This is a genomic window from Aliiroseovarius sp. CAU 1755, assembly GCF_054482655.1.
The window spans coordinates 54,118-109,388 of the sequence record NZ_JBTLRH010000001.1; the positions used below are offsets into that span (position 1 = coordinate 54,118).

Consider the following 55,271-nt stretch of genomic DNA (forward strand, 5'->3'; position numbering starts at 1 on the left):
CCAGCCTGCGGATGATGTCGTCTGACCGCGCACGTTCGCCAAAGCGCGCGATGCCGTCATTGAAAATCTCAACCATCAAAGGTGAAATTTCGAGCGGCACGCCTGCCCGATCAGCAATCGCCTGAAACAAGCCGATATCCTTCTTCACCAGGTCCATGGTGAAGGATATGTCGCGCGAGCCGTTCAGGATCATCTGGCTTTCGGTTTCATGCACAAAAGACGTGCCGGACGAGATCTTGATCGCCTCATAGGTCGTCGCAAGATCAAGCCCGGCGGCTTTCATCGTCACCATTGCCTCGCAGCAGGTCAGCAGGTTGGCGGTCGCCAGATAGTTGGTCATCACCTTCAGGACCGACGCCGAACCCAGTTCGCCCGTGTGCAGAACACGCCGCCCCATCGTGGTCAAAAGCGGCAGCACCCGCTCAAACGTCGCGCGCTCACAGCCCGCGAAGATCGAGATGTTGCCGGTGTCTGCCCGATGGCAACCACCTGACACCGGACAATCGACCGCATCGCCACCGCGCGCGATCACCTCGGCGCCCAAGCGTTTGACCTCGGCCTCGTCAGTGGTGGACATTTCCAGCCAGATTTTGCCGGGTCGCACGTGATCCAGCATTTGGCTGACCACGGCATTCGACGCAGCGGGCGTTGGAAGGCAGGTAATGACGACGTCGCAGTCGCGCATCAGGGCCGCGGGGTTATCCGCTGCATTTGCCCCGCGCGCGGCGAAACCTGCGACAAGGTCCGGATCAAGATCAAGCACGGTCAAATCTTTGCCATTGCGCAGCAAACTGCCCGCCAGCTTGCCCCCCACATTTCCCAAACCAACGAAACCAATTCTCACAGCCATCCCTCCGCTACGACCATATGTACCTGATCAAGACCAGCTCTTGCCCCCTATGCGAGATAGATATCCATCTCGCGTTCCTCGCGTGACGCCCTTGCGCGCTTGTGCCAAAAAGGGTTCAGTGAAGTGTAGATCGTTGTGAGGCCAGATGGCGAAGAAAAAGCAGACAAAGCAGACAACCCGTTCCAACCCGCCCCGCGCGCATACTGCCAGATGCAGCGAGGATGGGCCTGTTGTCGTCAAAGACCATCCCTTGCCCAAGAAGGTTGCCCAGAAGCCTCTGGAAGACAAAAGCCCCGCCGAATGGGCGTATGAGCGTCTGATCCTCTATATCAAGAACTTCGAGGAACAGTTGGACAATGAACACGAGGTCGCAATGGGCTTCACTGGCGGTGATGCCGGTATCTTACGGATCGAGGGCATCGGCTTTTTCGATCCTGATGTGCTGACCTTCTATGGGGCAGATGTCGAAGGGATCAAAACCCAGTTGATCCAGCATGTCAGCCAACTGTCGGTGATGCTGCGCGCACTGCCCAAGCAAGTTGAAAGCGAAGCGCCCAACCGGATCGGTTTTCGACTGGCCGCCGAATTCGAGGATGATTGAATCCAATCGCGGCGCTCTGACAATCCGGGTCGTGACAGCGCTGTTCAAATCCGCTATTCGATGATCAACACAGTTCTTTAACACGGGAAGCAAGACATGGCAGACAAGGATCACGTCGTTGGCACGATGGACACCAGCGAGCAGGAAAAGACCTTTGAAGGGTTCGTGAAATTCTCTGGTCGTTCGGTTGCGTTCTTTCTTTTCATTCTGGTTTTGCTGGCGCTGTTCAACGCCTGAAGCATTTCCCCTTCGGTGTGAGTAGGATCTGCCTATGCTGCGATTGATCTTCGCCTTGACGCTTGTTCTGGGTCTGACGGCTTGCGGTGGCGCAGACAGTATCTGGGCCAGTGACGAAGCCGTATCGCGCGCCGCCTATCGTCACCCCGGACCGCCCACCATTACCCTTTTGACAGTCGTCTCCAACAAAACTGGTGGCGGGGCACACTCAGCGCTGCTGATCAATGCCTCTCAGCGCGCGATTTTTGATCCGGCCGGGACATGGCATCACCCGAACCTGCCTGAGCGCCATGATGTGCACTATGGAATGACCGACAAAGCGGTCGATTTCTACATCGACTATCACGCGCGCATCACCTACCACGTCGTGCGTCAGGATATTGTTGTCTCGCCACAAGTGGCCGAACAGGCTTTGCGCACGGTGCAGCAATATGGGGCAGTCCCAAAGGCGAATTGCGGATCTGCCGTTGGTGCGATCCTGCGCACCCTTCCGGGCTTTCAATCCATCCCAGGTTCGTTCTTTCCGAAATCTGTGATGAAGGCGTTTGGTGAACTGCCGGGCGTCACTGAACGCAAGTTCTATGACAATGACCCAGAAGAAAACGGAGAGATCCTGACCCGCGGGATCTGATCTGAAGGGTTAGCCAAGCAAGAACAGTAACGCATAAAGCGTCGCTGCGCCCGACAGGATTGCGGCAAGAACGTTGCGGCTGAAATACCCAACCGACAGTGTAACCAATGCTGCGGCAAGCCGCGCAGGGTCAGGCATACCCGCTGTCGCGGCCGGCCAAAGCACCAAAGGTGCGACCAAACCAGGGAGCACGGCCACCGGCGTATAACGAAGGTGGCGCAACACCCATTCCGGCATCGGACGGTCTCCGATGAAGCCCAAGAAGCTGAACCGGATCAGGAAGCTACCCACGGCCAGCGAAACAATGACAATCCAGACGACGCTGTGGTCCATGCTCATGTGCGTGCCCTTCGTGCCATGACACCTTCAATCTGCGCCCCAACGATCATCGCCCCGATGGCAGCCACCAGAAGTCCCGAGCCATAAGGCATCCATGTCAGAAGCAACGCCAACACAACCGACGTCGCCGCCGCCGCCACATGCGCGATCGTCCGCAGCGCAGGCGCGACCATTGCCAGAAAGGTGATCGGCAGCGCGAAATCCAAGGCAAAGCTTGCGGGGATCTGCGTGCCCGCCACCGCGCCGATATAGCTGGCGGCATACCAAAGCGGCGCAAGCGGCACGACCGTGCCGATATAGTAGGCAAAGCGTTCGGGCACTGACAGCTCCGGCTCCAGCTCGTATTTAATCTGCGACAACGCGTAGGCCTGATCCACCATGAGGTAAGCAACAAGCGCCCGCTTCCAGACCGGGGCCTTTCCCAGAAAAGGTGTCAGCGACGCGCTATACATTGCCATGCGCAGGTTCACCGCAAGAGCGGTCAGGATCACGATGATCGTCGGCGCATTTTCTGTCATCAACTGCACAGCGGTAAACTGCGCCGCACCGGCGATCACCAGAACTGAAAAGCCCATGACCTCGGCCACGTTCAAGCCGGCTTCCGTGGCGACGACGCCGAACAGCAGGGCGAAGGGCACGATCACCAGAACAAATGGCAATGCATCCTGAGCGCCGCGCAGAAAGTATCTTTTGGGGTTGGACGAAGTCATAATCGGGTCCTAAGTTGCCCCTCACGCTTATGGTGAAGCGGCAGGAGATTCAATTGGCCACTGAGAAGAATATCCACGACTACGTGATTGCGCCTGATCCCACTGCCGCTCGTTTGACCCGTGCGGTGTCTGGCCATGATGAACATGGCGATGGTGTCACCGTATCGGTTGTCGAAGAACGTCCGCTTACCATTTTCTTGAATTCGCGCGAGATCGTCACCGCAATGACCATCGGGGACTATCCCGACTACCTTGCGCTCGGATTTCTGCGCAATCAGGGGATGCTGACCACTGCCGACAAAATCACCGGGGTCGACTATGACGAAGACATCGAAACGATCGTTGTCCGCACCGCGCGCGAAACTGACTACGAAGACAAGTTGAGCCGCAAAACGCGCACCTCAGGCTGTGCCGTCGGCACCGTTTTTGGCGATATGATGGAGGGGATCGAGGGTCTTACCCTTCCACCCGCATCGGTCCGAACCTCGTCGCTCTATGCCCTGTCGCAAAAGATCAACCGCACCCCGTCGCTCTACCTTGAGGCCGGTGCCATCCACGGCACCGTTCTGTGTCAGGGGGACCGCCCGCTGGTCTACATGGAGGATGTCGGGCGCCACAACGCCGTGGACAAGGTGGCCGGCTGGATGCTTGCCGAAGGTGTTGAGGGCGCAGACAAGATCTTATACACGACCGGACGGCTGACTTCGGAGATGGTGATAAAGACCGCGCATATGGGTATTCCCGTGCTCGTCTCTCGGTCCGGTTTCACCGCTTGGGGGGTCGAGATTGCGCGCGATGTTGGCTTGACCCTGATCGGTCGCATGCGCGGGCAGCGGTTCACCTGCCTGTCTGGCGAAGACCGCCTGATCCGTGATACCGACCCGAAGCATGCGCCACGCGAGGACAGCAAGCACCACCGCAAGGGAGCAGCGAAATGACCGCACCCTTCGGGATCATCCTTGCAGGAGGTCAAGCCACGCGAATGGGCGGCGGTGACAAAGGACTTTTGCCGCTTGGCGATGGCACGCTTCTGTCACAGGTCATCGACCGCCTGTCACCGCAAGTTGACCAAATGGCGCTGAACGCCAATGGCGACGCCGCTCGGTTCGCCACGTTCGGCATGCCCGTTTTGCCAGACAGCATCGAAGGTTTCGCGGGACCGCTGGCCGGTGTTCTGGCAGGTCTGGACTGGGCTGCGGACCACGGCGCGACGCATGTGGTGTCTGCCGCTGCCGACACACCATTCTTTCCGCACGATCTGGTTGCACGCCTGCAAAGCGCGGCGCACGAGGCTGATACTCAGATTGCACTGGCCGCCACGATGGACGTGGATCGCGGCCCAATGCGTCAGCCGACTTTTGGGCTTTGGCCCGTTGCCTTGCGCGATGACCTGCGGGCCGCGTTGCATGATGGCCTGCGCAAAGTGGTTCAATGGACCGACAGGCATGGCGCAGCGCTGGCTGTGTTCGACCCCGATCCAATCGACCCGTTCTTCAACGTCAACACGCCTGACGACCTGACCCTTGCACAGCAGCTGGTGGGAGACCTCACATGAAGATCTTTGGTGTCACGGGGTGGAAAAACTCTGGAAAGACCGGGTTGATGGAACGGCTGGTCGCTCATTTCGCTGCCCAAGGTCTGCGCGTTTCCACCCTGAAACACACGCACCATGGCGTCGATTTGGAACGGCCGGGAACCGACACGCATCGCCACCGACAAGCCGGTGCACAAGAGGTCGTTCTGGCCTCAAGCGCGCGGGTGTCGATCCTGCACGAACTGCGCGATGACCCCAAGCCGCGCCTGGCAGACTTGATTGCGCGGCTTGCCCCTTGCGACCTTGTGCTGGTCGAAGGCTTCAAAGGCGCATCGCACCCCAAGATCGAAGCACACCGCGCCGCCACGGGCGAGGCGCTTCTTGCCCCCGACCATGACACCATCTGCGCTGTGGCAAGCGATACGCCCCTGCCTGATCTTGACCTGCCAGTCTTTGACCTTGATGACACAAGCGCCATCGCCAGCTTCATCGCAGAGGCAACCGGTCTTGCACCACGTCCGCGCATCGGTTTGAAAAATGACTGTTTCGCGCTTCCTCCGGGGGTCAATTGGACACCCGTTGACCAAGCTCTCGCCACGCTGAAAGAGCGCATCGCGCCGGTGGTCGGGGTCGAAACCATCCCGGTTGCCGAGGCACGTGGACGGATCCTTGCAACGGATCACGTGGCCGCCCGGTCAAACCCGCCGGGGGCAAACTCAGCGGTTGATGGCTACGGCTTCGCCTTTGCGGGACTTCCCGACAGTGACCCAGTGCAGCTTCCACTTGTTGACGGCCGCGCGGCGGCAGGCGCCCCATACAAAGGTAACGTTCCTATGGGGCACGCCATTCGCATCTTGACGGGTGCGTTGCTCCCCGATGGAGTGGACACCGTGGTTATGCAGGAAGATGTGCAACGCGAAGGCGCGACGCTTGCTTTTTCAGCGGGCGTGAAACCCGGCGCGAATGCCCGTGCCGCAGGCGAAGATGTGAAGGCCGGCACGACCGCATTGAAGGCTGGTCACACGATGCGCCCTCCAGATATCGCCCTGCTAAGCGCCTTGGGGGTCGGCATTGCAAAGGTCCACGCGCGCCTGCGCGTCGGCGTTCTGTCCACGGGTGACGAACTGGCCGAACCGGGCAGCACCCTTGACGTTGCCCGCACCTTTGACGCCAATCGCCCCATGCTTTTGTCACTGGCCGAGGGGTGGGGCTACAAACCCGTCGATCTTGGCCATGTTGCAGATGATCGCAGTGCGCTTCGGGCTGCCCTTGATGACGCGGCGGACAGGGCGGATGTCATCGTGACCTCGGGCGGTGCGTCGGCGGGCGATGAAGACCATGTTTCTGCGCTGCTCGGGGAAACCGGGTCGCTTCACCACTGGCGCGTCGCGATCAAACCCGGCAGACCGCTGGCGTTGGCACAATGGAGCGGCGTGCCAGTCTTTGGCCTTCCCGGCAACCCGGTCGCCGCCCTTGTCACGGCCCTGATCTTCGCACGACCCGCTTTTTCGCAACTGGCTGGCGGCGCGTGGCTAGATGCGCCCTCAATCTTACGGCCTGCCGCGTTTGCGAAACGAAAAAAGGCTGGGCGGCGTGAATACCTTCGCGCCCGTATCACCAAAGATGGAGAGGTCGAGGCCTTTCGGTCGGAAGGGTCCGGTCTTGTCTCGGGTCTCAGTTGGGCAACGGGGTTGGTCGAGCTTGGCGATGAAGCGTGCGACGTAGCCCCCGGCGATCTTGTGCGCTTCCTGCCCTATGACGCACTGGGTGTGCGGTAAGGAAAAAGGCTAGTCGCCATGCCGCAACAGGCGTTGCTTCTGGCGGCCCCAATCGCGCTTGGCTTCGGTCGCCCGCTTGTCATGGGCCTTCTTACCCTTGGCGATCCCGATCTTGATCTTCACCAAGCCTTTATGGTTGAAATACATGACCAGCGGCACAAGGGTCATCCCCTTGCGCTGGGTGGCATTCCACATCCTTGAAATCTCGCGACGGGACGCCAGCAACTTGCGTTTGCGACGTTCCTGATGGCCCCAGGTTATGGCCTGTTTATAGGGCGCAATATAGGCGTTGGTCAGAAACAGCTCACCATCTTCGACGGCGGCATAGCTTTCGGCGATATTGGCACTGCCTTCGCGTAGGGATTTGACCTCGGACCCCATCAGCGCAATGCCACATTCAATATCTTCATCGATCGCGTAATCATACCGCGCCCGCCGATTTTCGGCGATCACCTTGTAGTTCGGATCGTCTTTCGTCTTGGCCATGTGGCGGATGTAGGCGTTCGGCCCGGCGCTGTCCAGCCCGGCAATCGACACAGTGGTCAGATTGTCGGCCGGCAATGCTTAGGTCAAAAGACCGGCAAAACGCATGGCAGCGTCTATCGCGTCTTTTGTGTCGTCCAGAAGTGGCGTCAACGGGCTGCGCACCTCGGTCGAGCAAAGCCCCAGCTTGGACAAGGCATATTTCGCCCCGCACACTCCGGGTTCTGCAAAAATCGCCTTGTGCAAGGGCATCAGCCTATCCGCGATTGTCAGCGCCGCACCAAAGTCACCCGACAGGGTCGCCGCTTGAAGGTCCGCGCACAGGCGTGGTGCCACGTTCGCCGTGACAGAGATACAGCCCACACCGCCTTGTGCGTTGAACCCATGTGCGGTGGCGTCTTCACCAGACAGCTGAACGAAATCCGTGCCACAGGTCATGCGTTGAAAGCTGACCCGCGCCAGATCGCCGGTCGCGTCTTTCACGCCGACGATATTTTTGTGCTTTGCCAACTGCCCCATCGTGTCAGGTGTCATATCGACAACAGACCGACCGGGGATGTTGTAGATGATGATCGGCAGGTCGACCGCGTCGGCCAATGTCGTGAAATGCGCAATCAAACCGCGCTGCGTTGGCTTGTTGTAATAGGGCGTGACCACCAATCCGGCAGCGGCTCCGACACGTTTGGCATGCTCTAAGAAACGAAGCGATTCGGAGGTATTGTTAGACCCTGCGCCCGCAATAACTGGCACGCGGCCTGCGGCTGCATCGACGACGGCTTCAATGACAGCCTCGTGTTCCTTGTGCGACAGCGTCGGGCTTTCACCCGTCGTCCCAACCGGCACAAGCCCGTTCGACCCTTGGTCAATCTGCCAGTTAACCAGTTGTTTGAGCGCGTCGAAATCCACGGCGCCGTCCTTGAACGGCGTGACCAGGGCAGGAAGAGATCCTTTGAACATGACACGCTCCAATTTTGTGTTTCCATATTACTGCGGGCCTGTGCTGAATCGCACCCGCAAACGCGGCGGAAACTAGCCGGGTTCGCTGCAAATGCCAAGTTTGTGTGTTGCGTATCCTGCCTGCTTAACTAGTTTTTTCCAATGATCTGGATTCTGAAACCCTCACTTATAGCCGCATCACTGGCTTTTTCGTTGTCGATGACACCTTTTTCAGGCGCATTGGCGCAGGACGCGGTGGCGGTCGCCGAGCTACAAAAGGCCTTGAAATCAGCGCGTTCCGGTGACTGGCCGGGTGCAGAAGCGTCTGCAACCGCGCCTTTGGTACGCGATGTTCTGGAATGGCACCAGTTGCGCAAGGCAGAGGGAAGCTTTGAAGACGCCCGTGCCTTTTTGGCCCGTCACCCCGACTGGCCGGGGCTTGCTTACCTGCGCAAACAGACCGAACAGTCCATTCCGCATCGCTATGACCCTCAGAAGGTGCTTGAGTTCTTCGCGACCGTCGCCCCTCAAACCGGTCGTGGCGCGCTGCGCCTGATCGAAGCGCTGGAGGCGACAGGTGCGGCCGAGGAAGCCCAGAAACAGGCCATTCTGGCATGGACGACACTGTCATTGGATGATGAAGAGCACGAGGTGTTGCTGGCTCGCCATGGCGACACTCTGAAACCCCATCACTGGGCGCGCACCGACAAGCTTTTGTGGCAGGGTGATGTGCGCGAAGCGACGGCCATGCTGGACCTGATCGACGCCGGTCAGAAAGCCTTGGCGAAAGCTCGAATGGCGCTGCGCAAGCACAAAAGTGGCGTTGACGATCTGATCAACGCCGTCCCGGCCGCCTTGGCGGATGATCCGGGGCTGGCCTATGAGCGTTTCCTTTGGCGGGCCGCAAAGGGACGGAACCAGGACGCGGTTGACTTGATTTTGGAGCGGTCTGAAAGTGCCGCCAAGTTGGGACAACCCGAACGCTGGGCCAGTTGGCGCCGTGTATTGGCGCGGTGGTCGATGCGCGAAGGGCTGGCGCAGCAAGCCTATCAGCTGGCAAGTTTTCACCGCCTAACGGGGGGCGCAAACCAGAACGACCTTGAATGGATCGCTGGCTACGTGGCCCTACGCAAACTGAACGACCCGATCACCGCGCTAGAGCATTTTCAGAATTTCAGCGCCGCCGTGGACACGCCGATCAGCCTTGGACGCGCCGGGTATTGGCTGGGGCGCGCGCATGAAGCCGCCGGCGACAGCGAGATGGCGCAAGCGTCCTATGAATTCGGCGCGGAATTTCAAACCAGCTTTTATGGCTTACTTGCCGCAGAGAAAGCCAATGTTGCCATGGCTCCAACCCTGACCGGAAACGAGCCATTCCCATCCCCCGAACAAGCCTCCTTTTGGGGGGGATCCGTGATGGAAGCGGCCCGTCTTCTACAAGCCGCTGGCGAGCTCTATTGGACGGAACGGTTTGCGGTCCACCTGGCGGAAAGCCTGTCGCGCGAACAGATCGGTCAGTTGGCGCTATGGGCCGAAAGCGTGAACGAGCCACATCTACAGGTGATGATCGCCAAACAGGCGGCGCGCACGGGGATGGTTTTAGAACGTCCCTATTTCCCCACACCCGATATAGGGCGTGGCAACAGAACCGTTCCGCGCGCACTGGAACTGGCAATCGCGCGGCGCGAAAGCGAATTTGACCCCAGCGTGATGTCAGGCGTCGGCGCGCGTGGATTGATGCAGCTTATGCCCGGCACGGCCTCGGACATGGCGGATCGGCTGGACCTGCCCTATTCCAAGGTGCGGTTGACCACTGATCCGGCGTATAACACCCGGCTTGGGTCAGAATACCTTGCTAAGCTGATCGAGGATTTTGGCACGAATCCGGTGCTTATTGCCGTCGGCTATAACGCCGGACCAAGCCGAGCGACCGCGTGGTCAGAGCGGTTCGGGGATGTGCGCGCAGCCTCAACCGATATCGTCGATTGGATCGAACACATCCCGTTTCGTGAAACACGAAACTACGTGATGCGGGTGGCAGAAAGCTTGCCAGTCTATCGGGCGCGACTGACTGGCAAGACAGAGCCGATCACCTTGTCAAAAGAACTAAAGCAATAAGCTGGGTGCCATCAGGCGACCCGTCGACTGTGCAACAATGTAAAGATGCCAGCAGCGACCACGATAGCCGCGCCAAGGACCACATTGGCGCGGATCGCTTCTCCGAACAGCGTGACGCCAACGATTGATACGAAGACCAGCTGAAGATAGGCAAAGGGCTGCACGATACTTGCTTCGGCGAACTCGTAGCATTTGATCAACAGCCAATGGCCCAGAACGCCCGTCACACACAAAAGCGCCATCCACGCCCAGTCCGGGCGGCTCATGGGCTCCCAGAACCAAGCACCAATCAGTGTCATCACGATCGCGCCGATGATCCCGGTCCAGAAAAAGCTGGTTTGCGTGCTGTCAGTCTTTGCCGCCAACCGGGTCAAAAGCCCGTAGAGCGCAAACATCAACGCCCCGACCAAGGGCACGATCGCTTCGGGTGCAAACACCCCAAAGCCCGGCTTCAGGATGACAAGAATGCCGAAAAATCCCACCCCGATCGCCGCCCAGCTCCGCCACCCGACAGCTTCGCCCAAAACTGGCCCCGAAAACGCGGCCACCAGCAGCGGATAGCACGCAAACACGGCATGGCTTTCCACCAGCCCCAGCAATGTAAAGGACAGCACCGTCACGCAGATCTCTAACGCCAGCAAAGCGCCGCGAAACATCTGCAAGTAAGGTCGCGCTGGTCGCAACGCTTTTTGCAGCCCGCCATTGCGGCGCGTGATCCAGAGCACGAAGGCCGCAAAGAACCAATAGCGGATCATCACAACCATCCAGACGTTATAGACGCCGCCCAGATGGCGCGATATTCCATCCTGCATCGCAAAGACAAACGTCGCACCGATCATGAGCCAGATGCCCGCGCGGTTGTTTTCCTTCATTTGCAACCTCCTCAGGAACGCAAGGTGCCACGGCTCATGTGCCGTTTGCGACCGTATCCCGGCACGCGCTCCACCTCAAAGCCAGCCGCATCAAGCGCCCGGCGAACGAACCCCGCGGCAGTGTAAGTCGCAAACGAGCCACTGGGGGCGGTATGCGCCCCAACCTGCGCCAAAAGACCTTCGCCCCAAAGTTCGGGGTTCTTCGCGGGCGAAAACCCGTCCAGAAACCATGCATCGGCCCGGCCGGACCACGCCGCTAGCGTGTGGCGGGCGTCGCCTTCGACCACCTCGACTGTGAAGCCGCCAAGGTCGAAGGCGCGCCTGCCTTCCGTCCATGCTTGCAATAGGGGCTCGGCGGCGCTCTGCAGTTCTGGAAATGACCTTAGCGCCTTGGCGATATCAGCCGGCGACATGGGGAACGCCTCGAACGATGTGAACCGCACGCCCTTAGGAGCCCCCACTTGATGCCACGCCTGCCACGTGGCCAGCATGTTCAACCCGGTTCCAAATCCAAGCTCTGCAATGTGAAAGCCCGGTGTAAACCTTGCAGGAAGGTCGTTTCCGTCAAGAAACACATGTCGCGTTTCAGCCAGCCCGTCATCAAGCGAGAAATATGGATCGTCAAACTGCGTCGCCACCGGCACGCCGTTATCTTTCCACGCGATCTCTGCGATCTGGTTCTTCGTCATGACATGCCCTAGAACTCGGTTCAACGCGCGCGACCATGAAGAAGGACCAGAGCTTTGGCAATCGTGGATGTGACCGTCTATGGGGCGGGAATATTTGGTCTGTCAGTGGCGTGGAGCTGCTTGCAGCGCGGCGCGAGTGTGCGTGTGATCGACCCGAACGGCGTCGGGGCCGGATCATCAGGTGGACTGGTCGGCGCCTTGGCCCCCCACGTGCCCGAACGCTGGAACGCAAAGAAGGCCTTTCAATTCGACAGCCTGATCATGGCCGAAGCCTATTGGGCCGAGGTCGAGGCCGCGTCTGGCCTGACGGCTGGATATGCGCGCACAGGTCGGTTGCAACCCATTGCTGACGACAGGCTCTTGGATCTGGCCCGCGCACGCAGCACAGAGGCATCAATGCTTTGGCAAAACAAGGCCACTTGGCAAGTGCGCGCGACCCACGACTTTCCCGGTTGGGCACCGGAAAGTGCGACCGGTTATGTAATCTATGACACACTGACAGCCCGCATGAACCCTCGTCTGGCGGGGGCTGCACTTGCCGCAGCCATTTGTGAAAAAGGTGGCGAAGTGGTGACTGACGCCGCCCCAGAAGGGTTGGTTGTCTGGGCGACTGGATGGCAAGGGTTGCTCGCTTTGTCGCAAGAGCTTTCAAAGGCCGTTGGCAATGGAGTCAAAGGGCAAAGTGCGCTTCTTGATTTTGATGCACGGGATTTGCCGCAGCTTTTCACCGACGCGCTGCATATCATTCCGCATGCCAATGGCACTGTGGCAATCGGGTCAACAAGCGAACGGGAATTTGACGACCCAACCACCTGCGACGCGGCGTTGGAGGATGTCATCGCCCAGGTCCGAAACGCCTGTCCAGCCATCGCCAATGCCCCCGTTTTGGAACGCTGGGCCGGCGTTCGACCCCGCGCCAAATCGCGCGCACCGATGCTGGGCGCATACCCGAACCGCCCCGGTCATTTCATCGCCAATGGCGGCTTCAAGATCGGCTTCGGTATGGGCCCAAAAGTCGGAGAGGTCATGGCGGATCTGGTTCTGGACGGCAAAGACACCATCCCAGACGATTTCCGCGTCGAGGCGAGCCTTTAGCGTCACACAGCGCGGCGGTCCACTTGGGCGCGCAGTTTGTCCATCAGCCCCTGTAAGCCGGCTTCATAGCGCGCATTGGTCAGCAGCCCATCGTCATCAAATTCGTTTCTGCTGCCTGCGACGGCAACTTCAGGACCAACTACAAGCCGGGGATGGAAAGGCATCATTGCGGCAACCAGCGAGCTTTGCGCGCCAGACCCACCTGCGCGCCCGGCAGCCGCTGACATCAGGGCCACCGGTTTGTCAGCCCACGGGTTCGGTTTCACCCGACTGACCCAATCAAGGGCGTTCTTCAAAACGCCTGACAACATCTTGTTGTATTCCGGGGTTGATATGATCACCGCATCGGCAAGGGCGATTTGCTCGGCCAGGCGGTTCACGCCTTCCGGCGCGCCAAATTCGGCTTCGTCATCCGCGTTGAACAGCGGTAGATTTAGATCGGCTTCGACAAACGTCGTGGCGCCATACAGGCGTGCTGCATTGCGCAGCAGAAACCTGTTCGTCGCCTCCATGCGAAGCGAGCCGGACAGGCCAAGCAATCTATGGCTGGTCATCTTTCCCTTACCCTCTCACTTCGCCTTGTCCTGCCCGACTTGCCATCAGACGCTTGGCATGTCCATCATCTGGGCCAGGTGCAGCACACCCATCTTGGTAAATGGGCAGTCCAGAGCGATCTTCTTGGCCGCCTCTGCATCGGGTGCTGTAAATACGCAAAATCCCATCGTCGGCGACGCATATCCATCCTGAACGCCGCTTTCATCCACTGTCCATTGCGCCGAGAAAGGGCTTTCGGGAACATCAAAGGCCGCAGCGTGCGCCGACGCCCATGCCTTGTGTTCCGCCTGCATTTCACCCTTCTTGTCGGGCGCGACGTCGCGCGGGTCGTGATAAGCCATATAGAATTTCGGCATGTTCTTCCTCCCTGAAGGCGTCAGAATTCGACACCTATTTGCGCTTTGACCCCAGACCGGAATGGGTGCTTGATCAGCTCCATTTCGGTAACAAGGTCGGCGATTTCGATCAGTTCGTCCTTGGCGTTGCGCCCCGTCAGAACCACATGGGTCATAGGCGGCTTTTCTTCGGTGAGGAATTTGACGACTTCGTTCACATCCACATAATCATAGCGGATGGCGATGTTGATTTCGTCCAGCAAAACCATGGTGTTTGACGGATCACGGATCAGTTCTTTCGACTTCTCCCACGCGGCCTGCGCCATTTCCACGTCGCGAGTGCGGTCCTGTGTTTCCCAGGTAAAGCCCTCGCCCATCGTGTGAAACTCGCAGATGTCAGAGAAGTTCGCATTGATCAGATCACGTTCGCCGCAATCCATTCCGCCCTTGATAAACTGCACAACCGCACTTTTCATCCCATGCGCGATGCAGCGGAAGATCATCCCGAACGCGGCCGAGCTTTTGCCCTTGCCCTTGCCGGTATGGACGATGATCAAGCCCTTTTTGTCGGTCTTGGTCGCCATGATCTTATCGCGGGCGGCTTTCTTCTTGGCCATCTTCGAGGCGTGGCGGTCGGGGTCTACGGTCATGGTATCCTCATGAATTGCTCGCCCGTCACTGTGCGGGTCATGAAGACCAGATGCAAGAGAGGGCGCGCCGTTTCAGGCACGCCCCCAATCATTTCAGCGGAGTTCAGGTCACTCGGCAGGCACAGCCTGTGGTGTCGCGCGCCCGAAATGCTGCTTGTTTAGGCGGAAGACCATGGCAACCATGGCAAACTGGAAGGCAATCGCGATCGCCGTCACAATCCAGTAAACCACCGAGTACTTGTCCACCACGCCAGCTTGCACCAGCCCCGCATTCACGAAGAACTGCGTCAGCACCGACAAGGCTACACCGGGGCAGACCAGCGCATAGGATCCTGGCGAGGTTTCACTGCCAAGAACGTAGCTTTTCCAGTATCCATGGCGGGCCAAGACAACCAGACCCATCAGACCGAACAGCACCTGAATGGTCAGCAACCGGGCCAAGAAGACCATGGTTTCCCCAGCGGTGACATGCGCATCAAAGGTGGCGTGCAGGCCGTGGCTCTGGCGCAAGGCCATGATGCCAAGAACAGTCATCAGCGGGATCACGATCAGAAGCGTCGGCGCGGTTTCTTTCGACGTGCCGTAGTGCAGCATCGAACTGAATGCCGTGAACAAGGCCAGCGCACCATAGATGATTGACGCCATCCCGAAGAATGTGGACCCAACCAGCGAGACACCGACGACGACCGAGTTTGTGCTCATCGCAGCAGGCGCCGAGAAACCGACCGCGATCATCGACAGCGCGAAAGCCGGCAGCATCTGGGCAAAGCTGTTATGTGCGGTGACGTCGAAGACGCCCCCCTTGGTCAACACGCGGCCAAGGAAATCACCGATATAGATCAGCGCCTGAATGCCGATGGCCAGAAACGCCGCCATCGCGAAGGGGAACAGGTATTCAACGATCGACCACAGGCCCGGCACGAACACCAAGCCGACGATGAACAGCGCGTTCACGCTCATCGCTAGCGCCAGTGGCATCGCCAGAAGGGTGGTTTCAGCGTTCGAGTTCTTCAGCGTCTCATAGGCGTCGGTCTTGCGAAATGCCGAGAAGGATTTGAGGTTCCAAACAAGATATTTGATGTTCAGAAACACAAAGGTCGCGATACCGGCCAGCGCAACTGCAATGGCAATCTGCAGACCGATCGAACCGGTTCCAAGGGCGGTAAAGATGTCTTCGAAGACGGGCACCGGGCGGCCTTTGTGCGGCACCCAGAACATCAGATACATGAAAAACGTGACCGTCAGGCCACCGGCGCCGACAGACGCCAGAAAGTAGAGCGGCGAATACTTGTCCGCTGGGCGATTGGCTTGCATTGGATCTCTCCATTCATATTCATATTTATGAATATTTATAGGCTGAGTCCCTTTTGAAAGCAAGTCCGAGTGTGGTCCAAGTTGTCACGCCCTCGGCCCTCGCGGAATTTCACGGTTTGTTAACCAAAACCGCTCACCATCGTGCGAAACCATCGGCGAAAGGGCCATTCAGATGCAAACCACTAGACCGTTGGTCGCGATTTTGAGTCTTGGAGTGTTTCTGGCCGCCTGCGACAGCCCCAGCCCGCAATTCATGTCCGCCGACACCAGCGTGAAGAAAGCAACCGTCGACGGCTCTACCTTTTCGATCCACCGGCGCGAAAACTTCGTCGAAGTCTATCGCACAAGCTTCGAAGCCCTGCCCCGCCTTCCCATCATCCTTACCCGCGCGCAAATCGCGATCGAACAAGCGACGGGATGCCGGGTTGTCAAAGGGTCATTGTCTGGCGATCAAGCCATCCAACGGGCCGAGATTGACTGTAGCTAGCGTTCAGGCAGTGCTTTCTCGAACCGGCATGACGTAGGGCGGTCATATCCGGGATGGGCAGTTTCGGCGGTCTTCACGAACCCAAGTTTCTCAAATATTGCGTGATTTTCGATCAGTTCGACTCGTGTCTGCAAGATAAGCCGTGCACACCCCAACGCACTCGCTCGATTTTCAGCCAGCGCGATAAGGGCTCGCGCCAATCCCTGCCCGCGCACTGATGAATCAACTGCCAACTTGCCAACATAAAGCGCCGGAGGTGTCTCGTCTGGAAGGGGCGTCAGAAACACACAAGCTGCTTCGCCGATGACCCAAACCTCTCCTTCGCGCGCCTGATTTGCGATATCGGCCTTTGTCAAACGGTGCAGCGAGCTGGGTGGATCAATCCGTCCCTCCATATTGGCAAACGCACGATGCAGAAGCGCAAGGATTGGCGCAGCGTCTTCATCAGGGTCAAACCGGCGGGGCTTCATCTGAGCGTGTCCAACCTCGCCCGTGCCGAATTGGAGCGCGGAGACCAAAGGCCCCGCTCGATCGCTTCCGTCAGGCGTTCAGCGATCTCTTTCAGCGCGGGCGCATTGTGTTCGTCGATGAAATCGCGCGTCTCGTCATCGTCGATGAATGCCGAATAGACCAGATCGAAATGATGCCCTTTCACCGCGCCCGTGGTGGCGGCGAAGGCGAACAGGTAATCGACGGTCGCGGCAATCTCGAACGCGCCCTTGTAGCCGTGGCGTTTCACCCCATCGATCCATTTCGGGTTCACGACACGTGACCGCACCACGCGCCCAATCTCGTCATCCAGTGTGCGGATCACCGGGCGTTCGGGCCGGGAATGGTCGTTGTGATAGATCGGCCGGTCGCGGCCTTGCAGTGTCGACACCGCTGCCGCCGCCCCGCCTTCAAACTGGTAGTAGTCATCGCTGTCCAGAATATCGTGTTCGCGGTTGTCTTGGTTCTGCACGATGGCCTCGACCTGACCCAGACGTGCTTCGAACCCTTCGCGGTCGCGCGCGCCTTCGGCTCCTGCGCCATAGGCATAGCCGCCCCATTCCAGATAAGCGTCAGCCAGATCGGCTTTGTTCGCCCAAAGCCGTTCGTCGATCATCGCCTGAAGCCCTGCGCCATACGCGCCGGGTTTCGACCCATAGACCCGATGCGCCGTCTCACCTTCCCGCACACGCGCGGCGGCGGGGTTAACGTCTTCCGGTTCCTCCAGCGCCTGCACGGCGCGTGCGGCACTGTCGACCAGTGATATAAGCTGCGGGAACGCATCGCGGAAGAATCCAGACACGCGCAAGGTGACGTCCACACGCGGACGGCCCAGCGCAGTGGCTGGGATCACCTCGAACCCGGTCACGCGACGGTTGGCGCCGTCCCATTTTGGCTTCACGCCCATCAGCGCCAGTGCTTGTGCGATGTCATCCCCGCCCGTCCGCATATTTGCGGTTCCCCAAGCCGTGACGAGCAAAGCGCGCGGCCAGTCGCCATGGGTTTGCAGGTGTTTCTCGATCAAAAGGTTCGCTGATTTCCAGCCCAGCGCCCATGCGGTCGGGGTTGGCACGGCGCGGCTGTCGACGGAATAGAAGTTGCGGCCAGTCGGCAGCGTGTCCAGCCGCCCACGGGTTGGCGCGCCGGACGGCGCGGGAGCGACGAATTGCCCAGCAAGGGCGGTGAGGAGCCCCGTTTCCTCGCCGGGGCCACAGGCCGCCACATTCGGGCGCACGCGTTCTTTGATCTCATTCAGAACGGCGGTGCTGGCGCTGCCCGGTGCAGGAGTTTCTCCGTCCAGAAGACGGGCGGCCAGTTGCTCCAGCCGCTCAACTGTATCGCCGTTGCTGCGCCAAGCATCATCACCAGATAGGATGTCAGGCCGCGGGCCGCCCCACGGCTCGGCCATATCGCAATCCAGCGGGTCGAACTCCAAACCAAAATCAGACGCCAAGGCCCGGATCAACGACGCGTCCCCACCTTCACCTGTTCCGCGCGGTACCCGCACCAAAGCTTGCACCAAGTCACGCTCCAACCGCCCCTCAGGCGACTGACCAAACACGTGAAGGCCATCACGGATTTGCGCCTCTTTCAATTCGCACAGATAGGCGTCGAGCTTGGCAAGATCCTGATCTTCGTCATCCCCTGCCATACCGACATCGACGTCCAGCCCGGTGGCCGAGGACAGCGTCAGAATCTCGCGGCGCAGATATTCAATCCTGCGCGGGTCAACCCCGGCGGCTTCGTAATACTCGTCCACCAGTGCTTCCAGATCGCGCAGCGGGCCATAGGTCTCGGCGCGTGTAAGCGGCGGAGTCAGGTGGTCGATAATCACCGCTTGCGATCGGCGCTTGGCTTGCGTGCCTTCACCCGGATCGTTGACGATGAACGGATAGACATGCGGTGTCGGGCCAAGCACAGCTTCGGGCCAGCATTCACCAGACAGGGCCACGGATTTCCCCGGCAGCCATTCAAGGTTGCCATGCTTGCCCATATGCACGATCGCATGGGCACCGAACGTGTGGCGCAGCCAGAAGTAAAAAGCGAGGTAGTTGTGCGGCGGCACAAGGTCGGGGCTGTGATAGGTATCCGTCGGATCAATGTTATAACCACGCGCAGGCTGCACCCCGACGACCACATTGCCGTATTCCAGAACCGACAACGCGAACGAACCGCAATCGACATCACCGGGGGTGTAGAACGGATCGGCTTCAGGCTTGCCCCAGCGCGTTTCAATCGCTTCGCGCAGTGCCCATGGCAGTTGGCCATAGCTGATCTGATACTCTGCCATCGACAGGGTTACCCCACCCGAGCGCGCGGCCCGGTCAGTCAGCCAATTGGTCGGCCCCGCCATCACGGCGTGCATCAAGGCATCGCTGTCGGCGGGTGCATCTGTGACGCGATAGCCGTTGGCGTCCATCAGGCCCAGCGCGTGCACGACTGCGGCGGGCGTGTCCAGCCCGACCCCATTGGCGAGACGCCCGTCCTTGTTGGGATAGTTCGCCATAATCAACGCCACGCGACGGTCAGCAGGTTTGGCCCGTCGCAGCTTGGCCCAGCTTGCCGCCAGATCAGCCACGAACTGCACACGGTCGCCCCGTGCGCGATAAGTGGCGATGGGGCATTCGGTGGCGTCGTCAAAGAACGCTTCGCCCTTGAAGCTGATCGCACGGGACAGGATGCGCCCGTCCACTTCGGGCAAGGCCACGTTCATCGCGATGTCGCGGGCAGACAGGCCGGTCAGACCCTCTTCCCACGCGTCTTCGCTCGACCCGGCTAGAACGACCTGAAAGACTGGCGCAGCTTGGCACCAAGGCATCTGGAAAGGGTTCGATACCCCTGACTGATGCTCGCCCTCATGCGGTGATCCGACCGCGAACGAGGTGCAGTTCAGGATCACTGACGGGGCGGCCTCGGTGAACAAATGCTCCATCGTCGCGACCGACACTGGGTCTTTCAGCGACGCGACAAACACGGGCAGAGGGTTCAGACCCTGCCTGAGCAGCGCCTTCACCAATCGGTTGATCGGGTTCAGCCCGGCCCCCTGCACCAGCGCACGGTAGAACACAATCGGCACCACGGAGGCACCATCGGTCCATTCCGCCCGCGCCGCGTCCAGATCGGCGACCCCTGCGCCGGGCCAATAGACGCCAGCACGCAGCAAGGGGCGCGCGGCTTCGGGTTTGTCGCTGCCATCCAGCATAGCGCGGGTGTAGCTCAGGAACCCGACCGCATTTTCCGGCCCGCCCTCGACCAGATAGGCCCAAAGCGCGTCATAATCCTCATCCGAAACCGTAGACAACGCCCGCAATTCCGCATCCGGTTTGTCGTCACCGGGCAACAGCGCGAGCGGGACACCCGCATCGCGCAAATGCGCCGCGTATTGTTCGGCCCCGTATTTCCAATACCCGACACCGCCCAGCACGCGGGCGATCACCAATTTGGATTTGGTCGCGCAATTGTCGATATGCAGATCAACCGACATCGGGTGCGCCAGATGCATCATGTTGGCCAGACGCAATCCGGGTGGATCGGCCATTTCAACGCGCGCCTGCGAAAGACCCGCCAATTCCGTATCTGCGGCCGAGATGAACACCACGTCGGCAGGCGTATGCCCCAGATCAACGGGTTCCTTTCCGTCGTCGATGGAACCGGGTGTGGCGGCCAGAAGATGCATGTCGCGCCCTTTGCGAATTGGTGTTATGTGACCGGGCAATCTCATGCCCAATCAAGGTAGAACGATGGACTATAAAGCAGCCGGCGCGCCCAAGCCCGCCAAAGGCACCCCGCGCCACGCCGAACATAACGCCCGTGGCACCGAGAAGAACCCGCTGAACCGCAAGGACGACAAAGCGGCGCTGTTGGCCCGGATGAAAGCCGCCGCTGAAGCGAAGAAGGGCTGAGCGTTGGTCACAGCGCCTTCTCCAAGAAGATTGAGCTGTTGGCCTCGGGGTAATCCCCAAACGGCCCGCAAATGCTGAACCCGGCGCGCTGGTAAAGCCGGTGCGCGGCATGAAGCACATTGCCAGTTTCCAGCTTCAAGGCGGCCAGACCCTTTTGGCGGGCTGTCTCTTCGATCCGCGCCAGCAGTGCCTCGCCCACGCCTTTGCCGCGCGCCTCGGTCGCGACGAACATCGACTTGACCTCGCCATAACTGCCCTTGTCGGCCAGTGCGCCGGTGCCAAGAACACTGCCCCCGTCGCGCGCCACGAAGAAAGTGATTTCGGGCACGCAGAGGTCGTCGATGTCCAGATAGAAATTATCCTCGGGCGGGAACAGTTCTTCCATCAGCGAATGACTTTGCTGAAGCAGAGCCGTTGCCCCCGGATCGCGGGGATCGCCGGGGGTGACGTCGATGGTCATGCCACCAAGGCCTTTTCAATGGCAACGCGGTCCAGCCCGGACTGGCCGATGACCACCAGACGTGTTTCACGCGGCTGGGCGCCGAAGGGCTGATCGTAATACGTATCGACACGTGGACCAACCGCTTGCAAGGTCAGGCGCATGGGTTTGCCGGTGACAGCGGCGAACCCTTTCAGGCGCAGGATGTTGTGGTCGCGGATCGTTTGGGCAACTTGCTCGGCAAACGCCGCCGGATCAGCGACTTCGGCCCGTGTCACAACAAAGCTTTCAAACGCATCATGGTCGTGGTCATGATGATGGTGGTGGTCATCGTCGTGATGGTCATCATCGTGATCATGGTGATCATCGTGATGCCCTTGCTCGTGTTGTGACAAGCGTGCGTCCATGTCATCTTCGGCACCGACACCCTGACCCAGCAACACCTCGACCGGCAAAACACCCATCGACGTGCGCACGACCTGCACACCCTTTCGCGCATCGCCGGACAGCTTGCCCACCAATGCTTGGGCCTCATCCTCGCCCAGCAGGTCAGACTTGTTCACGACGATCATGTCTGCACAGGCCACCTGATCGGCGAACAGTTCTGACAACGGTGTTTCGTGGTCAAGGTTGTCATCCATCTTGCGCTGTGCTTCGACCGCCGCAAGGTTCGACGCGAACTGACCGTCCGAAACGGCTTTGCCATCCACCACGGTGACGACGCCATCGACGGTCACGCGAGTGGAAATCTCGGGCCACTGAAAAGCGCGCACCAAGGGTTGCGGCAGCGCCAGCCCTGACGTTTCAATCACAATGTGATCGGGCGGCGTATCACGATCCAGCAGCTTTTCCAGCGTCGGGATGAAATCCTCGGCCACGGTGCAGCAAATGCAGCCGTTCGACAGCTCCATGATGTCATCCTCGGAACAGGTTTCGTCCCCGCAGCCTTTCAGGATGTCCCCATCCACGCCCAGATCGCCAAATTCGTTGATGATCAGCGCAATGCGCTTGCCGTTTGCGTTGTCCAGCATGTGACGGATCAGAGTGGTTTTGCCAGCACCAAGAAAGCCAGTGACAACAGTGGCGGGTATTTTGCTTTGCATCTTGTCCTCCAAGCCCCGTCTCCCCGACGGGTGGGTTTCATTGCGCATGGCAGGTCTCCTGGCTTTGCGGGTCAAAGCGTCCGTCCGCCTTCCCGGCCCGTTTGGGCCAGTGGCATCAGGTGGACGCTCACCGCTTACAGTCGCGGGGGCGGCTGCAGCATCGGGCCCCGGATTGGGTCACCCTCACTGCATTCCCTATTCTCCCCTGAACGGGGAACCATGCGGCCCCTGTTTGCCGTGCGAGGCTTGGCAGGGTCAAGCCGGAAACCGACCCGACACCACGCTTTGGCGGCAATGCCCGGCGCGAGGGGCGGTTCAAATGCAATATCTTGTGGATAACCCGCCGAAATCATCCATATGTCGCGGTCAGTCGTTGACTCGCCCACAATCCCCCGAAAAACTCAGTGTCTGAGAAGAATCAAAGATGAGGCAGACCGCTTGCGGTTTTCAAAACTCCGCCTGAATGGCTTCAAAAGCTTCGTGGACCCGACCGATCTGGTGATCGCGGACGGGCTGACAGGCGTGGTCGGGCCAAATGGCTGCGGCAAGTCGAACCTGCTGGAAGCCCTGCGCTGGGTGATGGGCGAAAACCGCCCGACCGCCATGCGCGGCGGCGGAATGGAAGACGTGATTTTTGCAGGTGCCTCGACCCGACCCGCCCGCAACTTTGCCGAGGTGGCGCTTCTGCTGGATAACAGCGAACGGCTGGCCCCGTCCGGTTTCAACGACAACGACAATCTTGAGATTTTGCGCCGGATCACACGCGATGCGGGCTCGGCCTATAAGGTCAACACCAAGGATGTGCGCGCGCGCGACGTGCAGATGCTGTTTGCTGACGCCTCGACCGGGGCGCATTCGCCCGCGCTGGTGCGTCAGGGGCAAATCAGCGAGTTGATCAACGCGAAACCGAAATCCCGTCGGCGCATTCTGGAAGAGGCCGCCGGCATTTCCGGGCTGTATCAACGCCGCCATGAGGCTGAGTTGAAGTTGAAGGGCACCGAGACCAACCTGTCGCGTGTTGACGATGTGATCGAACAATTGGCGTCGCAACTGGGCCAGTTGGCGCGGCAAGCCCGGCAGGCGGCCCGCTATCGCACCATCGGGGATGATCTGCGCCGCGCCGAGGGGCTGTTGCTCTATCGTCGCTGGAAAGAAGCGGACGCCGCCCGCGCCGAGGCGGAAGCCCAACTGACTGAGCGGGTGAAAGCCGCCGCTGCCGCCGAAGGTGCCGCGCGTGCGGCCAGCAAAGCCCGGCAAGAGGCCGAAGACCGCCTGCCACCGCTTCGCGAAGAAGAAGCCGTCGCCGCCGCCATCCTGCAGCGCCTTCAAGTGCAACGCGACCAGCTGTCCGATCAGGAAGCCCAGGTCCGCCAGCGGATTGAAACCCTGACTGCCCGGATCACCCAACTTTCCCGCGACATCGAGCGTGAAAGCGGGTTGAACAAAGACGCTGGCGAAACGATTGAACGGTTGGAGTGGGAACAGGCGCAGCTTGCCAAAGCGTCGGATGGCCATGACGCGGCGCTGGAAGCTGCCCATGCCGATGCGCGCGAAAGTGCGGCGATTTTACAGGAGCGCGAAGGCGATCTGTCCCAACTGACCGAAGACGTCGCGCGCCTGTCCGCGCGCCACCAATCGGCGCACCGCCTGTTGGAAGACAGCCGCAAGACGCTTGAGAAAAGCGAAGGCGAGGCTGAACGTGCCCGCGCCGCAATGGACGACGCCAAAGGGGCATTGGACAAGGCGGGGGCAGATTACGACGCGGCCAAGACCGCTGAAACCACCGCCGCAAAAGCCGCCGAAGCCGCCGAAGCCGCTTTGGTCGCCGCAGACGAGGCGCGCGCTGACGCACAGGCCCGCGAGGCCGACGCCCGCGCTGCCCGGTCCTCGGCCGAAGGTGAGGTGAACGCGTTGCACGCCGAGGTTCAGGCATTGGCGCGGCTGGTCGAACGTGATGCTTCCGAAGGCGGGCAGGTTCTGGACGATCTGCGGGTCAAGCCCGGCTATGAAAAGGCGCTTGGCGCGGCGCTGGCGGATGACCTGCGTGCGCCCGCGATTGATGGGGACGCACCGTCTGGCTGGGCATCGCTACCCGCTTATGCGCAAGCACAGCCCCTGCCCGATGGCGTCAACGCCCTGTCCAATTATGTCACGGTTCCAGAGGTGCTGGCCCGCCGGATGAGCCAGATCGGGCTGGTCAATACAGAAGACGCCACCCGTCTGCAGGCTGACCTGAAACCGGGCCAGCGCCTGGTGTCGACCGAAGGCGACCTGTGGCGTTGGGACGGGTTCCGGGCTGGGGCAGAAGATCAACCCTCGACGGCTGCCCTGCGCCTTGAACAGCTGAACCGCCTGCAAGAACTGAAACAGGATCTTGAGGAAGCCTCGGCCCGTGCGGATGGCGCACGCGCGGCCCATGAAACGCTGAAAACCCGACTGATTGAGACCACCGATGCCGACAAGCGCGCACGCGACGCCCGTCGCGACGCCGACCGCGCGATGGCGGACGCCAACCGCGCCCTGTCCCGTGCCGAAGCGGATCGCAATATCGCTGGTGGCAAGCTGGAAAACCTCGGCATGGCCCTGAAACGCCACGAGGAAGAATCCATGGGGTCGCGGCAGCGGTTGGTGGAAGCCGAACGCGGCGTGGCCGATCTGGGCGATCTGGACGCGGCGCGCGCGCAGGTCGAAGACGTCAAGATGGCCGTGGAAGCCGCGCGGATGACGATGATGGCCAAACGCTCGTCCCACGATGAATTGCGCCGCGAAGGTGAAGCGCGCACCCGCCGCTCGCAGGAAATCATCAAAGAGGTGTCCGGCTGGAAACACCGCCTTGAAACGGCGGGAAAACGGATTGCCGAGCTGGAAGAGCGCAAAACCGAAAGCGAAGCTGAGCTGGCGGAGGCGAGCGCGACCCCGGAAGCATTGGCCGCCAAACGTGACGAACTTGCCGACGCGATCGACGAGGCTGAAACCCGGCGCAAAGGTGCCGCGGACAAGCTGGCCAAGGGCGAAACTGCAGAGCGCGAGGCGACAAATGCCGAACGTGAAGCCGAACGCGCCGCCGGTGAGGCCCGCGAGGCCCGCGCGCGCGCAGAAGCGCGCACCGAGGCCGCCCGCGAAACCGTGACCTATGCCGTTGAACGCATTGCCGAGGACATGGAAACAACGCCCGACGCGCTATTGGAGAGCCTCGACGGCGACCCCGACAAGATGCCGTCAGCCGAGCAAATCGAACACGACGTGAACCGCCTGAAACGCCAGCGCGATGCCTTGGGGGCCGTGAACCTGCGCGCCGAAGAGGACGCGAAAGAGGTTCAGGAAGAACACGATACGCTGCTCAAAGAAAAGACCGATCTGGAAGAGGCGATCAAGAAGCTGCGCAGCGGCATTGCCAGCCTGAACAAGGAAGGGCGCGAACGCCTTTTAACCGCGTTTGAAGAGGTGAACGGCAGCTTTGGCAACCTGTTCAAACACCTGTTTGGCGGTGGCGAAGCGAAGCTGGTTCTGGTCGAAAGCGATGACCCGCTGGAAGCTGGGCTTGAGATCATGTGCCAACCGCCGGGCAAGAAGCTATCGACGCTCAGCTTGCTGTCGGGTGGTGAACAGACACTGACCGCTCTGGCCCTGATCTTCGCCGTTTTCCTTGCCAACCCCGCCCCGATCTGCGTGCTGGACGAAGTCGACGCGCCCTTGGACGACGCCAACGTCACGCGGTTCTGTGACCTGCTGGACGAAATGACGCGTCGCACCGACACAAGGTTCCTGATCATCACCCACCACGCGGTGACCATGGCGCGGATGGACCGCCTGTTTGGCGTCACAATGGCCGAGATGGGCGTCAGCCAACTTGTCAGCGTCGACCTGAAGAACGCCGAGGCTTTGGTCGCCTAAAGCCGGATCGTTGCGCCGGATGTGAAACCCAAATAGGGTGTGCGCAGAGCGATTTCAGGGAGTTGGGATATTGAAACCATTTTTGCTTGCCGCAGCGGCATTTTTTTCCGCAGGCTTTGCCACGGGTGCTTGCGCTGACACGATCAAGGCGTCCGAGCCGCAATCGGTTCTGGACTACTTCACCGCGATCGGAGCGCCAGCGAACCTGACCGAAGACAATGTCGGCGATCCCCTGATCGAAATCCAGTATTATGGCACCAAGTTCGCGGTGTTCTTCTATGGCTGCCGAGAGGCGAAGAATTGCGATTCGCTTCAGATGTTTTCGGGCTATACCGCTGACACCAAGATCACTTTGGAAGCTTTGAACGCCTGGAACGCAGAACAACGCTATGGGCGGGTCTACCAAGCCGAGGACGGGCGCAAGCTGCTGGAATACGACATCTACACCGGGAATGCCGGGGTCAGTTCAGACGATTTCGACGAGATGTTCGACATCTGGACGGAGCTTGTCAAAAGTTTCGAAGACGCGCTGTCCTGAGCCCAAAATCTCCTTTTGGGGCCATTTTTGCCGAGGGTCGCAATGGTGTTCGGGCTGGGACCGATCAAAGCGCCTTTAACAAGCTGGCTGTCGGCCAGGAATCGGCTGGAAGGCCAAGGCGGATCTGCTCTTGCTGAATGGCGACGCGGGTCTTGGCACCAAGGATTCCATCGACCTTTCCGACATCATGCCCACGCGCCTTCAACTTTTTTTGGAGCGATTTCATCTGTTGACCCGAGAAGGCCGGATCCGGTTTGCCCACCGTGTAGACTGGCGCGCCTTCAAGGCGTGTGGCGAAATAGGCCGCTGTCATCACGTAGACGAAGCTTTTGTTCCATTCGAAATAAACCCTGAAGTTCGGGTAGGCGATGAAGGCTGGGCCTTTGCGACCCTGCGGCAGAATGATTGATGCCTCAAGATTTGACGGACCCAAGGCCCCATGGCGCGGCTTGACGCCCAGTTGGGCCCATTGCGCAACGCTCATCTGGTGAGTCAAACCGGTCTTAGACCAGTCTAAGTTCTTTGGCACTGCAACCTCTTGCAGCCAGGGCTCACCCGCCCGCCAGCCCAGTTTGCGCAGCATGTTGGCCCCAGATAGAAGCGCATCGGCAGGGGATGTGCGCAGATCGACACGCCCGTTTCCATCAGCGTCTACACCCGCTTCGATGATATCGCCCGGCAGCATCTGGACCATGCCAATTTCGCCGGCCCATGCGCCCTTTGACGTGGAAGGGTTAAAGCTTCCGTGTTCAAAAAGTTGAAGGGCAGCAAAGACTTGCGGTTGAAACAGCTGTGGCCGTCGGCAGTCATGTGACAAGGTCATCAGAGAGTTCAGAGTGTTGAAATTGCCCTGCACCGCGCCATAGTCGGTCTCAAAAGCCCAGAAGGCAGTTAGAACACCGCGGCTGACTCCATATTTGCTTTCCATCACATTGAAAACACTTGAGTGTTTTTGCAGCATCGACTTGCCACGCGCCAATCGGTCATTGCTGATCAAACGCTGTGAGAAGTCTACAAACGGTCGCTGAAAGATGCCTTGCGCCCGATCCGCCTTCAGGGTGGCAGGATCCTGGCGAACAGAGGCGAAAAACTTGTCGACGCTCGCCTTGGTGTGCCCGCGCGAAACGGCCTCGTCCTTCATCGCCGACGTGAAGCTTTTGAACCCACCACCACACGGCACAAGCGTGCCAGCCTCGGACGGTGCGGCGCCAAGCAAAAGAGCCGCGACAACGCCCGTGAATAGATTTCGCATAGATAATCCCCCAGAACGGTAACCAGAGCACAGGTTACCTGACTGGTGTCACGTGGCAACCGCAAGAAGGATTACAAACCCCAAGAGCAACCACCAGCCGGACCACAGCATATCAACGGATTGGTCGATTTCCTTCGCGCCGATGTCGCGTGCGCCTTTGCCGTTTACCCATGGAAAGTCCTGCAGACGACCCTCATAAGACCGGGGGCCGGACAGTGCGACATCCAGGGTTGCGGCCATCGCGGCCTCGGGCCATCCGGCGTTCGGGGAACGATGCAATGGGGCGTCTCGGCGGATCAAAGGCAAGGCACCCCAACCGCGTTTGCTCGCAATGAAAAGCAAGGCCGTCGCGCGCGCCGGAATCCAGTTCATCGCATCATCAAGACGGGCTGCGAACTTGCCAAACGCCTCGTGGCGTGGCGTTCGATAGCCGATCATGCTGTCAGCGGTGTTCACCAATTTGTAGACGAACAAGCCGGGCAGTCCTGCAACAAGGAACCAGAAAACAGGCGCAACGACCCCGTCTGAAAAATTCTCAGCAGCGCTTTCGATCGCGCTTCGTGAAACTGCTGCGCCGTTCATGTCCGACGTATCCCGCCCCACGATCATGGCGACCGAGGCGCGCCCTGCAGAAACAGAGCCGCGCAGCCCATCGGCAACGGCCTGAACATGGTCCGACAGGGACCGTTGTGCCAGCAGGATGGCTGCGATGAGGATCTCGAATAACCCGCCCATGGGCAGATCAGAAATGACCCAGCCCAGCGCAGCAGCAATGACGCAGAAGGCCAGCACGCCAACCGCACCCTTGGCAAATCGGTTGGCCCCTTCATTGAAGGTCTCGTCCAGCCAGCCAACCGCGCGGCCCATCAGGACAGCAGGATGCGGAACCCGTTTCCAAAGCCAAGCAGGTTCGCCCAAAAGCGCATCAAGGATCATTGCGAGCGCAAGGCTACCGGCCAAGCTCATAGCGCGGCCTCCACCTGATCCCAACGATCAGACGCGGGCAGACCCAGCCGCAACCAGCGATCTGAATACGGGAAGATGCGCGACCAGACCTGACCGCGTGCAAACCGATCCTGCCACGCCACCGCGTCGCCCACGTCATAGAGCCGAAACAAGGTCGTGCCGCCGACCAGCTTGGCGCCTTTAGCGGTGACCAGCGCGTCAAGCCGTGCGGCGTCGCGCCCAAGCCGTTGCCGGGTCGAAGTGGCCCACGATTGATCGGACAGCGCCCGCGCCCCGATTTCCAACGCCGGCCCAGACACCTGCCACGGGCCGATAGCCTCGCGCAGCTTGTCGATCAGAAGCGGGTCACCTACAGCAAAGCCAAGCCGCACCCCTGCAAGCCCCCAGAACTTACCAAAGCTTTTCAGAACGATCACACCGGGCCGCGTCGCTGCGGCGATCAGGCTGGCAGCTGGTTCGACATCACAAAAGCTTTCATCAATCACACTAAGGGCTTGGTCATACGATGGGTCGCGCCAGAAATGCCCATCAGGATTGTTGGGGTGAACGATCACGCGCGCATCACCTACGCCAGCTTCATCGACATGCCACCCCTGCGCACGAAAAGCGGCGGCGTGTTCATTGTAGGTTGGGCCAGAAATCACGACACGCCCCACTGACTGCAACGTCGGCACACGCGCGATCAACGACGAGGCCCCGGGTGCGGCAAGAACAGCCGCGCCTTCAGGCACAGTCCAAAACGCGCGCGCCGCGGCTTCGAGTCGAGAAAACGCTGCTTGGTCCGGCAAGGCCGTCCACGCATTGGGTGAGATGTCACCAATCGGGTAAGCCATAGGGTTGATACCCGTAGACAGGTCAAGCCAACGGTCACGCTGTCCGCCATATGTGGCGATGGCGGCATCCAACCCACCACCATGGTCGCGTATGTGTTGGCGCTGCGTCATTCGTCGTCGGGTAACGGCATGTGGCGGGTTACGAAATGGCCTTTCACCGCCTGCGGCCATTCGCGGTAAGGCACCTGACCTGAGGCACTGTTGGCATGTGCCTTGGCGTAATCCACGACGCCCTGCGCGGCCTCGACCGTTGGGTCGAATTTGCCCAATGTATAGGCCAGTTTGCCTTCAGCCTGAATGGCAACGTTACAGCTGTTGTCACACCCCATCAGGCACGACACGCGCCGTGTCCGGACCTCGGATCCATCGGCGCGGGCCTCGATCAGGGCGGCCAGAACCTCGCCATCAGTCAAAGGGGAGCGGATTGCATCCCAATCTTCGCGTTTACAAGTATCGCAAATCGTAATCCAGGTGGTCATCGCGCGCTCCCTTTTCCTGCTTGGGGTTGAAACGGAAAACCACGAAAAAGACAATGGCATTTGCCGAATCCAAGCCAATTGCGCCACCGACGCCAATTCGATGGATGCACAGACGCCAAGTTTCCCCTTAACCCTAACTGCGCTTACCGATAGGAAATCACATCTGCGCATGTCATCATGCAAGTTGGAGAGCAAAAATGAGGGTTCTGATCGTAGAAGCCAGTCCAGGTTTGGCGCATGTCTGGTCCAGCCACTTGTCACGACAAGGGGCAGTTGTTTCATGTGCTCATTCAGGCGCAGACGCCACAACGACACTGAACGAAAACCACTTTGACGTGGTGGTGATAAATACCGATTTCGAAGACGGAAAAGGTCTGGCGATTGCTGACTTCGTCGCTTTTCGCCTGCCAGATGCGCGGGTCGTCTTTGTCACCGGATCAAGCTTCTTCTCAGATGGGTCGATCTTCAACCATGCCGCCAACGCACACGCTTGCGTATCAGCAGATACGTCCCCCGAAGATCTTGCAACTGTCGTCGATTTCCACGGACGCGCGGGCCGCGCCTGAGCATCTGACTTGCAAAGCCGGGCGACTGGGATAGGGTTCGGGTATGAACTTAAACCGACCCCAATCCCCCAAACCCGACGCCGTAGTCTTCGACATCGGGAATGTCCTGATCCGCTGGCAGCCCGAAGACCTGTATGACGAGTGGATCGGACCCGAGCGCCGTCGGCAAATGTTCGATACCGTCGACCTTCACGCGATGAATGATCGGGTGGATCGCGGCGAGGGGTTTCGACAGATCATCTATGACACCGCCGAAGCCTATCCGGAGTTTCGCGCGGAAATCCAGTTGTGGCATGACCGTTGGCTGGACATGGCGCAGCCTGCCATTGATCTGTCTGTCAAAACACTCCGCGCGTTGAAGGCACGCGGTGTGCCCGTATTTGCCCTGTCCAATTTCGGACGAGAGACCTTTGATCTGGCAAAGGCAAAATTCGATTTCCTGTCCGATTTCGACCGCCCTTATATCTCGGGCCATATGGGCGTGATCAAACCCGAGGCACAGATTTACGAGATGGTCGAGGCCGATTGCGGCGTCGCCCCAGATGGTCTTTTGTTTGTTGACGATCGCGCCGACAATATCACCGCCGCAGCCGGGCGCGGCTGGCAAACCCATCACTTCTCCGGGCCAGAGGTTTGGTCCGATCATCTGATCGCACTTGGCCTGATCGACAAGGCGGACCTATGACCCCAGACATGATCCCGCTCGACGCCGAAACGCTGTTGGATTGGCGCGCGCTGACCGATGCATTGATCCAAGGCCATACCCGCTCAAAGGCTGAAATCGGCGACACGTTCCTGTATCGTGGCGAGGACACGATGCTGACCCGATCCGCGTGGATCGACGGGCTGGGGATTGCCGTGAAGACCGCCAACATCATGCCTGGCAATCCGGGGCGGGGCGAGCCGATGATCCACGGTGCAGTGAACCTGTATGACGACGTCACAGGACTGCTGGATGCCATCGTCGATTTTCACTTGGTCACCAAATGGAAAACCGCTGGAGACAGCGTGTTGGGCGCGCGGCTTTTGGCACGTCCCGACAGCAAGGTGATCCTGATCGTCGGCGCAGGCACGGTCGGGCGAAACCTGCGCGAAGCCTACGGTGCTTTATTCCCACAAGCGCGTTTTCTGATCTGGAACCGCAGCCCTGACGGGGCCACGCGCTTCGCTGACAATTGCGACAAGACAGAGACGATCGCCTCGCTGGAAGAGGGTGTCGCGCAGGCGGACATCATCACTTCAGCCACCATGACCACGGACCCGCTGATCAAGGGCGACTGGCTGCGCCCCGGACAACATCTGGACCTGATCGGCGCTTATCGCGCGGACATGCGCGAGGCCGACGATACCGCCCTGACCCGCGCACGTCTGTTCATGGACAGCCGTGATACCGTTCTGGATCATATTGGCGAATTCAAAGACCCGCTCGCGCGTGGCGTGATCAAGCAGGGCGACGTTGTGGGCGACCTTTATGACCACAAACACGGCGTATTCACGCGCCAGCCTGACGACATCACGCTTTATAAGAACGGTGGCGGCGCACATTTGGACCTGATGACCAGCCGCTACATTCTGGATGCTTGGCGGACGGCGAATTAATCCCCACCAAAAAAACAAACCCCCGAAGCGGATGCTGCGGGGGTCGTTTTTGGCGAGCGGTTGACAACCCACTCACCGGGTCGCTTGGGGATGATTTACATCATACCTTCGCGTTGTGCTTTCTTCCGAGCCAGCTTGCGCTGACGGCGAATCGCTTCCGCTTTTTCGCGAGCTTTTTTCTCGGAGGGCTTCTCGAAATGTTGCCGAAGCTTCATCTCGCGGAAGACACCTTCACGCTGAAGTTTCTTCTTCAGCGCACGAAGCGCTTGGTCTACGTTGTTATCGCGTACCGAAACCTGCATGTGGTTGTCACCACCTTTCTAAGTTAGAGTTTGCAGAATTGCAGGAAGCGCCCGTCTAGCAGCCCTTGCCGCTTTTGTCCAGTTCACCCTTATTTGCGAGGAACGCACCATGACCGACAAAGAAAAGATGCTCGAAGCCGCCATCGCGCATGTTCCGTTTGACGGGTGGAGCGACGCGACTCTGATCGCCGCCGCGCAGGATTGCGACATGTCCGAAGCCGACGCCCGCGCCATGTTCCCTCGTGGCGCGCTGGATCTGGCGCTGGCCTATCACCGTAAGGGGGATGCCGACATGGTGGCCCGGCTGAATGCCGCGGATTTGGACGGTATGCGGTTTCGCGACCGGATCGCGGCGGGCGTGCGGTATCGGCTTGAGGTCGCGGACAAGGAATTGGTGCGCAGGGGCATGACATTCTTCGCCCTTCCACAGAACGCCGGAGACGGGGCCGCAGCGCTGTGGGCGACTTGCGGCTTGATTTGGGAAACATTGGGCGACAGCTCGACCGATCTGAACTGGTATACCAAACGCGCCACGCTGTCGGCGGTCTATTCGTCCGTCGTGCTGTTCTGGCTCGGCGATGACAGCGAAGGGAACGAGGCCACATGGGCCTTTCTGGATCGTCGTATTGACGATGTGATGCAGATTGAGAAAATCAAGGGCCAAGCCCGCGACAGCGCGCTTTACAAGGCGTTCATGTCCGGGCCGGGCAAGATCCTTGACACGATCAAGGCGCCGGGGGGACCCAATCCGAATTACCCGGGACGTTGGGAACCGGAAGACACAGGGGCAAAGAATGACTGAAACCATGCGCGCAATCGAGATCACGGAACCCGGCGGGCCCGAGGTTCTGCAATTGTCAGACCAGCCGATCCCGACACCCGGCCCCGGTGACATCCTGATCCGCGTGGCCTTTGCGGGCGTCAACCGCCCGGATGCGCTACAACGGGCAGGATCATACGCACCGCCCCCAACCGCCAGCCCCCTGCCCGGCCTTGAAGCGTCAGGCGAGGTGGTCGCGCTGGGCGAAGGCGTGACCCAATGGGCCGTCGGCGACAAGGTCTGCGCCCTTCTGCCCGGTGGCGGCTATGCCGAATACGTCACCACCCCCGCCGCCCACGCCCTGCGCGTGCCCGACGGCATGGGCATGAAAGAGGCCGCCTGTCTGCCCGAAACCTTCTTCACGGTCTGGTCCAACGTGTTCATGCGCGGCGGGTTGCAGGCAGGCGAGCGTTTCCTTGTGCATGGCGGCAGTTCTGGCATCGGCACAACCGCGATCCAACTGGCCAACGCCTTTGGCGCGCGGGTGTTCACCACCGCAGGCTCGGACGAGAAATGCGCTGTCTGCCTCGATCTGGGAGCTGAACGCGCCATCAACTACAAGACCGAGGATTTCGTCGAGGTGATGAAGCCTGAAGGCGGCCCCAACCTGATCCTCGACATGGTGGGCGGCGACTATATCGCGCGTAACATCAAATGTTTGGCGATTGAGGGCCGCATGGTCCACATCGCCTTCCTGTCCGGCCCGAAAGCCGAGATCAACTTCGCCATGATCATGGCCAAACGCCTGACCGTGACCGGATCAACCCTGCGCCCTCAGTCCGATTTGGCGAAAGCGCGGATCGCCGAGGAGTTGGCCGAAAAGGTGTGGCCACTGCTTGACGCTGGCCGTGTAGCCCCGGTGATGGACCAAACCTTTCTACTGGAGGATGCCCACAAGGCTCATGCTCGGATGGAGACGAGCGAGCATATTGGGAAGATTGTGCTGGAGGTTTGAGGATTCACATTCGCAACCAAATCAGTTTAGATGGTGAATAGAACAAGGCGGAGATCATTGTGCCTCTAGATTTGCAAGTACTTGGTCATGGGGTTTACACCCCTAAGGAAGCAGCTCGACTAATCGGCGCGCGTGCTCAGGATGTCCTGCGCTGGACGCGCGGGAGCGGTCCCAACACACCCCTTTGGCATGCTTATTATCACGATTTGGACGATAGTACTGAACTGAGCTTTGCAGATCTTGTTGAAGTGCGGGTTGTTAGAGCATTCCGTCGAGCTGGCGTTTCACTTCAAGCAATTCGGTATGCGATCATCTTCGCCCAAAAGGAATTTGACATTGCGCGTCCTCTTTCCTCACTCGGATTCCAAACCGATGGAAAAGAAATATTGATGGAAGCGTTAGAACAAGACGGTGAATACGTAAGCCTGTCAAAAACTAAAGCTGGCCAAAAGGTTTTTGCCGAAATTGTCAAACAGTCGCTCGTCGATCTTGAGTATGACGGCAATCGCCCAGTCCGGTGGCGACCACGACAAACCAAGGGCATCTTGCTAGATCCTACACGTCAATTTGGCGCTCCAATTCTCGACGAATTTGGCATCTCCTCGGCACTTCTGAAGTCAGAGTTTGATCAATTTGGAAACGCCAAGTACCTTAGCAAAATCTACGAAATTCCGCTCTCTCTAGTCCGAGAAGCGATCTCATTTGAGGTGGGCCTCGATGAGCGTGGGGGGTAGACATCCATGGTGAAGGTCCTTTTCGACCACAACATGCCACCCGCCGTCGCCCGAGCCTTGAACGAGCTGATCAAGGGTGACAACCATCAAGCGCTTCCTCTACGAGACAAGTTTGAAATTTCCATTCCCGATGTCGATTACTTCAACGCACTCGGCAAAGAAGACGATTGGGTTGTCATATCCAAAGATTTGAAGAATGGGAAAAGCAAGGCGGAACGATCCGCAATCACTAAGAACGGTATTCTCGTTTTTTATCTGTCGCCGGCGACTCAAAAGCAGAACATCATGCAGCAGGCTGCCACCATCTTTTGGCATTGGGATAAAATTGTACTCCAACGCAAAATTGCGACGAGCGGTATGTTTTTGCTGCCTGTAAACAAAGGAAGCAAATTTAGATCTCTATAACTGTCTACCGCACCGGGTCCAACAGCGCCTTCTGCGCCCTGCAATCCCGGCGGACATCTCGGGCGCAAATCCTCGGCTCCAGATCGCGGGTCAGGCACAGGCGGGCCTCTTGGATGCGGCCTTCGCGGCAGGTGATGGTCAGCATGTCGGAGTGCCAATCGGGATTGGCTTGCAGGAAGGCCTCTTCCACCACGGACGCTGGCAGACGAACGGGGTTGGTCAGTTTTCGCAGCACCTCGGGGCGATTCACCATGCCGTAGGCGCGCCGGACGAGGTCATAATACTCCTTGGCCTCAAGCCCCGCGCAAACGCCATGTTTCTTCCATTGATACCAAGCGGCCCCACCAGCCCCGAAAATATCAGCCTGCGCGTTGGTCAGGCTGCGCGATGGCGGGCGCTCGGATGTATGGCAATAGCTGGGCCAGCCCTGCTCATATTGCGGCCACAGACCATGCACGACCCAGCCAAGGTCTCGGCCCCGGTCACATTGCTCGGACCCGCGCACGTCGCCTTCGACGGCGCACCAGTTGGGCGACCAGCTCAGCGACAGGACATAATAGTCAAAATCGCCCGCCTGCTCGCCATCAGCCCATACGCCCAGCGCAGATGCGAGCCATAGAATGCCACCAAAAAAGGCTTGCCGCATTTTGTCTTTCCTCTTTAACGCTTCCCCCTTATATAGGCCTCAAGTTCCCCGACAACGGAAACCGGCCTGACAAAGTCCACGCGACACAGGCAGCCCAGCCAGGGCGCGGGAAAGTTGTATCCGGGGTCATATCTAAGGAGTGTTCAGATGAGCAAACTGATCATGGCAAAAGCCACAGCCGTTTGGCTGGTGGACAACACAACACTAAGCTTCAAGCAGATCGCCGATTTCTGTGGCCTGCACGAGTTGGAAGTTCAGGGCATCGCCGATGGCGATGTGGCAACCGGGGTCAAAGGGTTTGATCCCGTGGCCAACAACCAACTGGATGCCAGCGAGATCGAGAAAGCCGAGAAAGACCCGCTGCACAAGTTGAAGCAAAAGTTCTATGCGGCTGCGACCGGCGAGGAAAAGCGCCGTGGACCGCGCTATACTCCGCTGTCCAAGCGTCAGGACCGTCCGAACTCGATCCTGTGGCTGGTGAAGTTCCACCCCGAACTGGCCGATGCGCAAATCTCGAAACTGGTTGGCACCACCAAGCCGACCATCCAGTCGATCCGTGAGCGCACGCACTGGAACATCGGGAACATGGAGCCGATCGACCCGGTGGCATTGGGCTTGTGCAAGCAAAGCGAGCTGGACCTTGCGGTGCAGAAAGCCGCCGCCAAGAAAGCCAAGGAAGGCGGCGTGATGTCGGATGACGAGCGTCGCAAGCTGGTGTCGACCGAGCAAAGCCTTGGGATGGACACAGAGCCCAAGATCCCCAGCGCCATTGAAGGGCTTGAGACCTTCACCCTGTCGGGCGCGCCGGATGACGACAAAGAAGAGGCTCTGCCGGACGCAGAAAGCTTCTTCAACTTGCCGGACGCCGACGACAAGGATGCCGACGAAGACGAAGACAAAAAAGACTGATCCAGCGACGGATCCAGCAAAGCCCCGGTCTAGCGCCGGGGCTTTTTTGTTGGGCCGGCCCATTTCTGCTCTGCTGTTAAGACCCTGTTCACCCTGTTCCCTGATGCTGAGTCACATAGAACGTGGCGACTCGGAGAACCGGGGATGAAAATTGAAGATATCCTTGCCCAGGAAAGGCGCGCCAGAATGGCCGCTGAACAGCTTTTGGCCCAAAAACAGGCCGAGCTGAAGGATGCAAACCGAATGCTGTCCAGACATGCGTTAACGCTGTCTGACGAGATCATCGAGACCCGCGAGGTCGTCGAAGAGATCAAGGGGGAGAACTCCCAAGTTCGCGCCGATCTGGAAAAAGCGAACAAGGAAGTCGTGATTGCAAAGCGACGCTTGTGGGATTCGCTAGAAACCATCGAAGATGGTTTTGCTGTCTTCGATCAAAGCGATCGGATGATCGCCGCCAACAGCGCGTATCTGGAACCCTTCGACGGGCTAAAATGTGTGGCCCCCGGCATCCACTATCCCGAGATCCTGAACATCGTCACCGAAGAAGGTATTGTCGATATCGGCGACCTTCGCCCGCTGGCCTGGCGCGATATGATGCTGGATCGGTGGCGCGCGCCCAGCCGTGACCCCTTGGTGCTACGTCTTTGGGATGGCACCCATATCAAGTTGGTCGATCGTCGCTCACGCGATGGGGACATGGTAAGCCTTGGACTTAACATCACCGAAACCATCACCTATCAGACGGAACTGAAGCAGGCGCGTCATCGCGCCGAAGCCGCCAACCGTGCGAAATCAGCATTCCTTGCAAACATGAGCCACGAGATTCGAACGCCGATGAATGGTGTTGTGTCGATGGCTGAGCTTATGGCCGAAGGTGAGTTGAATGATGAACAGCGCCTCTACATAGAAACGATCCGGCAATCTGGCGAAGCTCTTTTGACCATAATCAACGATGTGCTGGACTACTCCAAAATCGAGGCGGCGAAGCTGACCTTGCACGCCGAACCGTTTGATCTGGAAAGAACCATTCTGGATGTGGTCACATTGCTTCTGCCTACCGTGCAGGAAAAAGCCATCCAGATCACGATCGATTTCGATCTGTTCCTGCCGACATTGTTTAAAGGCGATGTCGTTCGCATTCGACAAATTCTGACAAATCTGATCGGCAATGCCGTCAAGTTCACCTCTGAGGGGCATGTTCTGATCCGTGCGATCGGTCTTCCGCTGGAAAATAGCGACGAGCAGAAGGTTCACATCACGGTCGAAGACAGCGGCATCGGGATCGCGGAGGACATGAAAGACCACATTTTCGGTGAGTTCAATCAAGTCGAGGATGAACGCAACCGCAGATATGAAGGCACAGGGCTGGGCTTGGCGATTACCCAGCAACTCGTGAAGCTCATGGGAGGTGAAATCTGGGTGGAAAGCCGCCAAGGAGAAGGCTCCTGTTTCGGTTTTCACGTCACGCTTCCGGTCGAAGAACACGTCGATCCGCCCAAGCTGCCACAATCACCGGGCCGCGCCATTCTGATGATGCAAGACGGGCTTGATCAGCGCATTCTGGAAAAGCACCTCCAAGCCTGCGGATTCGAGGTCACATTGCTGGATCGCGCGGACAGCCTTCCCGCAAGCGTCGGTGAGGCTCATCTGATCATGGTGGACGAGCACACCTGCGCATCCGAAAAAAGTCATTCCGGCACATCGCTGATCGAGGCCCTCCAAAGCGCTGTTTCCGACGCCCCTGTTTTTCTTCTGGCCTCCCAACACAGTGCTTCCGCCCAAAATAGTGAAGATGCCGCCCACGCGACACGCGTTCTGCAGCTTCCCCTGATCCGAAGCACGATCTTTGACATGATCCGCCAGATTGACCCCCCAAAAGAGAGTGCTCGCGACGAGATCAGAATTTGCGACGACACAACTTCAGACGTAGAGACGGAAGAGCCTTCAGCAAACCGGCAGATGCGCATTCTTGCTGCGGAAGACAACAAGACCAACCAACTGGTGTTCTCGAAGCTGGTTAAAGCGCTCGATATAGACCTGCAGTTTGCAAACAATGGCCTTGAAGTGGTCGAAGCATTTCTGGAGTTCAAACCCGACCTTATTTTCATGGACATCTCGATGCCCGAGGTCGATGGAAAAGAAGCCACCCGACGCATTCGCGCCCTCGAAGAAGTTCAAGGACTCGCCCCGACACGAATTGTCGCCCTGACGGCACACGCCATGACCGGAGACGCCGAGGAGATCCTTGCGTTCGGACTGGACGAACACCTGACAAAGCCCCTCAGAAAAGCCGAAATCATCGACCAGATTTTGGGCCATTGCCCCGATAATGCGCGGTGCCCGCTGCCAGAAGTTATGGCTTAGGTTTCGTCGCGCAGGAAAACCAGGTCATCACCATCGCTCATAGATGGCTGAAACTTGTAACCACCCAGATCGAACGATTTCAGGGTCTCGGGGTCCCGCACGCGATTTTGGACAATAAACCGCGCAAGCGCACCACGCGCTTTCTTGGCAAAGAAACTGACCACTTTCGGCTGGCCAGCCTTCATTTCAAGGAATTGTGGCGTGATGATCCGCAGGTCCAACGCGCGTCGGTCAACCGCCGAGAAATACTCCACCGATGCGCAGTTCACCAGCAGGTCGCTACCCGTCGACTTCGCCCGCGCCATAAATTCACGCGAGATGCGATCGCCCCAGAACTCATACAGGTTCTTGCCGCGCGACGTCTTGATGCGCGTCCCCATCTCAAGCCGGTGCGGCGCGATCTGGTCCATGGGTCGCAAAACCCCATAGAGCCCCGACAAGATGCACAGGTGATCCTGCGCGTAACGCAATTCATCATCGTCAAGGCTTGCCGCATCCAAGCCTGCATAGGTATCGCCCGCGAACATCTCGATCGCTGGCTTTTCACCAGCGCCCGTACCGAATTCTGCAAATCTTGCGACATTCAGCGCGCCCAATGCGGGCGAGATATGCATCAGCTTTTCCAGATCCTTGCTCTTCAAGCCACGCGCAGTTTCAGCAAGAGTATTTGCCTGATCCTGAAATACAGGTTGGGTTCCTTGCATTGACTTAGCATCCGTTTCATCCAGCCGTTTGGCCGGAGATACAACAACCAGCATATCAGTTTCCCTCGGTCAGAATTTCAAGAAAAGCAGGCCCGAACCGTTCTGACTTCGAGGCCGTCATACCAGACACGCGGGCAAGCTCGTCGATCGTGGCAGGTTTGCGTTCGGCAATATGGCGCAGCGTCGTTGCCGTCAGCGTCATGTATTTTCCTGCGCCATCCTCGCCTCGCGCAAGCTGTCCAGCTGTGGCTTGCAACATGTCAAAAAGGGTGCCTGCGGCGCGACCGGCAAGTTTGCGCCGCGCCGGATGCATGTCGGCCACAGCGCCTGCGATGACATCCAAAAACGCCCGCCCATAGCTTTCAAGCTTCTTCGCTCCGACACCGCCGATCCCGGCCATTTGGTCCAGATCCACTGGCCGCTTTTCGGCCATCTCGATCAATGTCTTGTCGTTGAAGACGACATAGGCCGGCACGCGTGCGGCCTCTGCCAGGGCGCGTCGCTTGGCCTTGAGGGCGGACAAGAGCGGCTCGTCTTCTTCGGACACCAACATTTTGGCAGCTGGTCGGTGCGCATGTGCCCTAAGGGTGTCGCGGCGCAGTTCAACCTGCGCCTCACCGCGCAAAACCGGGTGCGCCTTTTCCGTAATCCTCAGCGCCCCGTGACGTTCTGGGTCAGGACGCACAAGATCAAGACCCAGCATCTGCCTGAAAATGGCTTGCCACATGCGTTTGTCGTGGTCCTTGCCGACACCAAAAGTGGGCAGGCCATCATGGCCGCGGTCGCGAATGCGGTCCGTCAGGTTGCCACGCAGAACATCAATCAAGTGCCCCGACCCAAAGCTTTCACCGGTGCGAAGTATTGCTGACAATGCCTTCATGACATCGACCGTTCCATCGAACAGATCAGGTGGCGTTGCACACAGGTCGCAATTCCCGCAGGGCTGCGTTGTTTCACCGAAATAGCCCAACAGTTGCTGGCGTCGGCACCCATGCGCTTCGGCCAGTCCCAAAAGCGCGTTCAAACGCCCGTGGTCCGCCCCTCTACGCTCCGCCGGAGCAAGGCCTTCGTCAATTTGCGATCGCCGTAGTCGAATATCATCCGCGCCAAACAGCGTCATGGTTTCAGCAGGCGCCCCATCGCGTCCTGCCCGTCCAATCTCTTGATAATAAGCCTCGATTGACTTGGGCAGATCGGAATGAGCGACCCACCGGATATCTGGTTTGTCGACCCCCATGCCAAAGGCCACGGTCGCGACAACGATCAGCCCATCTTCTTGCTGAAACTGCCGTTCAACCTCGCGCCGGTCTTCGGGGTCCATACCACCGTGATAGTGCACCGCATCGTGACCAGTGTCACGCAGCGCCTTTGCCAGCGTTTCTGTGCGTGCGCGGGTCGCGGAGTAGACAATTCCCGACTGCCCTTTGCGTGCAGCGGCGAAAGCCAGGATCTGATTGCGCGGATTGTTCTTGGCAGAGAATGCCAGATGTATGTTGGGTCGATCAAATCCATGAAGAAAAGTGCGTGGCGTCGCCTCATCAAACAGTTTTTGGATGATTTCGGCACGGGTTTCTTCGTCTGCCGTCGCGGTGAAGGCGGCCAAGGGCACATCCAACGTGCGACGAAGCTCTCCGATCCGCAGATAGTCGGGGCGGAAATCGTGGCCCCACTGGCTGACGCAGTGAGCTTCATCCACGGCGATCATCGTGACGCCAGCATTGCGCAAAAGGTTCAGCGTGCCGCCGGACGCCAACCGCTCGGGCGCCATGTAGAGCAGCTTCAAATCACCACGCGACAGGGCATCAAACACCGCATCGGTTTCGTCCTGCGTGTTGCCAGAGGTCAGCGCGCCTGCCGTCACGCCCGCCGCCTGAAGCGCTCGCACCTGATCGCGCATCAGGGCAATCAAAGGCGAGATCACGACCGTTACACCATCGCGGATCAGGGCTGGCAGTTGAAAACACAGCGACTTGCCACCGCCTGTGGGCATGATGGCCAAGGTATTTTCACCACGGGCCACAGCCTCGACAATTTCGGCCTGTCCGGGGCGAAATTCATCGAAACCGAAAACGGATTTCAAAAGGTCCAGATCGCGGGGCATGATGTGCTGCTCGGTGTTTTGAGGCACAATCCCATGCGCGACCGCAAGGAACAAGGGGCTTTAGTAGAAGGCCTGCGCGTTGTTGATCAGAATAATCCGGATCGCATAAAGCGCAACCAGAGCGACCAACGGCGCCAGGTCAAGCCCCCCCATGTCCGGCAGGAAGGCCCGGATGCGGGAATAAACGGGCTCTAGCAAGCGGTTAAGGCCATACCAGATCTGCGCCACGATGTGTTGCCGCAGGTTCAGAACCTGAAAATTGATCAGCCAAGACATCACGATATGCGCGATCAGAATGAACCAGGCGATATCCACGATCAGCATCAGGATTTGAAACAGGGACTGCATGAAAGCTCCTTCTGGGTTGCCCGTTCCATCTAGGCAAGGTTGCCGCGCAGGGCAAGGGTGACGCGTGGTTCCGGTTGACGTTTCCAAGGTCTGGCGGCAGGTCGGACACAACCTGAAGGAGCCATCATGTATCCGTTTATCCGCATGACCAAAGAGCTAATCAAGAACGCGCGGGTCGACAAGCTGCCTGTCACAGGAACCCATGTCAGCCATCACCGGTGCTGGCCGTGGGACATTGACCTGTGGCGCGAGTTGAACAACGGGCGGACCTTGACGCTTTATGATCTGGGGCGCATCCCGCTGGCCGGGCGCACAGGGCTTAGTCGGATGCTGATCAAGAACCGCTGGGGTTTGACCATGGCGGGCGCCTCTGTTCGATACCGCAAGCGTATCCGCACCTTCACGCGCGTCGAAATGCGCAGCCGGGTTGTCGGCTGGGATGACCGGTTCATCTATGTCGAACAAAGCATGTGGCTGGGAAAAGACTGCGCGAACCAGATCGTCTATCGGTCCGCAGTGACGGATCGCAATGGGATCGTTGCGACCGATCGCGTGATCGAGGCCCTCGGATATGAAGGTTCGCGCCCCGAAATGCCACCTTGGGTTCAGTCGTGGATCGATGCAGATGCCGTGCGCCCGTGGCCGCCCCATGAATGACACCACTTGCTCAGGCGTGGATTTCCCTATTTGATCACATCAAACAGGGAGCAGGCATGGCAGAGATAACAGCGCGCAAACGCATTTGGGGATGGTATTGGTTCGACTGGGCCAGCCAACCCTATCACACGCTGCTTCTAACCTTCATCTTCGGCCCGTTCTTTGCCGCCGTCGCCACCGAATTCTTCATGTCGCAAGGCCTGCCAGAGCTTGCAGCAGACGCCAAAGCCCAAAGCATTTGGTCATGGGGGCTGGCAGCCGCTGGGCTAATCGTCGGTTTCGGCGCACCGATCATGGGCGCATTGGCCGACACAGCGGGCCGCGTTCGGCCGTGGGTCGCTTTCTTTGGCATGCTCTATGTCATTGGTGCGGGGTCGCTTTGGTGGACGCAACCTGACGGCTCTAACATCTGGGCAATGATGGTTGCCTTCGGGGTTGGGTTCATCGGCGCTGAGTTTGCATTGGTGTTCACTAATTCGCAGCTTCCCAGCCTTGCCGACCAAAACGAGGTCGGAGAGATCTCGGGCTCTGGTTTCGCCTTTGGCTATGTGGGCGGCTTGGTCGCTTTGGCAATCATGTTGGTGCTGTTTGTCGAGCAGGCAAATGGCAAAACATTGATCGGACTGCCCCCAGGCCTGGGGTTTTTGGATGCAGACACACGAGAAGGCACACGCATCGTCGGACCGTTCGTCGCCCTGTGGTTCGTCGTGTTCATGATCCCCTATGCACTTTGGGTGAAAGATGTTCCCAAACCCGGCAGCAAACACAGTTTGAAAGGCGCCTTCGCGATTTTGGGTCGCACGATCCGCAGCCTAAGGCACAAGCGAAGCCTCGCTGCCTATCTTGGCAGCTCGATGTTCTACCGCGATGCGCTAAACGGCCTTTATGGGTTCGGCGGGGTCTATGCGAGCCTTGTGTTGAACTGGCCGATTATTCTGATTGGCGTCTTTGGCATCGTCTCGGGCATAGCGGCGGCGGCCTTCAGCTGGCTTGGTGGGCGGGTCGACGGAAAGCGCGGTCCGAAGCCCGTGATCATCGGCTCGGTATTGGTTCTTATGACCGTATGTTTGGTGATCGTGAACATGTCGCGAGACGCGTTTTTTGGAATTCCCTTGGCCGCCGGTTCGAATTTGCCCGATATCCTCTTTTTCGGGTGCGGCATGTTGATTGGCGGCATGGGTGGCACATTGCAATCCGCCAGTCGCTCGATGATGGTGCGGCATGTGGATCTTGATGCACCCACCGAAAGCTTCGGTCTTTACGGGTTGTCCGGGCGCGCCACCGCTTTCATGGCACCGGCTCTGATCGCATGGTTCACGACAGTAACCGGCAGCGCGCGCCTTGGCGTGTCCCCGCTTATCGGATTATTTGCACTGGGACTTGTGCTGTTGATTTGGGTTAAACCACAAGGTGAGCGGTGAAAGGCAAAATGGACATGACCTCGAACTTCAGAAAATACCTGATCACATTTGTGGCGCTCGGACTGATCGCGCTGTTGGGAACGACCGGGACGGCACGTGCGGATCGTCCCGCAAAAGAGCTGTTCGGCGCGGCGCGGGAGGGATCAGCGCACAAACCGGCGGCCTTCGGATCCTACGCCAAAGGGTGTCTTGCAGGTGGCGAACAGCTGGCGGAAACCGGACCGACCTGGCAAGCTATGCGCCTGTCGCGCAATCGCAACTGGGGTCACCCAGACCTGATCGACTTTCTGAAAGATCTGTCACGCAAGGCCGCACGACAACCCGGATGGGATGGGCTCTATATCGGAGACCTTAGCCAGCCACGCGGTGGTCCGATGTTGAGCGGTCACAGATCACACCAGATCGGGTTGGATGCAGACATCTGGATGTTGCCACCAAGCCGACTGAACCTGTCCGTTGCAGACCGCGAAAACATCTCGTCGATCTCAATGCGGCGCGCAAAGGGGGCCTATGTCAACAAGGCATGGTCGCGCAGCCATCATGCCATCCTGAAAGCCGCGGCAAAGGACAGGCGTGTTGCACGTATCTTTGTCTTTCCCGGCGCCAAGGTGCAGATGTGCAAAAGCGAAAAAGGGGATCGCACATGGCTGCGTAAAATCCGGCCATGGTGGGGTCATCACTATCATTTCCATGTGCGGTTGAAATGCCCCAAGGGCCTGCGCGGGTGCGTTGACCAAGCGCCGCCGCCACCGGGCGACGGGTGTAAGGACGCCGAGAAATGGGTGCAGGATATTCTGCATCCAAAGCCGGCACCGCCCAAGCCGTCCAAGCCCGCCAAACCGCGTGGCCCCCTGACACTAAAGGATCTTCCCAAGCAATGCGGTTCCGTTCTGTCTTCGCGATAGGGGCGCTTGGCGCGCTGCTGTCGGTTGACCTTGGCGCGCAACCCGTGTCCGAGGCGAAACTTGTGTCAGCCACCAGGTGGCAAGGGCAGGGTGAAGATTTTGGGGGCTTTTCGGGCATTGAGGTCAACGCTGATGGCACCGGTTTTGTCGCCATCACTGACCGCGCCTATTTCGTGCAAGGTAAATTGACGCGCAAGGAAGGCGCCATCGTCACGATTGAGGCCAGCCGCCCTCTGCCTCTCAGATCCGCGAAGAACCGACCGTTCAAACGATTCTGGACGGACAGCGAAGGGCTGGCTCTGGCACCTGACGGCCGCATGTTTGTCAGCTTCGAAGCCAAACACCGGTTGATGAGCTTCGAAGCCCCGCAAGAAAGCGGTAAGAGCCTTCCAAAGCACGCTGACTTCAAAGCTTTGCAAAACAACTCGGCGCTGGAAGCTTTGGCCATAGATGCAAGCGGCACCCTTTACACGATCCCCGAACGCAGTGGGCGCGAAACGACCCCGTTCCCTGTGTATCGCCTGCGCGCCGGCGCGACAGCTTGGGAAAAGCCGTTTTCGATCCCACGGTCTCCACCCTATTTGCCAGTTGGGGCCGACATTGGCCCGGACGGACGGCTATATCTGCTAGAGCGTCATCTTAGCAGCATCCTTGGCTTCACCAGCCGCGTGCGGAGGTTCGACCTTGGGCCTGACGGTCTGACAAACGAGGTCGAGCTATTGCGAAGCGCGGTCGGGGCACACGACAATCTTGAAGGATTGGCGGTCTGGCAAGACCAGGACGGGAACATGCGGCTGACCATGGTGTCCGACGACAACTTCAGGTTCTTTCAAGTGACCGAGATTGTGGAATATGTCGTGCCAAGCCGATCTTTCCGCAAAACCGAAAGCTTGAACAAGGGGCAATGATCCGCTAACAGCGGCGCGTCCCTGACGTTTGGGGCCAAGTCTCCGCAACCTTGTTAAAACGGACCAACCTAATGACCCGTATCCTTCCCGGCGTGATCGCCATGGCGACCATTGTCGTCGCCTCAAACATCCTTGTGCAGTTTCTATTTGGCCAATGGCTGACTTGGGGGGCGTTCACCTATCCCTTCGCGTTCCTTGTGACCGACATCACAAACCGCCTCTATGGCACAGGCGCCGCGCGGAAAGTCGTTTTTGCCGGCTTCGTCGTTGGCGTGATCTGCAGCTTCATCGGCACACAGATCATCGGCGAGTTCGGACCGCTCGTGACCCTGCGCATCGCTATTGGGTCTGGGCTGGCCTTCTTGACCGCGCAACTCCTTGATGTTGCGATTTTCGACAGGTTACGCGCCGGGAAATGGTGGCGCGCACCTGTCGTCAGCACCCTTTTCGGAGGCTCACTGGACACGGCGATCTTCTTCACGATTGCCTTTTCAACCAGCCTGACATTTCTGGAGCCCGTCAATGATGTCAGTTGGGCCGGCGAGGTTCTGCCGCTTCTGGGTGCCGGTCCCGAAGTCCCACTTTGGGTGTCTTTAGCGGTTGCCGATTGGCTTGTAAAACTGTGTCTCGCGCTTGCGGCATTGATTCCGTTTCGCCTCATCGTTGGAAAACTTTCACAAAATACTGCGTGAAAAGTTTTGACAAACGCAAAATCTGTGGCAACCTCCTAGATATAGCAACAACGAGAAAGGAGGTGTCCATGTCAAGAGAGGCAACGGAGCGAGGTGCCGGGACAATCTAGGTCGCGACTTTCCGGGGCAGCCCCCGGCAGGACACGCGGGTCTTTTTTGGCTTCGGCCTAACCGGCCCCACCTCCTAAATTCTCGAAAGGGTCGTCCCAAAGCGGACGGCCCTTTTTCGTTCTTTTCTTTCTTTCAGATCAGGCATTCCCGTTTCGGATCCGAAACGCTAGGGTGCCGCCATGATCCGTGTGACTGACGATATCACCTTGCAAGACTGGGAACTGAGTGAAAGCTTTACGCGCAGCTCCGGGCCCGGGGGGCAGAACGTCAACAAGGTCGCAACTGCAGTTGAGCTGCGCTTTGAAGCAGCGCGATCGCCGCATTTGTCGCAACCGGTCAAGGCGCGGTTGAAACGGATTGCCGGGCGCAAATGGACCCAAGATGGTGCAATCGTGATCCGGGCTGAAGAAACGCGCAGTCAGGCGCGCAACCGCGAGATCGCACAGAACCGGTTGGTCGAGATGATCCAGCGCGCACTCGTCACACCCAAGCGCCGCATCGCGACCAAACCCACGCTTGGGTCAAAGAAACGCCGACTTGACACCAAAACACGTCGCGGTCAGGTCAAATCCCTTCGCGGCCCGGTCAGCGAAGACTGACCCACATCGGAGCCCCAACATGCCGGAAATCGCCACCCTTCTGAAGAGACGAGCACGCCTTCTTGGTCCCAACATGACGACGTTCTACGACAACCCTGTGCACATCGTACGGGGCGATGGCGCATGGCTTTGGGATGCCGATGGGCACCGCTTTCTTGATTGCTATAACAACGTGCCCCATGTCGGTCACGCGCATCCGAAAGTTGTCGAGGCGATCACCCGGCAAGCGGCCACGCTGAACACGCACACGCGGTACCTGCATGAGGGGATTTTGGACTATGCAGAACGTCTGACAGACACGATGCAACATGACCTTGAAACGCTGATTATGGTGTGCACCGGGTCCGAAGCCAATGACATCGCCTTGCGCATGGGCCGCGCCGTGACTGGCAAAACCGGCATTGTCTGCACGGACAATACCTATCACGGCAACACAGATCTGGTCTCGCATTTGTCCGCCAAGAAAACACCCATCGGCGGGGCTGTGGACTGGGTCAAGAAGGTGCCTTCGCCAGATACGCTCGCGCCATTGGGGGGCAGCGTTGACGCCCAACCACAGGCCTTCGCAGACGAAATCCAGAAGGCAATCGACGCGCTGGAAGCCGAGGGCCATGGCTTTGGCACGCTGATCCTTTGCCCCTTCTTCGCCAACGAAGGCTTTCCCGACCTGCCCAAGGGCTTTCTTGACCCGACCGTCGAAGTCGTGCGCCGGGCGGGTGGTGTCATCATCGCAGACGAAGTGCAGCCCGGATTTGGCCGAACCGGCAGGAATTTCTGGGGGCATGACCGCATCGGACTTGCCCCGGATATCGTCACGATGGGCAAACCGATGGGCAACGGCCACCCCGTCGCTGCGGTCGTCACGCGACCCGAGATCATGGCCGAATTTCGCACCCGTTTCGGCTATTTCAACACGTTTGGCGGCAACCCTGTCTCAGCCGCTGCCGCAATGGCGGTATTGGATGTTTTGGAAGACGAAGGGCTCGTTGAGAACGCCCGCGACACAGGCGACTATACCCTGGGGCTGCTGAAAGAGCTTGATCACCCGATGATCGCCGACATTCGTGGGGCAGGCATGTTCCTTGGGGTAGAATTCGCAAAGGATGGCGATACGCAAGCCGCCGCTGCGTTCTGTGCACAAACCGTCGAAGGCATGCGCGAAAGAGGCGTTCTGCTTCACAGCGTCGGACGCCACTATCACGGTATCAAGATCCGTCCACCCATGTGCTTTGACAAGGCGCAGGCTGATGTGCTCGTTGAAACCCTGTCCGCGACACTGAAGGCGCTTCCAGCATGAGTGCGCTGCAAGACGCATTGAAGGCCTGGCGCGCGCAGGACATTCGCATGATCAAGGACCGCGAGAACATCGTGCACGAGGTCCGCGTGGATAGCCGTTCGGCCGCATTGCGGTTGCACCGCCCCGGATATCAAAGCCCCGCTGCCATCCAGTCCGAACTTGACTGGATGGCGGCCCTGGCCCGCGCCGGGATGCGTGTTCCCGCACCGATTCCGACGGCAAGCGGGGACACCGTGGTCCGCCTTGGCGACGGTCAATGTGCCACGATGATCACATGGGTCGAAGGCAAGCCGATCGGCGAAGGTGGCGTGCCGCTTGACGGCGATGCAAACCAGCACTGCGCCCTTTACCGCAGGGTTGGTCGTGAAATCGCGACGCTGCACAACCTGACCGACCAGTTGTCGTTACCAACAAAGTTTTCACGACACAGATGGGACATTCCCGGCCTGTTGGGTGATCAACCCTTTTGGGGTCGATTTTGGGAAAGCCCTGCCTTGTCCGCAGACGAACGCGCTTTGGTTTTGCGTGCGCGCGCTGTTGCGCATGACAAGGCGACCGCTTTTGCCGAAAACGGCGCCGATTTTGGTCTGATCCACGCCGATGCCCTGCGCGAGAACATCTTCATTCACAAGGGCGACCTGACGTTGATCGATTTTGACGACGCGGGCTTCGGTTTTCGGCTGTATGACCTTGCCGTTATGATGACCCAGAACGAAGAGGAACCCGCGGCCGACGCAATCCGCGATGCGGCCATCGCAGGGTATCGCGAACTGCGCCCCTTGCCTGACGACGCCGAAGCACTGCTGCCAATGTTTGTCATGATGCGACGTTTTGCATCGATGGGTTGGGCCGTGCCGCGCAATCCCGCCGACAGCCCGGTCGTGCGCGAGTATGCCGTGAAAGCCATACGGGCGGCACGGGCGTTTCTGGATCAGTAGTCATCGTCTTTTCGCGCCTGTCTGCGCTTAGACAATGACCTCCATTTCAGGCTGTTTGCCGACACCAAAAACGCGCTTATAACGCTCGATTTCTGACTTTGGCCCCATGGCCTTGCGGGGGTTATCCGACAGCTTGACCGTCGCCCGCCCATTGGCCGCAACCGCTTTGCAGACCAGCGAAAACGGCGCAAGCGCATCGTCTGGCACAAGACCACGGAAATCGTTGGTCAAAAGCGTGCCCCAACCAAAACTTGTCCGCACACGCCCTGCAAATTGCTGATGAAGTTCGATGATCTTGGCCGTATCCAGGCCATCCGAGAAGATCACCATCTTCTGTGTCGGGTCTTCGCCACGTTCCTTCCACCACTTGATGGCGATCTCGGCGCCCTCAGCCGGGTCACCGCTATCGATCCGGATACCCGTCCACCCGGCCAGCCAATCCGGCGCATGGTCCAGAAAGCCCTGCGTGCCATAGGTGTCAGGCAGGATGATCCGCAGATTCCCATCATGTTCTTCATGCCAATCCGCTAGCACCTCATACGGGGCTTGCGCCAAGGCTGCGTCATCATCAGCCAAGGCAGCATAGACCATGGGCAATTCGTGCGCGTTTGTGCCGATCGCCTCGATGTCGCGTTTCATTGCGATTGAACAATTCGAGGTCCCGACGAAGCGATCCCCCAACCCTTCCATCATCGCCTGAACGCACCAGTCTTGCCACAGATAGCTGTGGCGACGTCTGGTTCCGAAATCGGCCAGACGCAAATCCTCAAGCTGTCGGAGTTGCTCGATCTTTTCCCAGATCCGGGTCATCGCACGGGCATAGAGCACCTGAAGTTCGAACTTTCCCATGCCGCGCAGCACGGCCCGGCCACGCAGTTCCATCAGCACCGAAAGCGCAGGGATTTCCCACATCATGACTTCGGGCCACGACCCTTCGAACGTAAGCTCGAACTGATCGCCGACACGTTCAAGATGGTAATCGGGCAAGCGCACACCTTCGAACCACTCCATGAAATCCGGGCGAAACATCTGGCGCTTGCCATAGAAGGTATTGCCCCGCAGCCACGTGCTTTCACCACGCGACAAGCTCAGCGACCGGATATGGTCCAACTGCTCGCGCAGCTCGCCTTCGTCGATCAGATCGGCCAAGGGCAAAGACTTCGTGCGGTTGATCAGGCTGAATGTGACGTTGGTGTCCGGCTTGTTGCGAAACACTGATTGGCACATCAGGAGCTTATAAAAATCGGTGTCGATCAACGACCGGACGATCGGGTCGATCTTCCAATGGTGGTTGTAAACCCGGCTTGCGATATCGACCATCTATGCCTCCAACGTCACGCCTGCGGCGCGCATGTTTGCGCGGGCAATGTCCAGTGATCCGTCAAGATCAATTGCACGACACGCAGTTTCCAGAACGGTCACGTCAAATCCAAGTTTGGCCCCGTCGATAGCGGAATACGCCACGCAGAAATCGGTGGCCAGCCCCACAAGCGTCAGCTTCGATACGCCACGCGTGCGCAAATACCCTTCCAACCCGGTTGGCGTTGTCTGGTCATTCTCAAAAAAGGCCGAGTAGCTGTCAATCTGGGCGCGGAACCCCTTGCGGATGATCAGATCGGCGCGATCACGATGCAGATGTTCATGAAATGCTGCCCCGATGCTGCCCTGAATGCAGTGATCCGGCCACAGAATCTGCGTGCCATAGGGCATTTGTGTCGTGTCAAAAGGTGCTTTTCCCTTGTGGGAAGACGCAAAGGAGCTATGGCCCGCCGGGTGCCAGTCCTGTGTCAGAACTTTCACCTGAAAAACAGCTAGCATCGCGTTGATCACCGGAATGATTTTGTCGCCCTCGTTGACCGCCAACGCGCCGCCGGGGCAAAAGTCGTTTTGGACATCGATCACGATCAGGGCTTCGGTTGCGTCACGCATGGGCGATCCTCCTTGAAACTCAATGGGTAAGCACCGCGCGAAGGCGGGTCAAGCGCAGGGCGGGCTTGATCCTTTGAAAACATGGGCGTATGCCGCCCGTATGTATACAATCGCAGCACTTTATCACTTCACCCGGTTCGACAACCCCGAAGCCTTGCAGGCACCTTTGCTGGAGCTTGCCCAGCGCGAGCATGTCACAGGCTCTTTGCTTTTGGCGCGCGAGGGGATCAACGGAACCATCGCTGGGCCACGCAAGGGGATCGACGCCGTCATCGCGCATATCCGCGCCTTGCCGGGATGTCATGATCTGTCCTGGAAAGAAGCAACCGCCAAGGATCAGCCCTTTGGCAAGATGAAAGTGCGCCTGAAGAAAGAGATCGTGACCATGGGCGTGCCGGATGTCGACCCGCGCGCCCGTGTCGGGCACTACGTGCTGCCCGAAGACTGGAACGACTTAATCTCGCAAGACGATGTCGTTGTGATCGACACACGCAATGACTACGAAGTGTCGATCGGCACCTTCGAGGGCGCAATTGATCCCGAAACGAAGACTTTCCGCGATTTCCCTGCTTGGTGGGAAGACAACAAAGACCGCTTTCACAACAAGCGCGTGGCGATGTTCTGCACGGGCGGCATTCGATGCGAAAAGTCGACCAACTTCTTGCTTGGCCAAGGGATAGAGGACGTTTTCCACCTGAAAGGTGGCATCTTGCAATACCTCGAAGATATCCCGGCAGAGGACAGCCTATGGAATGGCGCATGCTTCGTGTTCGATGGCAGGGTGTCCGTGGAACATGGATTGGCAGAGGGCCCGCACGAACTGTGCCATGCCTGCCGCCGCCCAATCCTTCCGCAAGACAAGACCCGCCCGGAATACGAAGACGGGGTCAGTTGCCACCAGTGTATTGAAGAATTCGATGACGCACGCCGTACCCGGTTCCGAGAGCGGCAAAAGCAGATCGCCCTGTCACGTGCGCGCGGGGAAAGGCATCTGGGGCGCCAGCCAGGCTAAGCAACTGGCGCGGGGGTTGCCCGCGCCAAAAAAAGTTCTACAGCTTGTTCACATCAACCGCCGTGCCCGCGATCTTGCGAAGCAGGTCAAGCAACACGCTAACCGATGCAACAGAGCTTTCGGTCACCAACACGGTGTCTTGGCTGTGAACGCTGAACTTCCCTGCACTGAACAGTCCATCGGCCGTGGTCAGGTCAATCACGAAAACACTGCGTGTGTTGTCTGGACCCGAATTATCGGCCCGAACGGCTTTCGATGGGTATTCCCGCAATATCAAGATACCTTTCGGATTTGCGCGAATATCCGACAGCCCGCCGATCATCGACATTGCATCCAGCGCCGAAATATCGGCCTTCGAGAACGGGATCAGCGCCTCGCGGCTGGCGGCACCCAACGACCGGAAATAGCGTTTGTCCTCTTCAACCGCGACCTTGTCGCCGGGCTGAAGCACAACGTCATAGCTCGCATTGGCCATCACTTGCTCTAGCGGCCGACGGTAGGACCGGTTGCCACGGATAAGTTTGACCAAAGGATTGTCAATTCTGGCGCTTGGGCCACCAGCTGTGGCGATGGCATTTAGCACCGTGAAATCGGGATCTTCCATCGTGATCGGGCCGGGGCGCGAAACACCCGACACCACGGAAACGGCACCCCGTGTGCCTGGCTGAACATTAAGCTGGACCTGAGCGGAGGGTATGACCTCTTCGTATTTGCGCTGAATACGCGTGCGCGCCGCGGCGTGGGGCATGCCCGCAATATGGACTGTGCCAACAAATGGCAAAAACACCGTCCCGGCAGCCGAAACCTGCATGCTTTGCATCTGAACTGTGTTTTGGCCCGGCGACGACAGCAACGAGTCTTCTTCACTGTCCCAAACCGTCACATCCACACGGTCAAAGGCCCGGATTGCGCGGTCTGCAGCGGGTGCCCCGCGCGCTGGCCATGAATACGCCGCGCTATTGTTGGGTGAAGGCCATCTGGAAATCGAGGACAGCGTTTCGCGAGACACACGATAAACCGCGAGATCTGACCGTTCTTCCGCTTCTTTTCCGATAATTTCCGACTGAATAGGTGCCCCACGTGGCAAACTACAGCTAGCCAAGGCAAACACCGATACGGCGACCAATACAAAGCGCATAAACGCGACCCCCAAAAATGCAGCAAGCTTGAAATTCACAAGCCAGTTTCGCGCACAATAGGGCGACAAAAGGCCTTTCACAAGCCTGTCATCACCATATTTCGTGGTCTGCAGCCTCTCAGACACAAGACAGTTTGTTGCCAAATAGCGCTGTTAGTTCGCAATCTGCCTGTGAACTTCGACGGCTTCCGTAACGTCTTCATAATAGGTCAGTTTTCCGTCTTCCAGAATACATGCAGCGTCGCAGACATTCGTGATGACGCGCAAGTTGTGGGTCACAAGAAGCGCCCCGCTGGATTCCATTCGGTCGCGAAACACTGCCATGCTCTTCTTGCGAAAGGATGCGTCGCCGACCGAAGTCACCTCGTCCACCAAATAGACGTCAAACTTGATCCCCATCGAAACCCCGAACGCAAGCCGGGATTTCATCCCTGAAGAATAGGTTCGAACTGGCATATGGAAATGTTGCCCCAGCTCGGCGAACTCTTCGACATAGGCGCGAAGCTCATCTGTATCGATGCCATAAATCCGCGCCAGAAACTTTGTGTTTTGTGCGCCCGTCAGATCGGCGTGGAAGCTGCCCGAAAACCCGACCGGCCAAGACACCGTGCCGTCGATTTCGATCGTCCCGCTATCGTGACGCATGGTGCCTGCGACCATGCGCATCAGGCTGGATTTGCCCGCACCATTGCGCCCCAACAACCCAATAACTTTGCCCGCTTCGAAGTCGACATTGATATTGTCGGCGACCACCTTGGTCTGGCCGCGCAGGTGGTAGGCTTTGCAAAGGTTGCGAATACGGATCATGCGGTCGCTCTATTTCCGGTCACGCACCGAATAGTAAACCATTACGGCAACCGTCCAGATACCAAGCAGGAAAGCCAGCATGGTCGCCAGAATGGTCAGGCGATTGGGATACTGAGCGGTTTCGGCCAATGTTGGTTCGATATATGCCGCCAGATAGCGCGACTTGCGCGCCGCTTCGGCCGTCGCCCCATCCAATGCAGCCAAGGCTGACAGATAAGCAGTTTCGGCGAATTGCTTGTCGACCGAGAGGCTTTCATATTCGCCAATCAGGTCGGCATATGCACCGTTTACCGTG

General features: G+C 58.9%; 59 protein-coding genes and 1 riboswitch (2 of these 60 only partly in view). Of the genes, 30 read left to right on the top strand and 29 right to left on the bottom strand.

The window, feature by feature from the left end:
• Window positions 1-844, bottom strand: partial view of an NAD(P)-dependent oxidoreductase gene (locus ACXYMP_RS00310; RefSeq protein WP_458905265.1) — the 5' portion only. Its footprint begins 107 nt before the window's first position; only the first 844 of its 951 coding nucleotides appear in the window; it begins with the start codon at window positions 842-844; its stop codon lies beyond the left edge, outside the window.
• Between the two features lie 151 nt (window positions 845-995).
• Between ACXYMP_RS00310 and ACXYMP_RS00315 the strand changes: the two genes are divergently transcribed.
• The 3 genes from ACXYMP_RS00315 to ACXYMP_RS00325 all read left to right on the top strand — a co-directional run bounded on the left by ACXYMP_RS00315 (window position 996) and on the right by ACXYMP_RS00325 (window position 2,319).
• Entirely contained in the window at window positions 996-1,451 is a 456-nt protein-coding gene (locus ACXYMP_RS00315; RefSeq protein WP_458903605.1) for a DUF6173 family protein, read from the top strand.
• 96 nt (window positions 1,452-1,547) lie between these two features.
• Window positions 1,548-1,688, top strand: a complete 141-nt coding sequence (locus ACXYMP_RS00320) for an aa3-type cytochrome c oxidase subunit IV (RefSeq protein WP_298570736.1) — start codon at window positions 1,548-1,550, stop codon at window positions 1,686-1,688.
• 34 nt (window positions 1,689-1,722) lie between these two features.
• On the top strand, window positions 1,723-2,319 hold the full coding sequence (locus tag ACXYMP_RS00325; protein ID WP_298570734.1) for a hypothetical protein: 597 nt from the start codon (window positions 1,723-1,725) through the stop codon (window positions 2,317-2,319).
• Between the two features lie 9 nt (window positions 2,320-2,328).
• On the opposite strand, the gene ACXYMP_RS00330 is transcribed toward ACXYMP_RS00325, so the two are convergent.
• Window positions 2,329-2,652, bottom strand: a complete 324-nt coding sequence (locus ACXYMP_RS00330) for an AzlD domain-containing protein (protein WP_298570865.1) — start codon at window positions 2,650-2,652, stop codon at window positions 2,329-2,331.
• Between the two features lie 2 nt (window positions 2,653-2,654).
• Window positions 2,655-3,368: an AzlC family ABC transporter permease gene (locus ACXYMP_RS00335; RefSeq protein ID WP_458903608.1), complete on the bottom strand. Its 714-nt coding sequence runs from the start codon at window positions 3,366-3,368 to the stop codon at window positions 2,655-2,657.
• Window positions 3,369-3,415: 47 nt separating this feature from the next.
• Here ACXYMP_RS00335 and ACXYMP_RS00340 point away from each other — a divergent pair, with 47 nt between their 5' ends.
• From ACXYMP_RS00340 to ACXYMP_RS00350, 3 genes are read left to right on the top strand one after another with little or no spacing between them, the layout of a single operon-like run.
• Window positions 3,416-4,306, top strand: coding sequence for a formate dehydrogenase accessory sulfurtransferase FdhD (locus ACXYMP_RS00340; RefSeq protein WP_458905267.1), 891 nt, complete (start codon window positions 3,416-3,418; stop codon window positions 4,304-4,306).
• Window positions 4,303-4,923, top strand: a complete 621-nt coding sequence (gene mobA / locus ACXYMP_RS00345; RefSeq protein ID WP_298570730.1) for a molybdenum cofactor guanylyltransferase MobA — start codon at window positions 4,303-4,305, stop codon at window positions 4,921-4,923. The genes ACXYMP_RS00340 and mobA overlap by 4 nt, the downstream gene beginning before the upstream one ends.
• Window positions 4,920-6,680, top strand: a complete 1,761-nt coding sequence (locus ACXYMP_RS00350; RefSeq protein ID WP_458903610.1) for a bifunctional molybdopterin-guanine dinucleotide biosynthesis adaptor protein MobB/molybdopterin molybdotransferase MoeA — start codon at window positions 4,920-4,922, stop codon at window positions 6,678-6,680. Before mobA ends, ACXYMP_RS00350 begins: the two co-directional genes overlap by 4 nt.
• Window positions 6,681-6,689: 9 nt before the next feature.
• Here the strand turns inward: ACXYMP_RS00350 and smpB are convergent, their stop codons facing one another.
• Window positions 6,690-7,166, bottom strand: coding sequence for an SsrA-binding protein SmpB (gene smpB / locus ACXYMP_RS00355; protein ID WP_298570861.1), 477 nt, complete (start codon window positions 7,164-7,166; stop codon window positions 6,690-6,692).
• A gap of 78 nt (window positions 7,167-7,244) precedes the next feature.
• Complete coding sequence (dapA, locus tag ACXYMP_RS00360; protein WP_298570726.1) at window positions 7,245-8,120, bottom strand: 4-hydroxy-tetrahydrodipicolinate synthase; 876 nt, start codon at window positions 8,118-8,120, stop codon at window positions 7,245-7,247.
• 141 nt (window positions 8,121-8,261) lie between these two features.
• Between dapA and ACXYMP_RS00365 the strand changes: the two genes are divergently transcribed.
• Window positions 8,262-10,217, top strand: a complete 1,956-nt coding sequence (locus tag ACXYMP_RS00365) for a lytic transglycosylase domain-containing protein (RefSeq protein ID WP_458903612.1) — start codon at window positions 8,262-8,264, stop codon at window positions 10,215-10,217.
• Between the two features lie 11 nt (window positions 10,218-10,228).
• Here ACXYMP_RS00365 and ACXYMP_RS00370 read toward each other — a convergent pair whose 3' ends face one another.
• Both ACXYMP_RS00370 and mnmD read right to left on the bottom strand, forming a co-directional pair.
• A complete protein-coding gene (locus tag ACXYMP_RS00370) occupies window positions 10,229-11,089 on the bottom strand; it encodes a DMT family transporter (RefSeq protein ID WP_458903614.1) in 861 nt (286 codons plus the stop codon).
• Window positions 11,090-11,100: 11 nt separating this feature from the next.
• Window positions 11,101-11,778: a tRNA (5-methylaminomethyl-2-thiouridine)(34)-methyltransferase MnmD gene (gene mnmD, locus ACXYMP_RS00375; protein WP_458903616.1), complete on the bottom strand. Its 678-nt coding sequence runs from the start codon at window positions 11,776-11,778 to the stop codon at window positions 11,101-11,103.
• A 54-nt stretch (window positions 11,779-11,832) separates the two neighbouring features.
• On the opposite strand from mnmD, the gene ACXYMP_RS00380 reads away from it, so the two are divergent.
• On the top strand, window positions 11,833-12,873 hold the full coding sequence (locus ACXYMP_RS00380; RefSeq protein ID WP_458903618.1) for an NAD(P)/FAD-dependent oxidoreductase: 1,041 nt from the start codon (window positions 11,833-11,835) through the stop codon (window positions 12,871-12,873).
• A 2-nt stretch (window positions 12,874-12,875) separates the two neighbouring features.
• On the opposite strand, the gene ACXYMP_RS00385 is transcribed toward ACXYMP_RS00380, so the two are convergent.
• The 4 genes from ACXYMP_RS00385 to ACXYMP_RS00400 all read right to left on the bottom strand — a co-directional run bounded on the left by ACXYMP_RS00385 (window position 12,876) and on the right by ACXYMP_RS00400 (window position 15,727).
• Window positions 12,876-13,427, bottom strand: a complete 552-nt coding sequence (locus ACXYMP_RS00385; protein ID WP_458903620.1) for an NADPH-dependent FMN reductase — start codon at window positions 13,425-13,427, stop codon at window positions 12,876-12,878.
• Between the two features lie 45 nt (window positions 13,428-13,472).
• Window positions 13,473-13,784 carry a YciI family protein gene (locus tag ACXYMP_RS00390; protein WP_298570715.1) on the bottom strand — a complete coding sequence of 104 codons (312 nt, stop codon included), beginning with the start codon at window positions 13,782-13,784 and terminating at the stop codon, window positions 13,473-13,475.
• 20 nt (window positions 13,785-13,804) lie between these two features.
• The gene (cobO, locus tag ACXYMP_RS00395) at window positions 13,805-14,413 is read right to left on the bottom strand and encodes a cob(I)yrinic acid a,c-diamide adenosyltransferase (protein WP_458903622.1); all 609 of its coding nucleotides are present in this window, start codon (window positions 14,411-14,413) and stop codon (window positions 13,805-13,807) included.
• A gap of 108 nt (window positions 14,414-14,521) precedes the next feature.
• The gene (locus ACXYMP_RS00400; protein ID WP_458903624.1) at window positions 14,522-15,727 is read right to left on the bottom strand and encodes a TsoY family (seleno)protein; all 1,206 of its coding nucleotides are present in this window, start codon (window positions 15,725-15,727) and stop codon (window positions 14,522-14,524) included.
• Window positions 15,728-15,899: 172 nt separating this feature from the next.
• Between ACXYMP_RS00400 and ACXYMP_RS00405 the strand changes: the two genes are divergently transcribed.
• A complete protein-coding gene (locus ACXYMP_RS00405; protein WP_458903626.1) occupies window positions 15,900-16,214 on the top strand; it encodes a hypothetical protein in 315 nt (104 codons plus the stop codon).
• Here ACXYMP_RS00405 and ACXYMP_RS00410 read toward each other — a convergent pair.
• Window positions 16,211-16,684, bottom strand: coding sequence for a GNAT family N-acetyltransferase (locus ACXYMP_RS00410; RefSeq protein ID WP_458903628.1), 474 nt, complete (start codon window positions 16,682-16,684; stop codon window positions 16,211-16,213). The two genes, ACXYMP_RS00405 and ACXYMP_RS00410, sit on opposite strands and share 4 nt — an antisense overlap.
• Entirely contained in the window at window positions 16,681-20,379 is a 3,699-nt protein-coding gene (gene cobN, locus ACXYMP_RS00415) for a cobaltochelatase subunit CobN (protein ID WP_458905270.1), read from the bottom strand. The genes ACXYMP_RS00410 and cobN overlap by 4 nt, the downstream gene beginning before the upstream one ends.
• A gap of 64 nt (window positions 20,380-20,443) precedes the next feature.
• Between cobN and ACXYMP_RS00420 the strand changes: the two genes are divergently transcribed.
• Window positions 20,444-20,605: a hypothetical protein gene (locus tag ACXYMP_RS00420; protein ID WP_247038451.1), complete on the top strand. Its 162-nt coding sequence runs from the start codon at window positions 20,444-20,446 to the stop codon at window positions 20,603-20,605.
• Between the two features lie 7 nt (window positions 20,606-20,612).
• Here ACXYMP_RS00420 and ACXYMP_RS00425 read toward each other — a convergent pair whose 3' ends face one another.
• Together ACXYMP_RS00425 and cobW are read right to left on the bottom strand one after the other, a co-directional pair.
• The gene (locus ACXYMP_RS00425) at window positions 20,613-21,065 is read right to left on the bottom strand and encodes a GNAT family N-acetyltransferase (protein WP_458903630.1); all 453 of its coding nucleotides are present in this window, start codon (window positions 21,063-21,065) and stop codon (window positions 20,613-20,615) included.
• Entirely contained in the window at window positions 21,062-22,147 is a 1,086-nt protein-coding gene (gene cobW / locus ACXYMP_RS00430; RefSeq protein WP_458903632.1) for a cobalamin biosynthesis protein CobW, read from the bottom strand. The genes ACXYMP_RS00425 and cobW overlap by 4 nt, the downstream gene beginning before the upstream one ends.
• A gap of 31 nt (window positions 22,148-22,178) precedes the next feature.
• Window positions 22,179-22,384: riboswitch (cobalamin riboswitch) on the bottom strand.
• A gap of 201 nt (window positions 22,385-22,585) precedes the next feature.
• On the opposite strand from cobW, the gene smc reads away from it, so the two are divergent.
• Both smc and ACXYMP_RS00440 read left to right on the top strand, forming a co-directional pair.
• On the top strand, window positions 22,586-26,041 hold the full coding sequence (gene smc, locus ACXYMP_RS00435) for a chromosome segregation protein SMC (protein WP_458903634.1): 3,456 nt from the start codon (window positions 22,586-22,588) through the stop codon (window positions 26,039-26,041).
• A gap of 70 nt (window positions 26,042-26,111) precedes the next feature.
• Window positions 26,112-26,579: a YbjN domain-containing protein gene (locus ACXYMP_RS00440; protein ID WP_458903636.1), complete on the top strand. Its 468-nt coding sequence runs from the start codon at window positions 26,112-26,114 to the stop codon at window positions 26,577-26,579.
• 64 nt (window positions 26,580-26,643) lie between these two features.
• On the opposite strand, the gene ACXYMP_RS00445 is transcribed toward ACXYMP_RS00440, so the two are convergent.
• Genes ACXYMP_RS00445 through ACXYMP_RS00460 form a run of 4 tightly spaced genes read right to left on the bottom strand, consistent with a single transcriptional unit; the run spans window position 26,644 to window position 30,109 of the window.
• A complete protein-coding gene (locus ACXYMP_RS00445; protein WP_458903638.1) occupies window positions 26,644-27,831 on the bottom strand; it encodes a lytic murein transglycosylase in 1,188 nt (395 codons plus the stop codon).
• Between the two features lie 48 nt (window positions 27,832-27,879).
• Window positions 27,880-28,797, bottom strand: a complete 918-nt coding sequence (gene cbiB, locus ACXYMP_RS00450) for an adenosylcobinamide-phosphate synthase CbiB (RefSeq protein WP_458903640.1) — start codon at window positions 28,795-28,797, stop codon at window positions 27,880-27,882.
• Window positions 28,794-29,741, bottom strand: a complete 948-nt coding sequence (locus tag ACXYMP_RS00455; protein WP_458903642.1) for a threonine-phosphate decarboxylase — start codon at window positions 29,739-29,741, stop codon at window positions 28,794-28,796. The genes cbiB and ACXYMP_RS00455 overlap by 4 nt, the downstream gene beginning before the upstream one ends.
• Window positions 29,738-30,109, bottom strand: coding sequence for a DUF1636 domain-containing protein (locus tag ACXYMP_RS00460; protein WP_298570687.1), 372 nt, complete (start codon window positions 30,107-30,109; stop codon window positions 29,738-29,740). Before ACXYMP_RS00460 ends, ACXYMP_RS00455 begins: the two co-directional genes overlap by 4 nt.
• 197 nt (window positions 30,110-30,306) lie before the next feature.
• Here ACXYMP_RS00460 and ACXYMP_RS00465 point away from each other — a divergent pair, with 197 nt between their 5' ends.
• From ACXYMP_RS00465 to ACXYMP_RS00475, 3 genes are read left to right on the top strand one after another with little or no spacing between them, the layout of a single operon-like run.
• A complete protein-coding gene (locus ACXYMP_RS00465) occupies window positions 30,307-30,675 on the top strand; it encodes a response regulator (protein WP_458903644.1) in 369 nt (122 codons plus the stop codon).
• 43 nt (window positions 30,676-30,718) lie between these two features.
• Entirely contained in the window at window positions 30,719-31,360 is a 642-nt protein-coding gene (locus tag ACXYMP_RS00470) for an HAD family hydrolase (protein ID WP_458903646.1), read from the top strand.
• Window positions 31,357-32,274 carry an ornithine cyclodeaminase family protein gene (locus ACXYMP_RS00475; protein ID WP_458903648.1) on the top strand — a complete coding sequence of 306 codons (918 nt, stop codon included), beginning with the start codon at window positions 31,357-31,359 and terminating at the stop codon, window positions 32,272-32,274. Before ACXYMP_RS00470 ends, ACXYMP_RS00475 begins: the two co-directional genes overlap by 4 nt.
• Window positions 32,275-32,369: 95 nt before the next feature.
• Here the strand turns inward: ACXYMP_RS00475 and rpsU are convergent, their stop codons facing one another.
• Window positions 32,370-32,576 (bottom strand): 30S ribosomal protein S21, encoded by a 207-nt coding sequence (gene rpsU, locus ACXYMP_RS00480; protein WP_091427324.1) that lies wholly within the window; start codon window positions 32,574-32,576, stop codon window positions 32,370-32,372.
• Between the two features lie 109 nt (window positions 32,577-32,685).
• On the opposite strand from rpsU, the gene ACXYMP_RS00485 reads away from it, so the two are divergent.
• From ACXYMP_RS00485 to ACXYMP_RS00500, 4 genes are read left to right on the top strand one after another with little or no spacing between them, the layout of a single operon-like run.
• Entirely contained in the window at window positions 32,686-33,378 is a 693-nt protein-coding gene (locus ACXYMP_RS00485; RefSeq protein ID WP_458903651.1) for a COQ9 family protein, read from the top strand.
• Window positions 33,371-34,351, top strand: coding sequence for an NAD(P)H-quinone oxidoreductase (locus ACXYMP_RS00490; protein ID WP_458903653.1), 981 nt, complete (start codon window positions 33,371-33,373; stop codon window positions 34,349-34,351). Before ACXYMP_RS00485 ends, ACXYMP_RS00490 begins: the two co-directional genes overlap by 8 nt.
• Before the next feature lie 59 nt (window positions 34,352-34,410).
• On the top strand, window positions 34,411-35,085 hold the full coding sequence (locus tag ACXYMP_RS00495) for a hypothetical protein (RefSeq protein WP_458903655.1): 675 nt from the start codon (window positions 34,411-34,413) through the stop codon (window positions 35,083-35,085).
• Window positions 35,086-35,091: 6 nt separating this feature from the next.
• Window positions 35,092-35,490 (top strand): PIN-like domain-containing protein, encoded by a 399-nt coding sequence (locus ACXYMP_RS00500; protein WP_458903657.1) that lies wholly within the window; start codon window positions 35,092-35,094, stop codon window positions 35,488-35,490.
• A gap of 4 nt (window positions 35,491-35,494) precedes the next feature.
• Here the strand turns inward: ACXYMP_RS00500 and ACXYMP_RS00505 are convergent, their stop codons facing one another.
• On the bottom strand, window positions 35,495-36,136 hold the full coding sequence (locus tag ACXYMP_RS00505) for a ribonuclease T2 family protein (RefSeq protein ID WP_458903658.1): 642 nt from the start codon (window positions 36,134-36,136) through the stop codon (window positions 35,495-35,497).
• Between the two features lie 147 nt (window positions 36,137-36,283).
• Here ACXYMP_RS00505 and ACXYMP_RS00510 point away from each other — a divergent pair, with 147 nt between their 5' ends.
• Together ACXYMP_RS00510 and ACXYMP_RS00515 are read left to right on the top strand one after the other, a co-directional pair.
• Entirely contained in the window at window positions 36,284-37,045 is a 762-nt protein-coding gene (locus tag ACXYMP_RS00510; protein WP_298570671.1) for a DUF1013 domain-containing protein, read from the top strand.
• 186 nt (window positions 37,046-37,231) lie between these two features.
• Window positions 37,232-39,409, top strand: coding sequence for an ATP-binding protein (locus tag ACXYMP_RS00515; protein ID WP_458903661.1), 2,178 nt, complete (start codon window positions 37,232-37,234; stop codon window positions 39,407-39,409).
• Here the strand turns inward: ACXYMP_RS00515 and yaaA are convergent.
• The 3 genes from yaaA to ACXYMP_RS00530 are packed head-to-tail and all read right to left on the bottom strand — an operon-like array spanning window position 39,406 to window position 42,562.
• Window positions 39,406-40,167, bottom strand: a complete 762-nt coding sequence (gene yaaA, locus ACXYMP_RS00520) for a peroxide stress protein YaaA (protein ID WP_298570667.1) — start codon at window positions 40,165-40,167, stop codon at window positions 39,406-39,408. The genes ACXYMP_RS00515 and yaaA overlap by 4 nt on opposite strands.
• A gap of 1 nt (window position 40,168) precedes the next feature.
• Window positions 40,169-42,214: a DNA helicase RecQ gene (gene recQ, locus ACXYMP_RS00525; RefSeq protein WP_458903663.1), complete on the bottom strand. Its 2,046-nt coding sequence runs from the start codon at window positions 42,212-42,214 to the stop codon at window positions 40,169-40,171.
• Between the two features lie 60 nt (window positions 42,215-42,274).
• A complete protein-coding gene (locus tag ACXYMP_RS00530; protein WP_298570663.1) occupies window positions 42,275-42,562 on the bottom strand; it encodes a YggT family protein in 288 nt (95 codons plus the stop codon).
• 126 nt (window positions 42,563-42,688) lie between these two features.
• Here ACXYMP_RS00530 and ACXYMP_RS00535 point away from each other — a divergent pair, with 126 nt between their 5' ends.
• The 8 genes from ACXYMP_RS00535 to ACXYMP_RS00570 all read left to right on the top strand — a co-directional run bounded on the left by ACXYMP_RS00535 (window position 42,689) and on the right by ACXYMP_RS00570 (window position 50,090).
• Window positions 42,689-43,219, top strand: coding sequence for an acyl-CoA thioesterase (locus tag ACXYMP_RS00535; protein ID WP_298570661.1), 531 nt, complete (start codon window positions 42,689-42,691; stop codon window positions 43,217-43,219).
• A 56-nt stretch (window positions 43,220-43,275) separates the two neighbouring features.
• A complete protein-coding gene (locus ACXYMP_RS00540; RefSeq protein ID WP_458903666.1) occupies window positions 43,276-44,640 on the top strand; it encodes an MFS transporter in 1,365 nt (454 codons plus the stop codon).
• 14 nt (window positions 44,641-44,654) lie between these two features.
• A complete protein-coding gene (gene mepA / locus ACXYMP_RS00545) occupies window positions 44,655-45,545 on the top strand; it encodes a penicillin-insensitive murein endopeptidase (protein WP_298570859.1) in 891 nt (296 codons plus the stop codon).
• A complete protein-coding gene (locus ACXYMP_RS00550; protein ID WP_458903668.1) occupies window positions 45,518-46,453 on the top strand; it encodes an esterase-like activity of phytase family protein in 936 nt (311 codons plus the stop codon). Before mepA ends, ACXYMP_RS00550 begins: the two co-directional genes overlap by 28 nt.
• A 71-nt stretch (window positions 46,454-46,524) precedes the next feature.
• A complete protein-coding gene (locus ACXYMP_RS00555; RefSeq protein WP_458903670.1) occupies window positions 46,525-47,145 on the top strand; it encodes a queuosine precursor transporter in 621 nt (206 codons plus the stop codon).
• Window positions 47,146-47,435: 290 nt separating this feature from the next.
• Window positions 47,436-47,855, top strand: coding sequence for an alternative ribosome rescue aminoacyl-tRNA hydrolase ArfB (gene arfB, locus ACXYMP_RS00560; protein ID WP_298570653.1), 420 nt, complete (start codon window positions 47,436-47,438; stop codon window positions 47,853-47,855).
• A gap of 19 nt (window positions 47,856-47,874) precedes the next feature.
• Window positions 47,875-49,152, top strand: a complete 1,278-nt coding sequence (locus ACXYMP_RS00565) for an aspartate aminotransferase family protein (RefSeq protein WP_458903672.1) — start codon at window positions 47,875-47,877, stop codon at window positions 49,150-49,152.
• Window positions 49,149-50,090, top strand: a complete 942-nt coding sequence (locus tag ACXYMP_RS00570) for a phosphotransferase enzyme family protein (protein ID WP_458903674.1) — start codon at window positions 49,149-49,151, stop codon at window positions 50,088-50,090. The genes ACXYMP_RS00565 and ACXYMP_RS00570 overlap by 4 nt, the downstream gene beginning before the upstream one ends.
• A 27-nt stretch (window positions 50,091-50,117) precedes the next feature.
• On the opposite strand, the gene pncB is transcribed toward ACXYMP_RS00570, so the two are convergent.
• Entirely contained in the window at window positions 50,118-51,410 is a 1,293-nt protein-coding gene (gene pncB / locus ACXYMP_RS00575) for a nicotinate phosphoribosyltransferase (protein WP_298570648.1), read from the bottom strand.
• Complete coding sequence (pncA, locus tag ACXYMP_RS00580) at window positions 51,411-52,019, bottom strand: bifunctional nicotinamidase/pyrazinamidase (protein WP_458903676.1); 609 nt, start codon at window positions 52,017-52,019, stop codon at window positions 51,411-51,413.
• Between the two features lie 100 nt (window positions 52,020-52,119).
• Here pncA and trhO point away from each other — a divergent pair, with 100 nt between their 5' ends.
• On the top strand, window positions 52,120-53,031 hold the full coding sequence (gene trhO, locus ACXYMP_RS00585; protein ID WP_458905272.1) for an oxygen-dependent tRNA uridine(34) hydroxylase TrhO: 912 nt from the start codon (window positions 52,120-52,122) through the stop codon (window positions 53,029-53,031).
• Between the two features lie 37 nt (window positions 53,032-53,068).
• Here the strand turns inward: trhO and ACXYMP_RS00590 are convergent, their stop codons facing one another.
• The 3 genes in view from ACXYMP_RS00590 to ACXYMP_RS00600 are tightly spaced (at most 27 nt apart) and all read right to left on the bottom strand, a layout consistent with a single transcriptional unit that may run on beyond the window.
• Window positions 53,069-54,295 (bottom strand): polysaccharide biosynthesis/export family protein, encoded by a 1,227-nt coding sequence (locus ACXYMP_RS00590; protein ID WP_298570646.1) that lies wholly within the window; start codon window positions 54,293-54,295, stop codon window positions 53,069-53,071.
• A gap of 27 nt (window positions 54,296-54,322) precedes the next feature.
• Window positions 54,323-54,976: an ABC transporter ATP-binding protein gene (locus ACXYMP_RS00595; RefSeq protein ID WP_298570644.1), complete on the bottom strand. Its 654-nt coding sequence runs from the start codon at window positions 54,974-54,976 to the stop codon at window positions 54,323-54,325.
• 9 nt (window positions 54,977-54,985) lie between these two features.
• A protein-coding gene (locus tag ACXYMP_RS00600; protein ID WP_458903679.1) for a sugar transporter crosses the window boundary here: on the bottom strand, window positions 54,986-55,271 show its end. It continues 1,043 nt past the right edge of the window; 286 of the gene's 1,329 nt are visible here — the last part of the coding sequence; its start codon lies beyond the right edge, outside the window; it ends in the stop codon at window positions 54,986-54,988.

Coding starts and splice junctions, on each gene's coding strand:
- ACXYMP_RS00570 (WP_458903674.1), top strand. CDS start 49,149: ATGAGTGCGCTGCAAGACGCATTGAAGGCCTGGCGCGCGCAGGACATT.
- cobW (WP_458903632.1), bottom strand. CDS start 22,147: ATGCAAAGCAAAATACCCGCCACTGTTGTCACTGGCTTTCTTGGTGCT.
- ACXYMP_RS00365 (WP_458903612.1), top strand. CDS start 8,262: ATGATCTGGATTCTGAAACCCTCACTTATAGCCGCATCACTGGCTTTT.
- ACXYMP_RS00425 (WP_458903630.1), bottom strand. CDS start 21,065: ATGACCATCGACGTCACCCCCGGCGATCCCCGCGATCCGGGGGCAACG.
- pncB (WP_298570648.1), bottom strand. CDS start 51,410: ATGGTCGATATCGCAAGCCGGGTTTACAACCACCATTGGAAGATCGAC.
- cobN (WP_458905270.1), bottom strand. CDS start 20,379: ATGCATCTTCTGGCCGCCACACCCGGTTCCATCGACGACGGAAAGGAA.
- ACXYMP_RS00510 (WP_298570671.1), top strand. CDS start 36,284: ATGAGCAAACTGATCATGGCAAAAGCCACAGCCGTTTGGCTGGTGGAC.
- ACXYMP_RS00460 (WP_298570687.1), bottom strand. CDS start 30,109: ATGACCACCTGGATTACGATTTGCGATACTTGTAAACGCGAAGATTGG.
- ACXYMP_RS00335 (WP_458903608.1), bottom strand. CDS start 3,368: ATGACTTCGTCCAACCCCAAAAGATACTTTCTGCGCGGCGCTCAGGAT.
- recQ (WP_458903663.1), bottom strand. CDS start 42,214: ATGCCCCGCGATCTGGACCTTTTGAAATCCGTTTTCGGTTTCGATGAA.
- ACXYMP_RS00465 (WP_458903644.1), top strand. CDS start 30,307: ATGAGGGTTCTGATCGTAGAAGCCAGTCCAGGTTTGGCGCATGTCTGG.
- ACXYMP_RS00315 (WP_458903605.1), top strand. CDS start 996: ATGGCGAAGAAAAAGCAGACAAAGCAGACAACCCGTTCCAACCCGCCC.
- ACXYMP_RS00350 (WP_458903610.1), top strand. CDS start 4,920: ATGAAGATCTTTGGTGTCACGGGGTGGAAAAACTCTGGAAAGACCGGG.
- ACXYMP_RS00420 (WP_247038451.1), top strand. CDS start 20,444: ATGGACTATAAAGCAGCCGGCGCGCCCAAGCCCGCCAAAGGCACCCCG.
- arfB (WP_298570653.1), top strand. CDS start 47,436: ATGATCCGTGTGACTGACGATATCACCTTGCAAGACTGGGAACTGAGT.
- trhO (WP_458905272.1), top strand. CDS start 52,120: ATGTATACAATCGCAGCACTTTATCACTTCACCCGGTTCGACAACCCC.
- ACXYMP_RS00320 (WP_298570736.1), top strand. CDS start 1,548: ATGGCAGACAAGGATCACGTCGTTGGCACGATGGACACCAGCGAGCAG.
- ACXYMP_RS00330 (WP_298570865.1), bottom strand. CDS start 2,652: ATGGACCACAGCGTCGTCTGGATTGTCATTGTTTCGCTGGCCGTGGGT.
- mnmD (WP_458903616.1), bottom strand. CDS start 11,778: ATGACGAAGAACCAGATCGCAGAGATCGCGTGGAAAGATAACGGCGTG.
- ACXYMP_RS00370 (WP_458903614.1), bottom strand. CDS start 11,089: ATGAAGGAAAACAACCGCGCGGGCATCTGGCTCATGATCGGTGCGACG.
- ACXYMP_RS00530 (WP_298570663.1), bottom strand. CDS start 42,562: ATGCAGTCCCTGTTTCAAATCCTGATGCTGATCGTGGATATCGCCTGG.
- ACXYMP_RS00490 (WP_458903653.1), top strand. CDS start 33,371: ATGACTGAAACCATGCGCGCAATCGAGATCACGGAACCCGGCGGGCCC.
- ACXYMP_RS00410 (WP_458903628.1), bottom strand. CDS start 16,684: ATGAAGCCCCGCCGGTTTGACCCTGATGAAGACGCTGCGCCAATCCTT.
- ACXYMP_RS00455 (WP_458903642.1), bottom strand. CDS start 29,741: ATGACGCAGCGCCAACACATACGCGACCATGGTGGTGGGTTGGATGCC.
- ACXYMP_RS00470 (WP_458903646.1), top strand. CDS start 30,719: ATGAACTTAAACCGACCCCAATCCCCCAAACCCGACGCCGTAGTCTTC.
- ACXYMP_RS00400 (WP_458903624.1), bottom strand. CDS start 15,727: ATGCAAGCCAATCGCCCAGCGGACAAGTATTCGCCGCTCTACTTTCTG.
- mobA (WP_298570730.1), top strand. CDS start 4,303: ATGACCGCACCCTTCGGGATCATCCTTGCAGGAGGTCAAGCCACGCGA.
- ACXYMP_RS00500 (WP_458903657.1), top strand. CDS start 35,092: ATGGTGAAGGTCCTTTTCGACCACAACATGCCACCCGCCGTCGCCCGA.
- smpB (WP_298570861.1), bottom strand. CDS start 7,166: ATGGCCAAGACGAAAGACGATCCGAACTACAAGGTGATCGCCGAAAAT.
- ACXYMP_RS00325 (WP_298570734.1), top strand. CDS start 1,723: ATGCTGCGATTGATCTTCGCCTTGACGCTTGTTCTGGGTCTGACGGCT.
- pncA (WP_458903676.1), bottom strand. CDS start 52,019: ATGCGTGACGCAACCGAAGCCCTGATCGTGATCGATGTCCAAAACGAC.
- ACXYMP_RS00505 (WP_458903658.1), bottom strand. CDS start 36,136: ATGCGGCAAGCCTTTTTTGGTGGCATTCTATGGCTCGCATCTGCGCTG.
- ACXYMP_RS00390 (WP_298570715.1), bottom strand. CDS start 13,784: ATGCCGAAATTCTATATGGCTTATCACGACCCGCGCGACGTCGCGCCC.
- ACXYMP_RS00550 (WP_458903668.1), top strand. CDS start 45,518: ATGCGGTTCCGTTCTGTCTTCGCGATAGGGGCGCTTGGCGCGCTGCTG.
- ACXYMP_RS00555 (WP_458903670.1), top strand. CDS start 46,525: ATGACCCGTATCCTTCCCGGCGTGATCGCCATGGCGACCATTGTCGTC.
- dapA (WP_298570726.1), bottom strand. CDS start 8,120: ATGTTCAAAGGATCTCTTCCTGCCCTGGTCACGCCGTTCAAGGACGGC.
- ACXYMP_RS00535 (WP_298570661.1), top strand. CDS start 42,689: ATGTATCCGTTTATCCGCATGACCAAAGAGCTAATCAAGAACGCGCGG.
- ACXYMP_RS00445 (WP_458903638.1), bottom strand. CDS start 27,831: ATGCGAAATCTATTCACGGGCGTTGTCGCGGCTCTTTTGCTTGGCGCC.
- ACXYMP_RS00515 (WP_458903661.1), top strand. CDS start 37,232: ATGGCCGCTGAACAGCTTTTGGCCCAAAAACAGGCCGAGCTGAAGGAT.
- ACXYMP_RS00475 (WP_458903648.1), top strand. CDS start 31,357: ATGACCCCAGACATGATCCCGCTCGACGCCGAAACGCTGTTGGATTGG.
- ACXYMP_RS00405 (WP_458903626.1), top strand. CDS start 15,900: ATGCAAACCACTAGACCGTTGGTCGCGATTTTGAGTCTTGGAGTGTTT.
- ACXYMP_RS00565 (WP_458903672.1), top strand. CDS start 47,875: ATGCCGGAAATCGCCACCCTTCTGAAGAGACGAGCACGCCTTCTTGGT.
- ACXYMP_RS00540 (WP_458903666.1), top strand. CDS start 43,276: ATGGCAGAGATAACAGCGCGCAAACGCATTTGGGGATGGTATTGGTTC.
- ACXYMP_RS00485 (WP_458903651.1), top strand. CDS start 32,686: ATGACCGACAAAGAAAAGATGCTCGAAGCCGCCATCGCGCATGTTCCG.
- ACXYMP_RS00385 (WP_458903620.1), bottom strand. CDS start 13,427: ATGACCAGCCATAGATTGCTTGGCCTGTCCGGCTCGCTTCGCATGGAG.
- yaaA (WP_298570667.1), bottom strand. CDS start 40,167: ATGCTGGTTGTTGTATCTCCGGCCAAACGGCTGGATGAAACGGATGCT.
- mepA (WP_298570859.1), top strand. CDS start 44,655: ATGACCTCGAACTTCAGAAAATACCTGATCACATTTGTGGCGCTCGGA.
- ACXYMP_RS00595 (WP_298570644.1), bottom strand. CDS start 54,976: ATGATCCGTATTCGCAACCTTTGCAAAGCCTACCACCTGCGCGGCCAG.
- cobO (WP_458903622.1), bottom strand. CDS start 14,413: ATGACCGTAGACCCCGACCGCCACGCCTCGAAGATGGCCAAGAAGAAA.
- rpsU (WP_091427324.1), bottom strand. CDS start 32,576: ATGCAGGTTTCGGTACGCGATAACAACGTAGACCAAGCGCTTCGTGCG.
- cbiB (WP_458903640.1), bottom strand. CDS start 28,797: ATGAGCTTGGCCGGTAGCCTTGCGCTCGCAATGATCCTTGATGCGCTT.